Source organism: Deltaproteobacteria bacterium (assembly GCA_019308925.1).
GTDB lineage: Bacteria > Desulfobacterota > B13-G15 > B13-G15 > RBG-16-54-18 > JAFDHG01.
On sequence record JAFDHG010000012.1, the window covers coordinates 1 to 40,828 of the forward strand.

General features: G+C 53.5%; 37 protein-coding genes and 2 pseudogenes. 28 read left to right on the plus strand and 11 right to left on the minus strand.

From position 1 onward, the window contains the following. From JRI46_03085 to JRI46_03120, 8 genes are all read right to left on the minus strand, one after another. Nucleotides 1–100: elongation factor Tu (locus tag JRI46_03085; protein MBW2038567.1), on the minus strand; the 100-nt coding region annotated here is incomplete at its 3' end. Continuing rightward, entirely contained in the window at nucleotides 100–2,214 is a 2,115-nt protein-coding gene (fusA, locus tag JRI46_03090) for an elongation factor G (GenBank protein MBW2038568.1), read from the minus strand. The genes fusA and JRI46_03085, both read right to left, overlap by 1 nt. A gap of 15 nt (nucleotides 2,215–2,229) precedes the next feature. Beyond that, entirely contained in the window at nucleotides 2,230–2,700 is a 471-nt protein-coding gene (rpsG, locus tag JRI46_03095; GenBank protein MBW2038569.1) for a 30S ribosomal protein S7, read from the minus strand. 15 nt (nucleotides 2,701–2,715) lie between these two features. Further along, entirely contained in the window at nucleotides 2,716–3,087 is a 372-nt protein-coding gene (locus tag JRI46_03100; protein MBW2038570.1) for a 30S ribosomal protein S12, read from the minus strand. Between the two features lie 228 nt (nucleotides 3,088–3,315). Further along, nucleotides 3,316–3,528 (minus strand): flippase-like domain-containing protein, encoded by a 213-nt coding sequence (locus JRI46_03105; GenBank protein MBW2038571.1) that lies wholly within the window; start codon nucleotides 3,526–3,528, stop codon nucleotides 3,316–3,318. A 78-nt stretch (nucleotides 3,529–3,606) separates the two neighbouring features. Continuing rightward, entirely contained in the window at nucleotides 3,607–4,509 is a 903-nt protein-coding gene (locus JRI46_03110) for a lysophospholipid acyltransferase family protein (protein ID MBW2038572.1), read from the minus strand. 3 nt (nucleotides 4,510–4,512) lie between these two features. Next, nucleotides 4,513–5,874, minus strand: coding sequence for a radical SAM protein (locus JRI46_03115; protein ID MBW2038573.1), 1,362 nt, complete (start codon nucleotides 5,872–5,874; stop codon nucleotides 4,513–4,515). Nucleotides 5,875–6,054: 180 nt separating this feature from the next. Next, nucleotides 6,055–7,026: a 2-hydroxyglutaryl-CoA dehydratase gene (locus JRI46_03120; GenBank protein MBW2038574.1), complete on the minus strand. Its 972-nt coding sequence runs from the start codon at nucleotides 7,024–7,026 to the stop codon at nucleotides 6,055–6,057. Between the two features lie 310 nt (nucleotides 7,027–7,336). Here JRI46_03120 and JRI46_03125 point away from each other — a divergent pair, with 310 nt between their 5' ends. From JRI46_03125 to JRI46_03260, 28 genes and pseudogenes are all read left to right on the plus strand, one after another. After that, complete coding sequence (locus JRI46_03125; GenBank protein ID MBW2038575.1) at nucleotides 7,337–7,693, plus strand: NADH-quinone oxidoreductase subunit A; 357 nt, start codon at nucleotides 7,337–7,339, stop codon at nucleotides 7,691–7,693. Continuing rightward, nucleotides 7,684–8,199, plus strand: a pseudogene (locus JRI46_03130) (NADH-quinone oxidoreductase subunit B). The gene JRI46_03125 and the pseudogene JRI46_03130 overlap by 10 nt, the downstream one beginning before the upstream one ends. A gap of 96 nt (nucleotides 8,200–8,295) precedes the next feature. After that, nucleotides 8,296–9,903, plus strand: coding sequence for an NADH dehydrogenase (quinone) subunit D (gene nuoD, locus JRI46_03135; GenBank protein MBW2038576.1), 1,608 nt, complete (start codon nucleotides 8,296–8,298; stop codon nucleotides 9,901–9,903). A gap of 35 nt (nucleotides 9,904–9,938) precedes the next feature. Then, nucleotides 9,939–11,897: an FAD-dependent oxidoreductase gene (locus JRI46_03140; GenBank protein MBW2038577.1), complete on the plus strand. Its 1,959-nt coding sequence runs from the start codon at nucleotides 9,939–9,941 to the stop codon at nucleotides 11,895–11,897. Between the two features lie 13 nt (nucleotides 11,898–11,910). Further along, a complete protein-coding gene (locus JRI46_03145) occupies nucleotides 11,911–14,475 on the plus strand; it encodes a molybdopterin-dependent oxidoreductase (GenBank protein ID MBW2038578.1) in 2,565 nt (854 codons plus the stop codon). Between the two features lie 10 nt (nucleotides 14,476–14,485). Next, nucleotides 14,486–15,481 carry an NADH-quinone oxidoreductase subunit NuoH gene (gene nuoH / locus JRI46_03150; GenBank protein MBW2038579.1) on the plus strand — a complete coding sequence of 332 codons (996 nt, stop codon included), beginning with the start codon at nucleotides 14,486–14,488 and terminating at the stop codon, nucleotides 15,479–15,481. A gap of 15 nt (nucleotides 15,482–15,496) precedes the next feature. Then, nucleotides 15,497–15,910 (plus strand): NADH-quinone oxidoreductase subunit NuoI, encoded by a 414-nt coding sequence (gene nuoI, locus JRI46_03155; protein ID MBW2038580.1) that lies wholly within the window; start codon nucleotides 15,497–15,499, stop codon nucleotides 15,908–15,910. Between the two features lie 6 nt (nucleotides 15,911–15,916). Then, a complete protein-coding gene (locus JRI46_03160) occupies nucleotides 15,917–16,441 on the plus strand; it encodes an NADH-quinone oxidoreductase subunit J (GenBank protein MBW2038581.1) in 525 nt (174 codons plus the stop codon). 5 nt (nucleotides 16,442–16,446) lie between these two features. Next, nucleotides 16,447–16,758 (plus strand): NADH-quinone oxidoreductase subunit NuoK, encoded by a 312-nt coding sequence (gene nuoK, locus JRI46_03165; protein MBW2038582.1) that lies wholly within the window; start codon nucleotides 16,447–16,449, stop codon nucleotides 16,756–16,758. Between the two features lie 128 nt (nucleotides 16,759–16,886). Further along, entirely contained in the window at nucleotides 16,887–18,866 is a 1,980-nt protein-coding gene (nuoL, locus tag JRI46_03170) for an NADH-quinone oxidoreductase subunit L (GenBank protein MBW2038583.1), read from the plus strand. After that, nucleotides 18,863–20,449 (plus strand): NADH-quinone oxidoreductase subunit M, encoded by a 1,587-nt coding sequence (locus JRI46_03175; GenBank protein ID MBW2038584.1) that lies wholly within the window; start codon nucleotides 18,863–18,865, stop codon nucleotides 20,447–20,449. The genes nuoL and JRI46_03175 overlap by 4 nt, the downstream gene beginning before the upstream one ends. Before the next feature lie 7 nt (nucleotides 20,450–20,456). Further along, nucleotides 20,457–21,923, plus strand: coding sequence for an NADH-quinone oxidoreductase subunit N (locus JRI46_03180; GenBank protein MBW2038585.1), 1,467 nt, complete (start codon nucleotides 20,457–20,459; stop codon nucleotides 21,921–21,923). 107 nt (nucleotides 21,924–22,030) lie between these two features. Further along, nucleotides 22,031–22,387, plus strand: a complete 357-nt coding sequence (locus JRI46_03185) for a hypothetical protein (GenBank protein MBW2038586.1) — start codon at nucleotides 22,031–22,033, stop codon at nucleotides 22,385–22,387. A gap of 25 nt (nucleotides 22,388–22,412) precedes the next feature. After that, nucleotides 22,413–22,847, plus strand: coding sequence for an anti-sigma regulatory factor (locus JRI46_03190; GenBank protein ID MBW2038587.1), 435 nt, complete (start codon nucleotides 22,413–22,415; stop codon nucleotides 22,845–22,847). After that, on the plus strand, nucleotides 22,844–24,184 hold the full coding sequence (locus tag JRI46_03195) for a 4Fe-4S binding protein (protein ID MBW2038588.1): 1,341 nt from the start codon (nucleotides 22,844–22,846) through the stop codon (nucleotides 24,182–24,184). Before JRI46_03190 ends, JRI46_03195 begins: the two co-directional genes overlap by 4 nt. 2 nt (nucleotides 24,185–24,186) lie before the next feature. Further along, nucleotides 24,187–24,531, plus strand: coding sequence for a serine kinase (locus tag JRI46_03200; protein MBW2038589.1), 345 nt, complete (start codon nucleotides 24,187–24,189; stop codon nucleotides 24,529–24,531). Further along, the gene (locus tag JRI46_03205; protein MBW2038590.1) at nucleotides 24,531–25,265 is read left to right on the plus strand and encodes a PHP domain-containing protein; all 735 of its coding nucleotides are present in this window, start codon (nucleotides 24,531–24,533) and stop codon (nucleotides 25,263–25,265) included. The genes JRI46_03200 and JRI46_03205 overlap by 1 nt, the downstream gene beginning before the upstream one ends. A 3-nt stretch (nucleotides 25,266–25,268) precedes the next feature. Further along, nucleotides 25,269–25,838 carry an ATP-binding protein gene (locus tag JRI46_03210; protein MBW2038591.1) on the plus strand — a complete coding sequence of 190 codons (570 nt, stop codon included), beginning with the start codon at nucleotides 25,269–25,271 and terminating at the stop codon, nucleotides 25,836–25,838. Further along, entirely contained in the window at nucleotides 25,828–26,187 is a 360-nt protein-coding gene (locus JRI46_03215) for a (2Fe-2S) ferredoxin domain-containing protein (GenBank protein MBW2038592.1), read from the plus strand. Before JRI46_03210 ends, JRI46_03215 begins: the two co-directional genes overlap by 11 nt. Nucleotides 26,188–26,247: 60 nt before the next feature. Further along, complete coding sequence (gene nuoE / locus JRI46_03220; protein MBW2038593.1) at nucleotides 26,248–26,727, plus strand: NADH-quinone oxidoreductase subunit NuoE; 480 nt, start codon at nucleotides 26,248–26,250, stop codon at nucleotides 26,725–26,727. Between the two features lie 40 nt (nucleotides 26,728–26,767). Then, nucleotides 26,768–27,133 (plus strand): (2Fe-2S) ferredoxin domain-containing protein, encoded by a 366-nt coding sequence (locus JRI46_03225; GenBank protein MBW2038594.1) that lies wholly within the window; start codon nucleotides 26,768–26,770, stop codon nucleotides 27,131–27,133. 24 nt (nucleotides 27,134–27,157) lie between these two features. Next, complete coding sequence (gene nuoF / locus JRI46_03230) at nucleotides 27,158–30,202, plus strand: NADH-quinone oxidoreductase subunit NuoF (protein MBW2038595.1); 3,045 nt, start codon at nucleotides 27,158–27,160, stop codon at nucleotides 30,200–30,202. A 15-nt stretch (nucleotides 30,203–30,217) separates the two neighbouring features. After that, nucleotides 30,218–32,917, plus strand: coding sequence for a formate dehydrogenase subunit alpha (gene fdhF / locus JRI46_03235; protein MBW2038596.1), 2,700 nt, complete (start codon nucleotides 30,218–30,220; stop codon nucleotides 32,915–32,917). A 12-nt stretch (nucleotides 32,918–32,929) separates the two neighbouring features. Then, nucleotides 32,930–33,385, plus strand: coding sequence for an NADH-quinone oxidoreductase subunit NuoE (nuoE, locus tag JRI46_03240; GenBank protein MBW2038597.1), 456 nt, complete (start codon nucleotides 32,930–32,932; stop codon nucleotides 33,383–33,385). Between the two features lie 16 nt (nucleotides 33,386–33,401). Next, nucleotides 33,402–35,012 (plus strand): NADH-quinone oxidoreductase subunit NuoF, encoded by a 1,611-nt coding sequence (gene nuoF, locus JRI46_03245; GenBank protein ID MBW2038598.1) that lies wholly within the window; start codon nucleotides 33,402–33,404, stop codon nucleotides 35,010–35,012. An 82-nt stretch (nucleotides 35,013–35,094) separates the two neighbouring features. Then, nucleotides 35,095–36,102 (plus strand): annotated as a pseudogene (locus JRI46_03250) (transposase). A 74-nt stretch (nucleotides 36,103–36,176) separates the two neighbouring features. Continuing rightward, nucleotides 36,177–36,332 (plus strand): hypothetical protein, encoded by a 156-nt coding sequence (locus JRI46_03255; GenBank protein MBW2038599.1) that lies wholly within the window; start codon nucleotides 36,177–36,179, stop codon nucleotides 36,330–36,332. 171 nt (nucleotides 36,333–36,503) lie between these two features. Beyond that, on the plus strand, nucleotides 36,504–36,839 hold the full coding sequence (locus JRI46_03260) for a hypothetical protein (GenBank protein MBW2038600.1): 336 nt from the start codon (nucleotides 36,504–36,506) through the stop codon (nucleotides 36,837–36,839). A 223-nt stretch (nucleotides 36,840–37,062) separates the two neighbouring features. On the opposite strand, the gene hemG is transcribed toward JRI46_03260, so the two are convergent. From hemG to hemE, 3 genes are read right to left on the minus strand one after another with little or no spacing between them, the layout of a single operon-like run. After that, entirely contained in the window at nucleotides 37,063–38,496 is a 1,434-nt protein-coding gene (hemG, locus tag JRI46_03265) for a protoporphyrinogen oxidase (protein ID MBW2038601.1), read from the minus strand. After that, on the minus strand, nucleotides 38,493–39,422 hold the full coding sequence (hemH, locus tag JRI46_03270; protein MBW2038602.1) for a ferrochelatase: 930 nt from the start codon (nucleotides 39,420–39,422) through the stop codon (nucleotides 38,493–38,495). The genes hemG and hemH overlap by 4 nt, the downstream gene beginning before the upstream one ends. Continuing rightward, the gene (hemE, locus tag JRI46_03275; protein ID MBW2038603.1) at nucleotides 39,423–40,454 is read right to left on the minus strand and encodes a uroporphyrinogen decarboxylase; all 1,032 of its coding nucleotides are present in this window, start codon (nucleotides 40,452–40,454) and stop codon (nucleotides 39,423–39,425) included. Nucleotides 40,455–40,828: the final 374 nt, after the last annotated feature.

Here is a 40,828-nt window from a genome sequence, read left to right on the forward strand (position 1 = left end):
TCGTAATGGCCGCCGTCAAGGTCGTCTTGCCATGATCCACATGACCAATAGTGCCTATGTTCACATGAGGCTTACGCCGCTCAAACTTAGGCTTCGACATCAGATGACCTCCTTCCTTCTTAATGTTGATGGCACTCTAGCACCCCCGCGATGGGAGATTATTGCCTCCATTAAGGCAGGGGGTACAGGCCTGTACCTGGAAAATTGCATGGTGTAATTGGCCCTCCCCTGGGTTAGGGAGCGCAGATCAGTGGCATAACCGAACATCTCGGCTAGAGGGACCTTCGCACTTATCACTTGAATCCCCTTGCGGACGTCAATGCCGATGATCTTTCCCCTCCTAGCGTTGAGGTCACCTATTACTTCCCCCAGGAACTCTTCAGGGAGGACAACCTCCAGGGACATAATGGGTTCTAAGGAGATGGGGTTTGCCCTACGTGCAAGATCTCTAAAACAGACAGCGGCCGCTATCTTAAAGGCAAGCTCAGAGGAATCCACCTCGTGATAAGAACCATCTAAAAGGATGGCTTGTAAATCGATCAAGGGGTAGCCAGCGAGGACCCCACGCTGCATCGCCTCTTTAACCCCTTGTTCCACAGCAGGGATATATTCTCTGGGTATGGCCCCTCTCACCACCTTATTTACGAACTCAAACCCCCCTCCAGGCCCAAGAGGTCCTAATCTCAGAACTACATGTCCGTACTGTCCACGGCCCCCCGTCTGTTTGATGAATTTTCCCTCTCCCTCGACGGTCTTGGTAATGGTCTCCCGATAGCTCACCTCAGGGATCCCTACGCGGGCATCTACCTTAAATTCGCGCAAGAGTCGATCCACGATGATCTCCAGGTGGAGTTCGCCCATACCCGAGATCAGGGTTTGCCCTGTATCCTTATCGATCTTGATCTGGAAAGAAGGGTCTTCCAGGGCCAACTTATGCATGGCCCCTCCCAATTTATCCAGGTCCACCTTGGTCTTGGGCTCTATGGAGACAGATATGACCGGTTCGGGGAACTCGATAGTCTCTAATATGATGGGATGTTCCTTGTCCGAGAGGGTATCGCCCGTGGAGGTGTTCTTCAGGCCGACAGCGGCCACGATATCCCCGGCATATACCTCCTTAATCTCCTCCCTTTTGTTGGCGTGCATCTTGAGGAGTCTCCCTACCCTTTCCTCTTTCCCCCGGGTAGGGTTGTAAACGGTGCTCCCCGCCTTCAGGGAGCCAGAGTAGATCCTCAGATAGGTGAGGTGACCTATGAAAGGGTCGTTCATGAGCTTGAAGGCCAAGGCGGAGAAGGGCTCGTTGTCATCGGGTCGTCTCTTCTGCAGCCCACCATCGGGTCTAGTCCCCTCAATGGCAGGGACATCGAGGGGGGAAGGGAGATAGTCAACTACTGCATCCAGAAGGGGTTGAACCCCCCGGTTCTTGAAGGCCGCCCCGCACAATACCGGTACCACCTTTAGCCTCAACGTGGCCTGTCTGATGGCCCCCTTGATCTCCTCAGGGGTAATCTCCAATCCATCTATATACTTCTCCATGAGGGATTCATCCGCCTCTGCCGCCACCTCCAAGATATTCTCCCGATGTTTCAGGGCTTCATCCTTTATATCTTCAGTTATCTCTATGAAGTGGTATTTGGTCCCTAGGGTGGTGGCATCGTAGACGATACCCCTCATCTGCACCAAGTCGATGACCCCGACGAAGTCCTCCTCTTTTCCTAAGGGGAGTTGTAGAGGGAGGGGATAGGTCTTTAACCGGTCCCTCATCATCTGGATGGTTCTCCAATAGTCCGCCCCGACCCTATCCATCTTGTTGACGAAGGCGACCCGGGGAATTCCGTATTTTTCGGCCTGCCGCCAGACGGTTTCAGACTGGGGTTCGACCCCGGCTACTGCGCAGAATATGGAGATGGCTCCATCCAACACCCTGAGGGACCTTTCCACCTCCATGGTAAAGTCTACATGGCCAGGGGTATCTATGATGTTGATACGATGTTTCAGCCAGAAACAGGTGGTAGCCGCAGAGGTAATGGTAATTCCTCTCTCTTGCTCCTGTTTCATCCAGTCCATTACCGCCGAGCCCTCATGTACCTCGCCCATCCTATGGGAGAGGCCGGTATAATAAAGTATTCGTTCGGTGGTGGTGGTTTTCCCGGCATCTATATGGGCCATGATCCCGATATTTCTGACCTTTTCTAACTGTATCAATCTAGCCAACCTTAAAAATCCTCCTTACCAGCGGTAATGGGCGAAGGCCTTATTGGCCTCGGCCATCCTATGGGTATCCTCCTTCTTTTTGATGGCCGCTCCCCTGTTATTGGCGGCGTCCAAGAGCTCCGCAGCCAACTTCTCGTGCATCGTCTTTTCTGGGCGGGCCCTGGCAAATTGGATTATCCACCGGATGGCCAAACTCGTCCTGCGATCATGCCTCACCTCTACGGGTACTTGATAGGTTGCCCCTCCTACCCGCCGCGGCTTGACCTCCAGCACGGGCTTCACATTGTCCACAGCCTGCTTGAAGACATTAAGGGGGTCATCCTTTACCTTTTTCCTCATGATCTCCAGAGAGGTGTAGAATAACCTTTCGGCCAGACTCTTTTTCCCCTTCCTCATGAAGCAGGTGATGAACTTGGCCACCAATATGTCTTTGTACTTAGGATCTGGCTGGATCCGCCTCTTTTTTACTACCCTTCTTCTTGGCATCCCAACCTTCCCGGTCTATTTAGGTTTTTTCGTTCCATATTTAGAGCGAGATTTCCTCCTATCCTGGACCCCCATGGCGTCCAAGGCCCCCCTGATGATATGATAACGGACACCCGGGAGGTCCTTTACCCTCCCCCCCCTAACCAGCACCACCGAGTGCTCCTGAAGGTTGTGTCCGATACCAGGAATATAGGTGCTTACCTCCATTCCATTGGTCAAACGGACCCTGGCCACCTTTCTCAAGGCCGAATTCGGTTTCTTAGGGGTGGTGGTGTAGACCCTTATGCATACCCCTCGTTTTTGAGGGCACCCCCTGAGGGCCGGAGAAGAGGTCTTCCTCTTGATGGCCTCCCGTCCCTTTCTTACCAGTTGATTGATGGTAGGCATCTGTAACCTCCCAATCTAATAAAAGAAAACCCTTTTTAAAAGGGCAAAAACACCTCACCTCTTGAAGCAGCCCGCGGAAATTATCTCAATCTATTGGTCTCTCTTCAGATTAACTTCATACAGTCATAAAATTTCCTCGGGCCCTTCTATCCATATAGGGATTTTTTATAAAACTTTATATAAATATCAGCTTTACTTTTTCTTGTCAAGACCTCCGAGATAATTTTTTCAACCCTTTCCCGGTGCCGCCAATTTTGCCCAAACGGGGGCGAGATGGGTTAGGGAGAATGCGCCCAACAAGACCCCCAGATATAGGGTGAAGAAGCGCCACAACAGGATAGATATCCCCAATATGGGGACAGGAATCAGGGGTGAGAAGAGGAGGAAGAACCCTCCCTCCGCTGCCCCACTACTTCCAGGCGTGGGGATGAAATAGATCATAAGGGTTAAGACGGCCTGGATAAAAATGGACTTTATGCCAAAAATTGACCAAAAACAACAACTCTATCAGGGAACTTTTTATGACCAATAGGGGAAGAAGTTGTACCACTGATCGGGATATTCCCCAATATACCTCTCAAAGGTCCTCACCAACTCCTCCATCCCCTGCCTGATCACACTTTCTCTCTCTTCTCGGGAAGAGCTCTGAAAGCAGATGGGACGTTCAATGATCCCCCAATACTTACCACCTTTTCTTAGTACGACAAAGACGGGCAAAACTGCTGCCCCCGTGGCCATGGCCAAGGTGGCCATCCCCATGGGAAAGCGGGTCTTGCGTCCGAAGAAGTCCAACTTGATGGTGTCGGCCTTTCCCGGGCGGTCTCCCAACATGGCCACCACCTTATTTTCCTTAAGGACCTTCACCACCTCTAGGATAGCAGCAGGGCTTGGGTTCTCGGGGTCTATATAGATGTTTTTGATCCCCTTTGCCGTCCTCATCCGCTCCCTGAAGGCCTTGATATTGGGATCGATCTCATCCAGGGTGAGGACATAGAGATCACAGCCCTTGAAGGCGAGCAACAACCCCCCCAGCTCCCAGTTGCCCAAATGAGGGCTGATACAGATGACCCCCTTTCCCCTCTCCAGTGCCTCAACCATGTGTTCTTGTCCTAATTCCTTTTGAACCATCCTTCCTTTATTTTCAGCGGTGAGACGATGCATCACCATATAGTCGAGAAGATATTGTCCGTAGTTTTGAAAGGTCCGTCTGGCAAGGGCATCTATCTCCTTTTCCCCCCGCCTTTCCCCCTCGATCAGGCTCAAGTTTTTCTTCACCGCCCCCCTGGTCTTGGGCATGAGGAGGTAAAAGAGGCTCCCTATAGAGCTGGTGAATATCCTCTGTAGCGGACGGGGGATAATGGTGGCGAAGAAGTAGAACCAAAAGAGGAAGAAAAACCTGTTGAGCCACCCTCCTGCCCGCATCGTTTATTTGCCCCAGAAGTAGTCTCGGATAAACTTTAACAGGGTTCCCCATCCCAGTTTATGCCTTTTGGCCAACCGCCAAACGTCCTTCATCGCCTTCTTGGAACGTGTATAGTAGAGGAGGTTGGCCTTCAAGAGCAGCCATTCCATCCTGATAAAGGAGATATGTTCATGTTTATATACCAGGTGCTGGGAGTCATAGAAGGGCCAGTGTCGGGTCCAGATCCTCTCTTTTAATTCTTTATAGAGGGCGGTGCCAGGGTAGGGGGTGAGGATGGAAAACTGGGCTACATTGGTGTCCAACCTCTTGGCGAAGCGGATGGTCTCATGGATATCCTTTGCTTTGTCCCTGGGGCTTCCCAGGATATAGCTGGCGAATATCTCAAAGCCATGTCTTTTCAACACCTCCACCGCCTTTATCACCGTATCCAGATCCATCTTTTTTCCAAGTTCGGCAAGGGTTTGGGAACTGGCGCTCTCCACTCCTATATAGATGGTCTTGGCCCCCGCCCTCTTCATCACCTTTAACATTTCCTCGTTGTTCACGATGTTTTCTGCCCGCGAAAAGTTCCACCACCAGATATCAAGCCCTTTCCTGATGATCCCCTCCGAGATAGCAACAACCCTCTGTGGGGAGAGGGTAAAGTTGTCGTCAACGAAGGCCACCGCGCCAAGGTCATATTTATGATGGAGTTCCTCTAATTCCTCTACTACCGAGTCCGGGCTTCTGGCCCTCCACCTTGTGCCAAAAAAGCTGGAGGAGGAGCAGAACTTACAGTTTGTTGGGCAACCCCTGCTGGTTACTACAGGGGTAATGACTCGGTCGCCGAATTTGGTCTTGCGATAGAGCTCTATATCTATCAGGTGGCGAGCGGGCAACGGCAAGGAGTCCAGGTCTTGGATGAAGGGACGAGGTGGGGTCCTGATCACCTCTCCATCCCTTTGAAAGCTAAGTCCCTTTACCCCTTCTAGTGTTTTTCTGTCTCCTTCTAAGGCCCTGACCAGCTCCAATAGGGTTACCTCCCCTTCTCCATGGACTATGAAGTCCACCCACCCAGTGGCGAGGATCTCCTCATCGATGTAACAGGGGTGGGGCCCTCCCATGACCACCATGCAACTCGCCTCTTTTGCTCGGCGAGCGATCTCCATGGCCTTGATGTGGCGGGTGGTGTCAGTGGAGATACCCACTAGATCATAGTTGGAATAATTGGGTCTTTCCCCAGGAGTGCAGAAGTCCCTTATCTCTACGTGATACCCTCCCCTCTCTAGGTAGGACCCGAGATATAATGGCCCCATCGGGGGGAAATGGACCCCCACTGCCCTGAGGATCCCAGCGTTGGCCGGGTTTGTTAGTAAGATTCTCATCGTTACTTGGTTATTCTCCAAAAAAAGTTGCTAAAAATGGTCCAAGGATTTATCTCATTGGGTCCAAGGGGTCAAGGGGCCTAGGGTTCTAGGATTCTAGTAAAACCACTTGAACCCTTGAAACCTTGATTCCTCGAACCCTAAGTGAAGGTTGACTTCAAATCCTCTCAACTCCACCAACTAAATGGGAGAAGAGCCTCTTTTAGTACTAAAGGCCTCGCTGAATTTGCCACATCTGTCCCCCCAACAGGCGATGGCCCTTCCTTCTACTATCAACTCTACCACCTCACAATTGTTCCCGCACCCGTCGCATTCTATGCTGCGGGTGAAGCACTCGCTGTGGGCTATCTCAAAACCCTTAAATTTGGTGGGAGATACGCCAGCTCGGCGTGTGAGCTTGGCGGCCCCTAGGGCCCCCATGACCTCAAACTGGGGGGGTACCACCAAAGGGTGGCCCAACTCCTCTTCAAAGGCCTTCCTTATGCCTGGATTGGCTGCCACCCCGCCCTGAAACACCAGCGGAGGGAAGAGGTCTTTTCCCCTGCCCACGTCATTGAGATAATTCTTGACCAGGGAGTTGCAGAGGCCGGCCACGATCTCTTCGGTTTGAAAACCCATCTGTTGTTTGTGGATCATATCGGTCTCGGCAAATACGGTGCACCTGCCCGCTATTCTTGCCTTTTTTGTCGCCCTTAATGCCATCTGGCCAAACTCCTCAACGGAGATCCCCAGCCTGGTAGCCTGTTGGTCCAAAAAGGAGCCAGTCCCTGCTGCGCAGACGGTGTTCATGGCAAAGTCTACTACCACCCCCTCTTGTAAGATGATGATCTTGGAGTCCTGCCCCCCGATCTCGATGATGGTTTTGACCTCGGGGAGGAGGTCGATGACGGCCACGGCGTGGGCAGTGATCTCGTTTTTCACTACATCAGCCCCCAACAGATAGGCGGCCAGGTGGCGAGCGCTCCCCGTTGTGCCGAGCCCCTGGACCTTCAGGTTGTTCCCGAGTTGGTCCCTTATTTGACGAAGGCCTTCCTTGATGGCCTCCAGGGGTCTGCCCATATTACGCAGATAGACCTTGGCCAGAATCTGATCTGTTTCATCAATAGCCACCGCCTTGGTGGTGATGGACCCTACGTCTACTCCGAGATACATGGTGTTCTACTTTTTTATGGAAAATCTTCTTGGGTTTATTCTATCTCAAAAAGGATCTTTAGTCTAATTTTAATCATAAGCGTAAGGTATTTCACCATGAAGATACATGGTTATAATGTGACGCTCAAGGACGTTTCGGCCCTACTTCAGGGGAGTTCAGCCCCTGACCCCTATGCTCATATTCAACCTGGTAAGTATCTCTATACCCATCCAGGAAACCTACGATTTTTCCCTTGACAAATTTAGGGCGATATTGTTATAGGTCTAGGCGTCAAAATCCACGCCTCAAATTTCATAGGGGGGAGGTTTGATGCTCATCAACTATGTACCCGTCCTCTTTTTGATGGTGCTCGCCATATTTTTTGCCGCCTTTGCGGTATTTTTCTCCCACCTCTTAGGTCCCAAAAAGGTCCATCCGGTAAAGGCAGCCCCCTATGAGTGCGGGATGATCACCCTCGGCCCCACCCATCAGACTATTCCTATAAAATACTACATCATCGCCATGCTCTTCCTCATCTTTGACCTGGAGGTGGTCTTCCTATACCCCTGGGCGGTGGTCTTTAGGGAGTTGGGGGTATTTGGCTTTGTGGAGATGATGATCTTTATCTTTATCCTACTGTTAGGTTTTGTCTATGTCTGGAAAAAAGGAGCCTTGGAATGGGAATAGAGGTCAAGTTAGGGGACAACATCATCACGGCCTCCCTCAGCAAATTGGTCAATTGGGCGCGAAAGAATTCCCTTTGGCCGGTGACCTTTGGCTTGGCTTGATGTGCCCTGGAGATGATGGTCACCAGTTCGGCGGCCTATGACATCGCCAGGTTTGGCGCTGAGGTATTTCGGCCCTCCCCCAGACAGGCAGACCTCATGATCGTGGCGGGGACGGTTACCAAAAAGATGGCCCCCATGGTCAAGAGGATCTACGACCAGATGCCCGAGCCCAAGTGGGTGATCGCCTATGGAAGTTGTGCCTCCTCAGGGGGGATCTTTCAGACCTATAATGTGGTGCAGGGGGTGGATCAGGTCATCCCTGTGGATGTCTATGTGCCAGGTTGCCCCCCAAGACCAGAGGCCCTCTTGACAGCCTTGATAAAACTACAGGAGAAGATCTCGGGGGAAAGCCTCTTGGACAGAAAGGATGAGATCCGTCCCCTCGAACTAGAGGAGATTCGATAAGAGAGGGATTCTATGTGGGATGTGGAGCTTGCCCCTAAGAAGCTGAAGGAGCAATTCCCCAACTCTATCCTGGAGGCCTATCCCTTTCAGGGGGAGATGACCGGTGTGGTCAAGAAGGATGATATCCTGCCTATCTGCAAGTTCCTCTATGGAGATCCCGAGCTCGCCTTCGACTTCCTCACCGATATCTGTGGTGTAGACTATCCGGGGAGGGAGAAGAGGTTTGAGGTGGTCTACCACCTCTATTCCATGAAGCGGAATAAGAGGTTGAGGATCAAGACCTCGGTGGGTGAGGGAGAGGCGATCTCCACGGTGGAATCGATCTGGAAGGCAGCCAACTGGTTAGAGCGAGAGGTCTACGATATGATGGGGATCCCCTTTGAAGGACACAGTGACCTGCGCCGCATCTTGACCTGGGAGGGTTATCAGGGTCATCCCCTGAGGAAGGACTTTCCACTGCGAGGGGAGGATTTCGAGCGCTATGAGGTACCAGCAGAACCGCCCGACGCCGTTCCCACGTTTGCCGGTGAGGTTGAGGGGGAGAGGTATATGACCCTGAACATGGGCCCTCAGCACCCGGCCACCCACGGGGTGTTGCGCTTGGTGTTGAAGCTCGATGGAGAGGTGATCGTCGATGCCGTCCCATACATCGGTCACCTTCACCGGGGCGTGGAGAAGTTGGGGGAGAATATGACCTATACCCAGGCCATCACCCTTACAGACCGTTTGGACTACACCGCCGGCATATCCAATAATCTGGCCTATATCCTGACCGTGGAAAAACTTTTGGGGATAGAGGTACCCAAGAGGGCCCAGTACATCCGGGTGATGCTGGCAGAGCTCCAGAGGATCGCGGCACACCTGCTCTGGCTTGCCAGCCATGCCCTGGACATGGGGGCCATGACCGTCCTTTTTTACACCTTTCGAGAGAGGGAGACGGTTCTCGACATCCTGGAGCATGTCACTGGGGCCAGGCTTACCCCCAGCTTCTTGCGCATAGGGGGGCTGGCCGCTGACCTTCCAGACGGTATCGAGGGGAAGATCAGGGCATTTCTGGAGGATTTTCCCCGCCGCATCCACGAATATGAGACGCTGCTGACCAAAAACATCATCTGGCTGAAGAGGACTAAAGACGTTGGGGTCATCACCGCGCAGCAGGCCATCAATTGGGGGCTCACCGGCCCTGTGTTGAGGGGGTCAGGGGTCAAGTGGGACATCCGCAAGGTATTCCCCTATTCTAGCTATGGGGAGTTCGACTTTGAGATCCCTATCGGGGAAAAGGGTGATGTATACGACCGATATATGGTGAGGTTGGAGGAGATGAGGCAGTCCGCCAGGATCGTCCGTCAGACCTTGGATAGGCTTCCCGACGGGGACCTCAACTATTATGACCCCAAGGTGACACCGCCGAATAAGGATTTGGTGGAAAAGGAGATCAACGCCCTGATCCGCCACTTCAAACTTATGTCCGAGGGGATATCACCATTTCCAGGTGAGGTCTACGCCAGCACCGAAAACCCCAAGGGGGAGCTGGGTTGGTATCTGGTGAGCGATGGAAGCAATCACCCCTATCGCTATCGTATCCGTCCCCCCTGCTTTGTGAACCTGGCGGCCCTGCCGGAGATGGTCAAGGGGCACCTGGTGGCCGATGTGGTGGCCGTCATCGGGAGCATAGACATCGTCTTAGGGGAGATAGACCGTTAGCCCACAGTGATAGGCCTTTTGTCTATGAGGTGACGATGGGAGAGGTAATTTTCAGCTATTGGGGAGGGAGGCTGACCGATAACAGGGGGAAGGCCCCGGAGGAGTTCGCCGAGCCGGAGAGGTTGAAATTGCCCCCTGAGTTCAAACCAGGGGTCCGGATAAAGGCCTTCATGGGGTGGGATGGCTTTGCCATCCAGGAGGCGGACGTCAGCATTGTCGATATGTGCCGGGCCTATATGGAGGCGGTGCAGAAGGAGTCCTGTGGGAAATGCTTCCCCTGCAGGGTCGGCACCAAGGTGATCGCCGAGACCCTGGAAAGGATCGCCCAAGGAAAGGGCAAGATGAGGGACTTGGACCTGATGGAGTCCCTGGGGCACTCCATCCAGGAGGGCTCAAAGTGCAATCTCGGCCAGACCGGCCCTATCCCCCTTCTGGTGGCCTTGGAGCATTTTCGCGACGAATTCGCGAAGGTGATCAAGAACAAGAAGAAGGTCCTCCGGGGAGATTATAAGGTTAAACTCACCGCCCCCTGTATGAATGCCTGCCCCACTCACGTGGACATCCCCAGCTATATAGAGCTCATCAAAGAGGGAGACTTCGCCGAGTCCCTTCGGGTCATCAGGGAGAGGACCTGCCTGCCAGGGGTCTTAGGGAGGGTCTGCATCCGCCCTTGCGAGTCCAATTGCCGCAGGCTCAATGTAGATGAGGCCCTTGATATCAGGCATCTAAAGAGGTTTGTGGCCGACTATGAGGTAGAGAAGAAGAAGGCCCCCCTGCTTCCGACCCCTCAGGAGAGGAAGGGCAAAAAGGTGGCGGTCATTGGGGCGGGCCCGGCTGGTTTGACCTGCGCCTATTACCTGGCCCTCAAGGGATATCCGGTTATCATCTTTGAGAGGTTGGATGAACCAGGGGGGATGGCTGCAGTGGGTATCCCCGATTATCGACTGCCGCGTCCTATCCTGCGCCGGGAGGTGGATATCATCACCTCCTTGGGGGTGGAGATCAGGTATAACACCGAGGTGGGCAAGGATATCACCATCAGCGCAATGAAAAAGGAGTACGATGCCATCTTTATCGGGGTAGGGGCCCAAGGGTCTACCCCCATGCGTGCAGAGGGAGAGGATGCGGGCTATAAGGGCTTTATCCCCGGTGTGCAATACCTTTTCAGCATCAACAAGGGTAAAGATCCCTATCCAGAGGGGGACCGGGTGGTAGTAGTAGGGGGTGGGAATGTCGCCATTGACTGTGTGCGCAGTTCCTTCCGGATAGGAAAGAAAGATGTCAACCTCCTCTACCGTCGTACCCGCCAGGAGATGCCTGCTGATGAGGAAGAGATCCATGGCGCCGATGAAGAAATGGTGAAGTTTGAGTACCTCTGCGCCCCCACCAAGGTCATCGCCAAGGGGGAAAAGGTGGTCGGGGTGGAGTGCATCAGGATGGAGCTAGGGGAACCGGACGAATCGGGCAGACGCAGACCGGTCCCCATCAAGGGATCGGAGTTCGTTGTCGATACGGATATCTTGATCCCTGCCATCGGTCAACGGGTTGATCTATCCTTTTTAGAAGAGAAGGACGGGGTACAGACCACCAAATGGTCTACGGTGGTGGCGAACGATGAGACCCTGGGCACCTCCCAAGCAGGGATCTTCTCCGCTGGAGACTGCGTCAGTGGCCCCGATGTGCTGGTGAGGGCGGCGGGCAACAGTAGATTGGCGGCGGAGATGATTGACCTCTACCTGAAGGGGGAGAAGGTAGAGGCCAGCGATGACGAGAGGCTGGAGAGGTTGATGAGCGAGATCCGGGTATATGACTCTGAGGAGAATATCGGGATCATACCCGGGGGGAAGAGGGAGCAACTCGAGACCCTCCCCCCGGAGACCAGGAAGTGGACCTTTGAAGAGGTGGAGGAGGGATTTTCCACCGATGCGGCCATGCGGGAGGCTTCTCGCTGTTTGCGCTGTTATCGCATCGGCCTGGTGGCCATAGAGGAGTAAGATGGGGGCAGCGATGGTCAAGTTAACCATTGATGGTAAGGAGATCATGGCGGAGGCTGACAGGACCATCTTGGAGGTGGCCCAGGAGAATGGGATCTATATCCCCACTCTCTGTTATCACCCCAGACTGACCCCCATTGGCTCGTGCCGCCTCTGCGTCGTGGAGATAGAGGGAGCGGACAGACCGATGACCGCCTGTACCACCTATGTGCAGGATGGGATCGTGGTCCACACCCAGACGGAGAGGTTGAACCGCATCCGCCAAGATGCCCTCAAGCTTATTTTGCTCAACCACCCCCTAGACTGCCCCCAATGTGATGCGGCCGGTGCGTGTGAGCTGCAAAATCTGGTCTTCGAGTTCGGCATAGATCAGCAGGACTATCAGGCCACCAAGGCCTCCAAAGGGATGAGGGAATTCGCCACCCCCCTGATCAGACAGTGGGTCGATCGTTGTGTCATGTGTATGCGCTGCATCAGGGCATGTCATGAGATTGTCAGGGTCCGGGCCATCGATTTGGCAGGGAAAGGGTACGATGCGGAGATAGAGATGAGGGACCCCGAGGCCTGTATCTCCTGTGGGGAGTGTCTGAGGGTCTGCCCAGTGGGGGCCCTGACCGAGAGGGTCAGCCGTATCAAGGCACGACCCTGGCAACAGCAGAAGGTCCTCACTACCTGTAATTACTGTTCCCTAGGCTGTCAACTGGAGCTGAACATCTTTGAGAACAAGGTGATAAGGGCGACAACCAAAGAGGATAAAGGGGCGAACAAAGGGAGCCTCTGCCAGAGGGGGAGCTTCGGATACGACTTTCTCAATCACCCCCAAAGGGTCACCAGGCCCATGATAAAAGGGGCCGGTAAATGGAAGGAAGTCCCCTGGGAGGAAGCCCTCTCCTACGTTGCAGCAATGATCAATAAGGTCATCTTGAGTAGCGGCCCTGAGGCAGTAGGAGGCCTGATTTCCCCTCGCTGCACCAACGAGGAGGCCTACCTCTTCCAGAAATTCATGAGAGAGGTAGTGGGGACTGACAATATAGATACCACCGGACGGTTCTGTCTGGAGCCATACCGTCTGGCCATAAGGGAGGTCATGGGGAAGGACTATCTTCCTTACAGCCTGGATGGAGTTGCCGAGGGCGATTGTATCATCATAGCAGGGGGGGATCTGGACAGGGACAACCTCATCGCCGCCAATCTGGTCAGGGAGGCCCTCTGGCGAAGGGGGGCACGCCTCATCGTGGTCCATCCCAGGCGGATTAGATTGGCCGAGGAGGCGGATTGTTGGTTTTGCCTGCGCCCTGGGGATGAGTTGGTCTGGGTTAATGGTTTGATCCACCTCCTCTTGGAGAAAGGTAAAGGGGCCTGGGGACCGAGGGTGGAGGGGGTAAAGGGGTTGGATGCCCTCAAGGAGGCCGCCAAGAAATACACACCCGAGTACGTGGAGGGACTTATTGGCGTCCCCCAGGATCTCCTCAGGGAGGCGGCTGAATACCTGGCCCAGGCGAAAAAGCCTGCCATTATCTGTTCACCCCCTCTGGGGCAGCAGCCGCAAGGGGTGGATCAGATCAAGGGATTGGCCAACTTGGCACTCCTTTGCGGGGCCCTTTCCGAAGGTGGAGGGTTTCACTTTATTGGGCCTCAGAGCAACATGTTAGGGGTGGTAGAGATGGGGTCAGCACCCTCGCTCCATCCTGGATATCGCCCAGTGGATGGGAAGGGGCTTTCGGCGATGGAGATGTTTCAGGCGGCCTCCGAGGGGAGGCTTAAGGCATTATTCATCTTAGGGGAGAATCCCCTCATCACCCTCCCCAAATCCCTGGCAGAAGAGGGGTTGAAGGACCTGGACATTTTGGTAGTCCAGGATATGTTCCTTTCTGAGACGGCCGAGGAGGCCCATGTGGTCCTCCCTGCCCTCTCCTTTGCGGAGCTGGACGGCACCTATACCAACTGTGAGGGGAGAGTACAGAGGTTACGCAAGGCCTTAAAGCCCCCTGATGGTCTAAGGTGGGAGGGTGAGGTCTTATCGGATTTGGCTGCCTTCATGGGCAAGGAGATGAAGGCTGAATCTCCTGCAGGGGTCTTTGAAGAGATAAAAGGGACCAATCCCCTCTATAAGGGGATGGACTTTGAGGCATTGGACGCCCAGGTGCGGGATGACGGAGGAGGTGATCTTTTGGAAGAGGCGGCCTTTTGCCCTGTAGAGTCCAAACAGGAAAAGGAGCAGGAGGGCTATCCCTTTTCGCTTTCCGTGGAAGGCCTGTTTTATAACCACCTCATCGGCTCTGGCCCCCAGAGAAGGGCCCTGGGGTTGGCCAAGCTCTCTTCCAGTCCTTATCTGGAGATGAACGCTGAGGAGGCCAGAGGGATGGGTATCGGGGATGGCGACCGGGTTAAGGTTACTACCCCCTGGGGGGAGGTGGAGGTGGAGGCGAAAGGGTCAGAGGGGATGAGAAGGGATGTCCTTTCCCTCTATCTCTCCTTTTATGAGGTGGATGCCTCCGGGCTGGTGGGTCCACAATTAGACCCTGTTTCCAAGGTACCCCTTTACGGGAGGATCCCCGCCAGGGTAGAAAAGATTTAAGGGGGAGAGGATGGAGCTGGTCTATTTCTTGATCGAGGCTGCAGTCAAGGTGGTGGTGGTCTTCTCCGTCCTGATGTTGGTGGTGGCCTATCTTACCCTTGTGGAGAGGAAGGTATTGGGACATATCCAGGTGAGGTATGGGCCCAACCGGGTGGGACCCGTTGGGCTCTTTCAGCCCATTGCCGATGGGATCAAGGCCTTCTTCAAGGAGGAGGTGGTCCCGGCCAGGGCGGACAAATCACTCTTTATTATCGCCCCTATGATCAGTATTGTGGCGACGCTATCACTATTTGCCGTGATCCCCCTCAGCGATAAGATCGAGCTGTTTGGAAGGACCGTTTCCCTCACCATCACCGATCTCGATATCGGCCTCCTCTATGTCTTCGGTATAGCCTCCTTGGGGGAGTATGGGGTCGTCCTGGGTGGTTGGTCTGGTTATAACAAATATGGTATCATCGGTGCCCTGAGGGCGGCAGCCCAGATGATCAGCTATGAGGTGGCCCTGGGACTTTCGGTGATCGGGGTGTTGATGATCTCGGGGACCCTCAATTTGGTCGAGATCGTCCAAAGACAGGCCGGGGGGCACTGGAACGTCCTCTATCAGCCCTTTGCCTTTATCTTCTACATAATCTGTGCCATCGCAGAGATCAACCGGACCCCCTTCGATATGCCTGAGGCAGAGGCGGAGCTGGCATGCGGCTACAACATCGAGTACAGCAGCATGAAGTTCGCCCTCTTCTTCATGGCGGAGTACACACATCTGGTGGCGATATGTGCCATCGCTACGACCCTCTTTCTCGGAGGGTGGCATGGTCCATTCTTGCCCCCATCACTGTCTTGGATCTGGTTCGTGGTAAAGACAGGTATCCTGGTATACTTCTGTATCTGGGAGAGGGGGACCTTTCCACGGCTGAGGTACGATCAGATCATGAAGCTCGGCTGGAAGGTCCTTTTGCCCTTGGCCTTGGCCAATATATTCTTCACTGGTTTGATTATGGTCCTTTAAAGGGAGTGTAGAGCGATGATCATCCCACTCTTGAAAGGATTGAGGCTTACCCTAAAGAGGTTCTTTTCCCGTCCGGTGACCATTCAGTACCCTGAGCATAAGCGGGAGGTGGCCCCCAGGTGGAGGGGAATCCATTACTTTGAGCGAAACGAGAAGGGTGATACCCGTTGTGTGGCCTGTGGGCTCTGCGTGACCGTCTGCCCCTCTAATGCCATCCGTCTGGTGGCCGTGGAGTTAGAGGGGGGAGAAAGATATCCCGAGGTCTATGAGATAAACGCCATCAGGTGTATCTATTGTGGTCTCTGCGCCGAGGCCTGCCCGGTGAACGCCATCAAGTTGGGGAGGAACTATGAGTTTGTGGATTACCAGCGGGAAGACTTCATCCTGGATAAGGGGAGGCTTCTGGCCTCTGCCCCGAAGGAGGTATAGATAGTCATGGGGACCTTCTTTTATTGGATCGCCTTTATCCTGACCGCCCTGATTGCCATCTTTGCTGCGGTGATGGTGATTACCCGCCGCAACCCCATCCACTCGGCCATGTTCTTGGTCCTCAACTTCCTCTGCATCGCTGTGCTCTATCTGCTCCTCAACTCCCAGTTTATCGCCATCGCCCAGGTGTTGATCTATGCCGGGGCCATCATGATGTTGGTCATCTTCGTCATCATGTTGCTGAGTGTGGAGGAAGAAGAGAGGACTTACAAGATCCGGCTCTCCCCCGCCACGGTGATAGGGATGGTCCTTGTCATCATCCTCTTTGCCCAGCTCATCTATGGGATTGCCCTCAAGGTATTGCCAGGGGAAAGTGGAGAGTTTACCCCGGAGAGGATCGCTCAACTGGGCGAGGTCAAGGCAGTGGGAGGATTGCTGTTTACCCGCTTTCTCTTCCCCTTTGAGGTGGCCTCCATCCTGCTGTTGGTGGGGATTATCGGGGCAGTAATCCTGAGCAAAAAGGAGAGGTAGAAGATATGCTTTCCAGCGTGCCACCCATCTGTTACTTGGTCGTGAGCGCCCTGATCTTTGCCATTGGGGCGGTGGGGGTCCTGATCAGGAGGAATGCCATCGTCATCTTTATGTGCATCGAGATGATGCTCAGCGCCGTCAACCTCAGCCTGATCACCGCCTCCCATTATCTGAACTCCCTGGATGGGGTCCTGATGGTCTTCTTTGTGATGACGGTGGCGGCGGCTGAGGCGGCCGTTGGTCTGGCCATCTTCGTACTTCTTTATCGGGGGCGGGGGACCATAAAGGTGGACGAGATAAACCTCTTGAAATGGTGAGACGGGCTTTGCCCGTCTCTCTGGGGGCCACAAGCCCCCAGACCCCCAATAAGGAGAATACCTTTTGGGGTTTCAGGGGGGCGCAACCCCCCTGAAGAGACGACCTGAAGGTCGTTAAGGAGCACCCTATGATCGAATATGTATGGTTGATACCTCTATTCCCTGCCATGGGATTTTTGTTCAACGGTCTGATAGGGAGGTGGTATAACCTTGACAAGAAGGTGGTCAGTTGGGTGGCGTGTTCTGTCCTGGGGCTATCTTTCCTCTTCTCCATCCTGGTCTTTTTCAGCCTCCTCAGGCTCCCCCCTGATGCCCGGGCTGCTGTGCCCGACAAGGTCCTCTTTGATTGGATAGTCTCCGGGGGGCTCAAGGCAGTAGTAGGTTATAAGATCGATCCCCTCTCCATCGTCATGGCCATGGTGGTCAGCGGGGTGAGCTTTTTCATCCATATCTACTCTGTGGGCTACATGCACGATGACACAGGGTTCACCAGGTATTTCGCCTTCCTCAACCTCTTTGTCTTTATGATGCTCACCCTGGTCCTGGCCAACAACTTCCTGCTGATGTTTGTCGGATGGGAGGGTGTAGGGCTTTGTTCTTATCTCCTGATCGGCTTTTGGTTTGAGAGGGATGCCCCCGCCAATGCGGGCAAGAAGGCCTTTGTGGTCAATAGGGTGGGGGACTTTGGTTTCTTGTTAGGGATGTTCATGATCTTCACCCATTTGGGTACTCTGGAGTTCAATCAGGTCTTTGCCAAGGCCCATATCCTCGATCCTGTCACCGTGACCCTGATTACCCTCCTGCTCTTCACAGGGGCCACCGGCAAATCTGCCCAGCTCCCCCTATATGTGTGGCTCCCCGATGCCATGGAGGGTCCCACACCTGTCAGCTCCCTGATCCATGCCGCCACCATGGTCACCTCGGGCGTCTACATGATAGCCCGCTGCCACGTCCTGTACAGCATGGCCCCTGTCTCCATGGCGGTGGTGGCCATCTTCGGCGCTGCCACAGCCATCTATGCCGCCTCCATGGGCCTTTTGCAGTTCGATATCAAGCGGGTGCTGGCCTATTCCACCATCAGCCAGCTCGGTTATATGTTTCTCGCCGTGGGGGTGGGGGCCTTTAGCGCGGGGATCTTTCACCTCATGACCCATGCCTTCTTTAAGGGGCTCCTCTTTTTGGGGGCAGGGAGTGTGATGCACGCCCTGAGCGGGGAATTGGATATGAGGAACATGGGGGGGTTGTGGAAGAAGACCCCCATCACCTTTTGGACCTTCTTGATGGCTACGTTGGCCATTGCGGGGATTCCCGGGTTTTCGGGGTTTTTCAGCAAGGACGAGATCCTCTGGCAGTCCTTCAGCAGCCCCCACGGTCATCTCTTTCTTTGGCTGGTGGGGGCCGTCGCAGCGGGGATGACCGCCTTCTATATGTTTCGGCTCACCTTTGTCACCTTTTTCGGGCAGTGCCGGGCCTCAGAAGAGGTAAAGAAGCACATCCATGAGTCCCCCCCCATTATGACCGTCCCCCTCATCATCCTGGCCATCCTCTCGGTGATTGGCGGTTATGTGGGGATACCCTATATCCTAGGGGGGAGGAACTACTTCCATGAGTTTCTCGCCCCTGTATTGGGGGGACACCCAGAGGGAGTTGGGCATGCCTCCTTCTCCTTGGTCAAGTTCGCCTATGCCGCTGGTGTGACGGAGGGGGGAGGCAGCATCAACTTGGAGCTCATCCTGATGGTCGCCTCTGTAATCATCGCTTTGATCGGGATCAGTATCGCCTTTTATCTTTATATCCTGAAGCCCGATGTCCCAAAGAGATTGGCCCAGAGATTTAAGACGTTATACACCATCATCTTCAATAAGTATTATGTGGATGAGATATATGGGGCCTGTTTTGTCAATAGCTCCAAGAATATAGGCAACTTCTTCTGGCGGGAGTTCGACGACGGGGTGGTAGATCGAACCGTGAATCTGGTTGCTGGGCTTATGCTCTGGTGGGGGAGGATCCTGCGCAAGATCCAGACAGGCCGTGTGCAGGGTTACGCCCTTGGTATGATCTTTGGTGCGGTGGCGGTCGTCATATTATTGATAAGGAGTCTTTTATGAGCCAATTGGGCTTTCCTATCTTGACAACGGTTACCTTTCTCCCCCTGGCGGGGGCAATACTGCTGTTGTTTATCCCCAATGACAGGGAGGAACTCCTCAAGAGGGTGGCCCTGATCATCTCGCTGGTTGAGTTCATCGTCTCCCTCTCCCTCTTTATCTCATTCGATGAGGGGGTGGCTGGGATGCAGTTTGTGGAAAGGGTCCCTTGGATCAAGGAGTGGGGGGTCACCTATTTTATGGGGATCGATGGGATCAGCCTATTTTTGATCCTGCTGACCACCTTCCTGACGGTCCTCTGTATCCTCAGCTCCTGGACGGCGGTACAGAAGAGGATAAAGGAATACATGATATCCTTCCTCTTCTTGGAGACCGGGATGATAGGGGCCTTTGTCGCCTTGGACCTCATCCTCTTTTATGTATTCTGGGAGGTCATGTTGATCCCCATGTACCTCATCATCGGGGTCTGGGGAGGACCAAGGAGGATTTACGCCGCCATCAAGTTCTTCCTTTATACCATGGCAGGGAGTGTATTGATGTTGGTGGCCATCATCGCCCTCTACTTCCTCCACGGGAAGGCCACAGGCGTGTATACCTTTGATCTCCTTAAGCTCTATCAGGTGGGCCTTCCCATTAAGGCCCAGTGCATAATGTTTTCGGCCTTTGCCCTGGCCTTTGCCATCAAGGTGCCCATGTTCCCCTTTCATACATGGTTGCCTGATGCCCATGTGGAGGCCCCCACCGCAGGCTCCGTGATCCTGGCAGGTGTCCTCCTGAAGCTGGGGACCTACGGGTTTATCCGCTTTGCCATCCCCCTCTTTCCCGCCGCTGCCTTCAAGGCGATCCCGATCATATCCATCTTGGCCCTCATCGGGATCATCTATGGGGCCCTGGTCTCCATGATGCAGGACGACCTCAAGAAGCTGGTGGCCTTTTCCAGTGTAAGCCATCTCGGCTTCGTCATGCTGGGGATGTTCGCCTTTAATGTGCAAGGGGTGCAGGGGAGCGTCTATCAGATGCTCAATCACGGGGTGAGCACGGGGGCCCTCTTTTTGATTGTAGGGATGATCTATGAAAGGAGGCATACCAGGCTGATCGCCGATTTCGGGGGGCTCTCCAGGGTGATGCCGATCTATGCCACCTTTTTTATGATTGTGACCCTCTCCTCCATCGCCCTCCCGGGGACCAATGGCTTTGTGGGTGAGTTCCTTATCCTCTTAGGGGCCTTTAAGACCAATCCCGTATATGGGGTCTTTGGTGCCACGGGTGTGATCTTGGGGGCGGCCTATATGCTCTGGATGTTTCAAAGGGTGATGTTCGGTGCAATCAAACACACGGAAAATCGAGGCCTCAAGGATCTCAACCTCAGGGAGATCGTGACCCTGGTACCCATCGTCATCATGATCTTCTGGATGGGGGTCTTCCCAAAGTTTTTCTTAAAGAAGATGGAGCTCTCGGTGCAACACTTCCTCTATGACGTCAAGGCAAGGTATGAGGCCACTGTAACGGCATCAGGGGAGGGGGGGTCATCCCTGATCAAGGAAACAGTAGGTTCGAAGGTTAAACTAGTGATCGTAAAGGAGTAAGAGGGAGATGGAGATCTTCAAGATCCAGTTTTCAGCAGCAGATCTAAAGGTGATCGCCCCGGAGTTGGTATTGATCATCTTCGCCCTGTTGATCTTGGGTTTGAGCGTCTTTGTTCGCGGTGAGAAGAGGGGCTTACTCGGTTATACCGCCCTGCTAGGGGTGGCCGCGGCCTTTCTCTCCCTGTTTTTGGGGATCGGCAAGGACTTAAGCGCCTTCAACGGCATGGTAAAGATCGATCCCTTCTCCTTCTTCTTCAAGGTCATGTTCTTGATCATCGCCTTTTTGACCGTCTTGGCCTCCCTGGAATACACCAGGAGGGAGGGGATAGATTTTGGTGAATATTATGTCCTGGTCTTGTTCGCCACCGCGGGGATGATGTTGATGGCCTCGGGGGTCAACCTCCTGATCATCTTTTTGGGGCTGGAGGTGATGTCCATCTCCATCTATGTCTTGGCCGGCATCATGCGGGAGGATACCAGATCGGTGGAGGCGGCCTTTAAGTACTTTTTATTGGGGGCCTTTGCCTCGGCCTTTCTCCTCTATGGTATCGCCCTTACCTATGCCTCCACAGGCACCCTCGATTTGGGCAGGATAGGCCATATCCTCACAGAGCGGGCTTGGGTCAGCAGCCTCCCCATTGTGATTATAGGGCTTGCCCTCCTGATCATAGGATTTGGCTTCAAGATCGCCTTGGTCCCCTTTCATATGTGGACCCCTGATGTATATGAGGGTGCTCCAACCTCCATCACTGCCTTTATGGCCACAGGGGTCAAGGCCGCAGGGTTCGCCGCCTTTGTAAGGGTCTTCTTTTACGCCCTGCCCAACCTGCAGGCCTACTGGACGGAGATTATGTGGCTTTTGGCGGTGGCCACTATGATAGTGGGGAACATCATCGCCCTTTCCCAAACCAATATCAAGAGGATGCTCGCCTACTCCAGTATCGCCCATGCAGGCTACATCATGGTGGCCTTTGTGGCTGGAAACGAGCTGGGCAAATCGAGCATCCTCTTTTACCTCCTGGCCTATATCTTTATGAACATAGGGGCCTTTACGGTAATAATCCTGCTGGGGAAGAAGGGGGAGGAGAACACCCTTATAACAGATTATGCGGGGATCGGCTTTAAACATCCCCTGTTGGCAGCCTCTATGTCCATCTTCATGCTCTCGTTGGCAGGGGTACCCCCCATGGCCGGTTTTATGGCCAAATTCTATGTGTTCAGCGCCGCAGTGAAGGCCAAATACTATTGGCTGGCAGTCATCGGGGTCTTAAATAGCGCTGTCGCTGCCTATTACTACCTCAGAGTGCTGATATATATGTACTTCCGAGAGCCGGAGAAGGACGTGGCGATAGAGGCCTTTTCACCAGCTGCTGTCTTAGCCGTAATTATATCGGTATGGGGTGTGTTGCAGATCGGGATCTTACCCTCTACCTTTCTGGCCCTGGCCCAACGGTCCATCCAGTTCTTATTATGAAAGGATGTCCAGTACTCCTGTATTTATCCTGAGAATAGCTCCATCCTCAACATCATTCCGTTTTCTCCCCGTTGACAGACTTGAGATATTTGGGGTAGTCTAATCTCATGCAACTTTGGGAGGTCAAGGGGATCTTAGAGGCAGAGCTTCTTTGGGAGCCTGTTGATCTCCAGCTAGAGATCGAGATGGTGGAGGCCGCTGATCTGATGAGTGATGTCCTGACCCAAAGCCTTGGTGGGGAACTGTTGATTACGGGTTTGATCAACTCCCAGGTGATCTGGACGGCGGAGATGGCAGACATCAAGGCCATCGCCTTTGTCCATGGAAAGAGTCCTGACCGTGAGACTATAGAATTGGCCAAGAACAAAGGCATTCCTTTATTGGCCACAAAACTCTTTATGTATGAGGCATGCGCCAGGCTGGCGATGCGGGGATTGACTGGTAGCTCAGGGACCATCTGGTGAGTATGCATCGATGCAAGAGCGTGTGCTGGAGCGGGATTATGAGATCGAGGGGAGGGACTTCAGGAATGCGGGGAAGGTCTCGAGCAAGGTCAAGGGGATCTTGAAGGAACTGGGTTTCGATCCGAACTTTATAAGAAGGGTGGCCATTGCCTCCTATGAGGCGGAGATGAATGTAGTTTGTCATGCGGAGAAAGGGACTCTATACTTTACCATCAGCCCTGAAAAGCTGAAGATTGTGGTGGAGGACAAAGGACCTGGCATAGAGGATATCGAGCTGGCGATGCAGGAGGGTTATTCCACCGCCTCCCCGGAGATCAGGGAGATGGGCTTTGGGGCGGGGATGGGGCTCTCCAACATCAAGAAGAACGTAGATGCGTTGAACATTGTTTCTACAGCGGGAGAGGGGACCATAGTGGAGATGATCACTAAATCCCCTACATCCGATAAAGGATTAGAATGAAAAAATCTTATGGGATCATCACCATCGATGAGGACAAATGTCAGGGCTGCGTAAATTGTATGATGTCCTGCCGTACCGAGGCCATCAGGATCTATGAGGGCAAGGCCAGGATCCTCACCAATAAGTGCATCTACTGCGGAAAGTGTTTTCGTGATTGCCCTGAAAATGCCATCACCGCCAGTACCCACGGCCTGGAAGACCTTAAGCGTTATAAATATACCATCGTCATTCCTACTTCCTCACTATATGCCCAGTTCCCTGGAGAGGGAGTGCCTAACAAGGTCCTCTGCGCCCTAAAGGCCCTCGGTTTTGACGATGTCTGTGAGGAGGCGGTGGGGGCGGAGATAGCGAGTATAGCTACCCAAGAATATCTCAAGGAATATCGTGGTCCTTACCCCATCATCTCCTCCTACTGCCCAGCCATCATCAGGTTGATCCAGATACAGTTTCCCAATTTCGTCGACAATATTAACCCCATTGAGCTCCCCGCAGAGATTACGGCCAAATATGCAAGGGAGGAAAAGGTGAAGGAGCTGGGGTTGAGGGAGGAGGAGATAGGGATCTTTTATATTGCACCTTGTCCGGCAAAGATAGTGGCCATTGCCAAAACGGAAACAAAGGAGAGGTCTTATATAAATGGGACCATATCCATCTCCGCCATCTACGGACAATTGTTGGCAGTCCTAAGGGAGGTGAGGGAAGAGGAGGATCTCCAGAAGGCCACCGGGGTAGGGATAGGATGGGCGATGAAAGGAGGGGAGATCAGGGAGCTGGAGCGCCAAAGGTGCCTGCGGGATGACAAGGAGAGCATTGTGGTGGACGGGATCAAGAACGTGATAAAAGTCCTGGATGGGATAGAAAACGGCAAGTTGCGCAACATCGAGTTTATTGAGGCGAGGTCTTGTCCAGAGGGTTGTATAGGTGGTGCCTTGACCGTGGCCGATCGCTATGTGGCCAGGGGGAGGATAAGGAAGCTGATGCTCGGCAACGAGAAGGAGTCGGAGATAAAAAGGGAAGAGGTGGTGAGGCGTTTCAGGGAAGGGTATTACTTTTTCGAGAAGAGGTTGAAACCAAAGCCCTTTGCCAGCCGCTTGGACCCTGACCCCATCAAGGCCGTGGAGAAGATGAAGCTGCGGGATGAGATCCACTCCTCTTTGCCCGGTTTGGACTGCGGGGCCTGTGGTGCCCCCAATTGCCGAGCTTTAGCCGATGACGTCGTGCAGGGGAGGGCGGAGGTAACCGATTGTATCTTCAAGTGGAGGGAGAGGGCCAAAGATCTGGCCGAAGAGGTGATGGAGTGGGCGGGAAAGAAGCCCCATTCCATACCCAAGAGGTAGATATGAAGCTTGCAGATTTAGTAAATGATCTCCAGTTGGTTGCAAAGGCCGCCCAAGGGGGGCTCGACAGAGAAGTGAAGGGGGGATATGCCAGCGACCTGCTCAGTGATGTCATGGCCAACAGCAGGGAGGGGGATATCTGGGTGACCATCCAGGGTCATCCTAACATCGTGGCAGTGGCCACCCTGCGGGACCTGGCGGGGATCATCATGGCCAATGGCCGACAGCCCGATGCGGAGACCGTGCAGCGGGCCGAAGAGGAAGGTGTCCCTATCCTGTGTACTCCCATGCCGACCTTTGAGGTCGTGGGCAGACTCTATCGCTTGGGTATATATGGCCAACGTTGATGTTGAGGGTTTATACCTCAGATCTCCATATCCATAGCTGTCTTTCCCCCTGCGCAGATCTGGAGATGGCCCCCAAGGATATCGTGAGACGGGCTGCGGAGGAGGGATTAGACATAATAAGCATCACCGATCATAATTCGGGTAAGAATGTCGAGGCCGTCATACAGGCGGCAGAAGGATCCCCAGTATCGATCTTTCCGGGAATGGAGGTGCAGACCATTGAGGAGGTGCATATATTGACCTTTTTCAAGGACCTCAACGCCCTGAGGGAGTGGGATGAAATTGTCTATGAGGGCTTGCCCGATGTACCGAACAACCCCGATTACTTTGGGGACCAACCCATCGTCAACATGGAGGGGGAGATACTGGGATTTGAGGAGAAATTATTGCTTAATTCCGTTCAGATGACCGTTGATCAGGTCTTCAAGGAGGTGGAGAGATGGGGGGGGTATTGCCTCCCCGCCCATGTCGATAGGGGTTCCTTTGGCCTTATTGGACAATTGGGGTTTATTCCCTCCAACCTCAATATCGTTGCTGTTGAGGTACACGACCTCCATAGGGCAGACCAGCTCACTGAGCTGAAGGGCCTGCGTTTTATCACCTCCTCCGATGCACACTTCCTGTCCGAGGTGGGGGGGAGAAGGTCCGATCTCCTCATGGAGGGGGTCTCTTTTTCAGAACTCAAGATGGCCCTTGAAGGCAGAAAAGGGAGGGAGATTGTCTCCCTTCGATAGGATATGTTGGAGTTGTCCCTTCATATCTTGGACATAGTTCAGAACTCTATTGTGGCTGGGGCAGACCTAATAGAGATAGAGATCGAAGAGGATAGAGGGAGGGACTATCTTCTGATCTCCATAAGGGATAACGGCCGGGGTATTCCGAAGGAAGATTTACTCAGGGTTACCGACCCGTTTTATACTTCCCGTGAGACCAGGAGGGTGGGATTAGGCCTGTCTTTGCTGCAACAGGCAGCTCTTCAGTGTGACGGTGATCTGGAGGTCAAATCTGGTCAGGACCGAGGGACTGAGGTGAAGGCCTATTTCAAACACAGTCATATAGACAGGATGCCCCTGGGGGATATGGCGAAGACGATGAGTATTTTGATAGGCGCTAATCCACAGATAGATTTCTGTTATCACCATAGGTTAGAAGGGGATGAGTTTAAATTGGATGCCCGGTTATTGAGGGAGAACCTGGATGGGGTCCCCTTGAATGACCATAATGTCATCGCCTTTATCCTCCAGGAGGTCGGTGAATGGATGGAGAGGAGGAACTGTAGGTTGAGGGAGGACAGAGATGAAGCTTGAGGAGTTGAGGGAGATAAAGGAGAGGGCCAAGAGGGAGATGGAGCTCAGGCAGAAGGGGAAGGGGATCAAGAGGGTAGTAGTGGGAATGGGGACCTGTGGCATCGGAGCTGGGGCCAGAGAGGTGATGGCAGCCATTCTAGATGAGATATCTAAGAGGGGAATTGTTGATGTAGAGGTGACTCAGACAGGTTGTGCTGGCTACTGTGAACATGAACCCATGGTGACGGTGATCGATGAAGGAGGGAGGGTCATCTATGGAAAGGTGACCCCAGATGATGCTAGGGAGATAGTGGAAAAGCACCTCTTGGGGGGTACAGTCTTAGGGCACCTGGTCTTTGAGCCTAGCTAGTCCCATGACGAAGAGACACGCTGTGATGAAAAGATATTAAAGCAATGGAGGAAGGGGGATATGGGAAATAAGGAGGGATTTTCTAAGCAGGATCTGAAGGTCTTTCACCGTATTATAGATAAGTACAAAGGGCAGAAGGGCGCCTTAATCCCCGTCTTACAGGATATCCAAGACTATTACGGTTATCTCCCCTTGAAGCTCCAGGAGATCATTGCTGAAGGCCTGGGGGTCCCTGCCAGTGAGGTATTTGGTGTGGTGACCTTTTACAACTTTTTTACCATGGTCCCCAGGGGGAGACATACCATCAAGGTATGCCTGGGTACGGCCTGTTATGTGAGAGGTGGCAAAAAGATTCTGGAGCGATTGCAGAAAGACCTGGATGTGGAGGTGGGAGGGACCACAGAAGACCTGAGGTTTTCCTTGGAAGTGGTTCGCTGCCTGGGTGCCTGTGGCCTTGCACCTACAATGATGATAGACAAAGAGGTCCATCAGAGGTTGAATCCGACGAAATTAAAGGAGGTCTGGGAAGGATATAAATAAAGTTTCCCTTTGTGATTAAGGAGGATACATGGCCAAGAAGATGACGCTGGAGGATCTCAAGAAGATCCGAGAAGATGCTCAGAGGGCGGCCAAGCTCAGGGAGGGTGAGGGGTCTATTAAGGTCATCGTCCATATGGGAACCACAGGGATTGCCGCTGGTGCTCGGGAGGTGATAGCCGCCTTTACCCTGGAATTGTCCAAACGGAACATCACCGGTGTGACCGTTGTGCAAAGCGGTGATTTCATCCTGGAGAGTGAAGAGCCAGCCGTTACCGTTGTAAAACCCAATGAGCCCAAGGTCACCTATGGGAGGATGACCCCTGAAAAGGTAAGCCGCATCTTGGTAGAACATATCTTGGGGGAAAGGATCATTGAAGAATGGGTTGTGGCTAAGGAGGAAGAATAATATATCGATGAGGAGGGGTTTACCATGGAGTTATATCGTGCGCATGTACTGATATGTGCGGGGGGTGCATGCCTTTCTTCAGGGGCGAAGGAGGTAGAGGAGGCCTTGATAAAAGAGATCTCCAAGTGTGGATTGGAAAAGGAGATCAAGGTTGTTGAAACAGGTTGTGTTGGTTCATGCGAGTTGGGACCGCTCATCATCGTCTATCCTGAGGGGGTCTTCTATCAAAAGCTTACTTCTCAAGATATCCCAGAGATCGTGGAACAACATCTTCTTAAGGGGAGAGTGGTAAAACGGCATCTGTTTATCCATCCAGAGACGAGGGAGATGATTCCCTCCTTCCGTCAGATAGATTTCTTCCGGCGTCAGCAAAAAAATGTGCTGAGGAATTGTGGGGCAATCAACCCCACGGTGATTGAGGAGTATATCGGAAGGGAGGGTTATGGCGCCTTGGCCAAGGTCATCACTTCCATGTCTCCAGAGGAGGTGATAGAGGAAATTTTGAACTCAGGTCTCAGGGGTAGGGGAGGGGCAGGGTTTCCCACCGGGTTAAAGTGGAAATTTACCCGCCAAGGCCCGGGCGAAGAGAAATTCGTCGTCTGCAACGCCGATGAGGGAGACCCTGGGGCCTTTATGGATAGGAGCCTCCTCGAGGGGGACCCCCATTCTGTCCTAGAGGGGATGGCCATTGCCAGTTACAGCATCGGGGCAAGGCAGGGGTACATCTATGTGCGGGCCGAATACCCCCTGGCCATTGAGAGGCTGGGTATAGCCATAGGGCAGGCCAGGGAGAGGGGGCTCCTAGGGGAGGGGATCTTGGGGACCGATTTCTCCTTTGATATCGAATTGAGGAAGGGATCCGGTGCCTTTGTCTGTGGTGAAGAGACGGCCCTAATGATATCCATTGAGGGTAAGAGGGGGATACCCAGGCCGAGACCCCCCTTCCCCGCCCAGCAGGGGCTTTGGGCAAAACCTACCCTTTTGAACAACGTGGAGACTTACGCCAATATACCCCTCATCATCTTGAAGGGGGCCCAGTGGTATAGCTCTATCGGGACAGAGAGGAGCAAGGGGACCAAGATCTTCGCCTTGGCCGGTGACATCAACAACACCGGACTGGTAGAAGTGCCCATGGGGATCACCCTTGGTGAGATCGTCTATGATATAGGGGGTGGTATCCCCAAGGGGAAGAGGTTCAAGGCGGCCCAATCCGGTGGCCCTTCTGGTGGCTGCATCCCCAAAGAGCACCTCAACGTTCCCATGGACTATGAATCCCTCCAGGAGCTAGGTGCCATTATGGGCTCTGGGGGGCTTGTCGTCATGGACGAGGATACCTGTATGGTGGATGTGGCGCGTTTCTTCATGGAATTTGTCCAGGATGAATCGTGTGGCAAGTGCGTCCCCTGTCGAGAGGGCACAAAGAGGATGTTGCAGATCCTGACGGATATCACCCAGGGTAAGGGGAGGGAGGGGGATATAGAGCTATTGGAGGAATTGGGCATGCGGATCAAGGACTCGGCCCTCTGTGGGCTGGGGCAGACCGCCCCCAACCCCGTATTGAGCACTATCCGCTACTTCAGGGATGAATATGAGGCCCACATTAAGCACAAAAAGTGCCCGGCGGTGGTCTGCAGCGCCCTCTTCAAGGCCCCATGCCAGCATGCCTGTCCCATTGAACAAGATGTCCCCGGCTATTTAGCCCTGATCGCCGCAGGCAGATTTGATGACGCCCTCGCCCTCATCCGCCAGAAGAACCCCTTCCCCGGGGTATGTGGCAGGGTGTGCACCCATTACTGTGAATCTAAGTGCCGTAGAGGGCAGTTGGATGAGCCGATTGCCATATCTCAGCTAAAGAGGTTCCCTGCGGACTTTCAGCGCAAGAGGAGGATTCAGACAGTCACCTTGATATCCGAGTCTCGGGAGGAGAAGGTGGCGGTCATTGGTTCTGGGCCGGGGGGGTTGACTGCCGCGCATGATCTGGCAAAAAGAGGGTATAACGTGGCGGTCTTTGAAGAACTCCCGGTGGCCGGGGGTATGATGGCTGTGGGAATACCCGATTACCGGCTCCCCAAGGATGTGCTGGCTGCAGAGATAAACATGATTGAGAGACTTGGGGTGACGATAAGGACGAATACCCGTGTGGGGAGGGATATCTCCTTTGATGATTTGAGAAAAAACTACGATGCTATCTTCATCGCTGTCGGTTGCCATGTGAGCCTAGGCTTAGGGGTGGAAGGTGAGGATCTGCACGGGGTATATGGAGGTGCGGAGTTTCTCCGGGGTATCAATCTTGGGGAGAGGTTGCCGGTGGGTGGGAGGGTCGTTGTGGTAGGTGGCGGTAATGCTGCCATTGACGCTGCCAGGACATCGGTGCGTCTTGGTGCTGAGGATGTAGTTATCCTTTATAGGAGGCAGCGGGAGGATATGCCCGCTTCAGACGAAGAAATCGAGGAGGCCCTCGAGGAAGGGGTGCAGGTCCGCTTTCTGGTGGTCCCCAAGAGGATAGTGGGCCGAGATGGAAAGGTGGCAGCAATGGAGTGTCAAAATATGGGATTGGGGGAGTTTGACCGAAGCGGCAGGAGACGTCCTGTTCCGATAGAGGGGTCGGGGTTCACCGTGGATGCGGATACGGTGATTGCTGCCATCGGCCAGGTGGCGAATCTCTCCTTTTTAGATGGGATTCGTGAACAAATTGCCCCGGGAGGGAGAATAGATATTGACTCTGAGAGCTATCAGACTTCCCTGGAAGGGGTCTTCGCCGGTGGCGATGTGGTTACAGGCCCTTGGGATGTGGTCAACGCCATCGCAGCTGGGCACAGGGCCGCGGAGGAGATCGACAGATATCTCAGGTTAAAGAAGGGGGAGCCTCCATGGAGGGAGGAGATGGCCAAATTCGAGATACCCATTGAGATCGAGGAAGAGGTGGTGGAGCGGCCAAGGGTGAAGATGCCTATGCTCTCACCGGAAGAGAGGAAGGTGAACTTCCAAGAAGTGGAATTGGGATATGCTGAGAGGATGGCGATGGAGGAGGCCAGGCGCTGTCTTCGCTGTGATCTGGAGATCGATTAAAAGGAGGGCCAAAGGATGAGTCAGGTAACAATTACCATAGACGGTAAGGAAATTAAAACGGACAAGGGGAAAACCATTCTTGAGGTCTGCCAGGACAACGGCATCCATATCCCTACGCTTTGTTATCACCCCCGGCTTCCAGTGGTAGGGGCATGCCGAATATGTGTGGTAGAGGTGGAGGGGGCACGGACACTTATGACTGCCTGCACCACCCCTGTTGATAGGGATGGAATGGTAATCCACACGAACAGTGAGAGGGTCCTGGCAGCCAGGAAAATGGTGGTAGAGCTCCTTTTGGCCAGTGGTAAACACGACTGTCTCACCTGCGAGTCTAACGGGAGGTGTGAGCTCCAAGACCTTGCCTATGAGCTAGAGGTAGAGAGTCCCCGCTTTCCCGTTGATCCTCCAGAGTACCCAATTGATGATTCTAACCCTATGATCTTGAGGGATCTCAATAAGTGTGTCCTCTGTGGGCGTTGTGTACGGGCGTGCAATGAGGTGCAGGTGAACCGGGTGATCGACTTTGGCTACAGGGGGGCAAGGACGAAGATCGTCACCGCTTATGATAGAGACTATGCGGAGTCCAACTGCGTGTTTTGCGGTGAGTGCGTGCAGGTCTGCCCTGTAGGGGCACTGACCGAACGAAAGGCCAGATTTGCCGGCAGGCCCTGGGATATTAAACGTGTTCCCACCACCTGCGCCTATTGCGGGACAGGTTGCACCTTAGACCTCAATATCGTCGATGGAAGGGTGGTCAAGATCACGGGCAACGAGGAGGGGGTGGTGAACAAGGGGAGCCTCTGTGTAAAGGGGAGGTTTGGCCACGACTTCATACACCACGAAGATCGTTTGGCCAAACCCCTGATCAAGGAAGATGGCAGCTTCCGGGAGGCCTCCTGGGATAAGGCCTTAGGTCTGGTGGCCGATAGGTTTGCCCAGATTAGGACCAAGCATGGTCCGGATAGCATTGCTGCCCTCAGCTCAGCCCGCTGCACCAATGAGGAAAACTACCTGATGCAGAAGTTTATGAGGGCGGTGATCGGGACCAATAACGTCGACCACTGCGCACGGCTTTGACACTCGGTTACGGTGGCAGGTCTTGCCGCCGCCTTTGGCAGTGGTGCTATGACCAATTCTCTAGTGGACATCTACAAGAGCGATGTATTGTTCCTTATCGGGAGCAACACCACGGAGAACCACCCTGTGGTAGCCATCAAGATGAAACAGGCGATCACCAAGCTGGGGGCCAAGTTGATTGTGGCTGATCCACGTGCGATTGAGATGGCCCGCTTTGCCCACATCTGGCTCCGCCATACCCCTGGTACAGACGTCGCCTTGCTCAATGGAATGATGCACATCATCATCGAGGAGGCACTCTACGGTGAGGAATATGTGGCGAATAGGACTGAGGGCTTCGAGGAGATGAGGGAAGTGTTGCGGCGCTATACCCCGGAGTTTGTGGAGGGGATTACGGGAGTACCCCAAGATGATCTGCGCCGAGCTGCTTGCCTCTATGCGCAGGCCCAGCGGGCCTCCATCTTTTACGCCATGGGGATCACCCAGCACATCACCGGCACTGACAACGTCAAGTCCCTGGCCAATCTGGCCATGCTGTGCGGCAATGTGGGGATTGAGGGAGGGGGTGTGAACCCCCTCAGAGGGCAGAGCAATGTGCAGGGGGCCTGTGACTTGGGGGCCTTGCCTAATGTTTTTCCCGCTTATCAGGCCGTGACCGTTGAGGAGGCCCGCAGGAGATTTGAGGAGGCCTGGGGGGTCAAGGGACTTCCCTCTGAGCCAGGCCTCACCCTGGTGGAGATGACGACTGCGGCTGCCAAAGGGGAACTTAAGGGCCTCTACATAATGGGTGAGAACCCCATGGTGAGCGACCCCGATCTGAGACACGTAGAGGAGGGATTGAGAGGCCTCGATTTTCTGGTAGTCCAAGACATCTTTCTGACGGAGACGGCTCAATTGGCCGATGTGGTGCTGCCTGCCGCCTCCTTTGCTGAGAAAGATGGTACCTTTACCAACACCGAGCGCAGGGTCCAGCGGGTTTGCAAGGGGGTTCAGCCTCCAGGGGAGGCACGGGCCGACTGGGAGATAATCGCCGATCTCGCTACCCGTATGGGCTATGAGATGAGGTATCGTTCGGCCGAGGAGATCTTTGCTGAGATCGCCCAGGTAACCCCCAGCTACGCCGGCATAAGCTATAAGAGGTTGAAAAAAGAAGGGGGGATCCAATGGCCATGTCCCACCCCTGATCACCCTGGGACCCCTTATCTCCATAAGGACAAGTTCGTCAGGGGTAAGGGGCTCTTTCATTCCATTGAATTTATCCCGCCGGCGGAACTGCCGGATAAGGAGTATCCTTTACTCCTTACCACAGGACGGGTCCTCTATCACTTTCATACCGGGACCATGACACGCAGGGATGAGGGTCTGAACTTCCGGTATCCCAAAGGTTATATGGAGGTCCATCCAGTAGATGCCTATGAGTTGGGAATTGAGGATGGAGAGATAGTGCAGGTTGCCTCCCGCAGGGGACAGATCGAGATTCCGGTGATGGTGACCCCCAAATCTCCCCAGGGGACGGTCTTTATCCCCTTTCACTTCTTTGAGGCAGCGGCCAACCGACTCACCAATCCAGCGTTTGATCCCATCGGCAAGATCCCCGAGTACAAGGTGTGTGCCGTAAAGGTGGAAAAACTGGGCTAGGAGGGTGAAGGGATGTGGGAAGAGGACATAGAAGAGATCATCCAAAGGTATAGGGGGGTCTCAGGCGGGCTGATGCCAGCCCTGCATGAGCTCCAAGGGCTATGTGGAAATTATCTCCCTGAGGAAGCGGTCAAGAGGTTGGCCGAGGGTTTGAACGTCTCCTTTAGTCAGGCCTATGGGGTGGCCACCTTTTACACCATGTTCTCGGTGGCACCCAGAGGCAAAAACATCATCAGGGTCTGTGAAAGTCCCCCTTGTCATCTGATGGGTGCCGAGAGCATCATCGAGATAGTGGAGGATGAATTGGGGGTAAGAGTCGGTGAGACCACCCCCGATGGGCGGTTTACCTTAGAGTTGACGAGTTGTATTGGGGTCTGCGGGGTGGCCCCCGCTATAATGATAAATGAAGAGGTCTACGGGAACCTCACCAGAGATAAGATTCCGGAGATATTGAAAAAGTATAGGTGAGATGAAGGAGGCGAAGATGGCCTTTTACCGAGCCCATGTCCTTATTACCATGGATTCCCAGAGTGTCCTCATGGGGGCCCATACAGTAAAGGGGAAGCTACAGAGGCGGATAGAGGAACTGGGATTACAGGATGAGGTCAAGGTGATAGATACCGGGAACCTGGGCCTCACAGGGATGGGTGTCGTCTTGGTGGTATATCCAGAGGGGGTCTATTATGTAAACGTCACCCCCAAGGACGCCGAGCTGATCGCAGAAGAGCACCTCCTCAAGGGGAGGGTGGTAAAAGGCCTCCTCTATGAGGCCAAGGTACCACCAGAGGTGGCGACCCTATGGAGGAGAAAGGCAGCGGAGAGGGTAGTCCTGAAGAACTGCGGCGTTATTAACCCTGATTCCGTTGAAGAGTACATCGCCCAAGATGGATATGAGGCCTTGGGGAGGGCCCTTACGGAGATGACCCCGGAGGAAGTGGTGGAGGTGGTAAAGGGATCTGGTTTGAGGGGCAGAGGTGGGGCGGGCTTCCCCACCGGCCTGAAATGGAGTTTCACCCTGCCGATAAAAGAAGAAGAGAAATACATGATCTGCAATGCCGATGAAGGGGAACCGGGCACATTTAAAGACCGCCTCATCCTGGAAGGGGATCCCCATCGTATCATTGAGGGGATGACCATTGCCGCCTATGCCATAGGGGCGCACAAAGGCTACATTTACATCAGGGGTGAATATACCCTTTCCATCCGACGCCTCATGCAGTCCCTTGAACAGGCCAGAGAGATGGGTTTTCTGGGTAGGGATGTCTTCGATTCAGGTTTCGATTTCGACATCGAGATTCGCACTGGCGCTGGGGCCTATATCTGTGGCGAGGAGACGGCCCTCATCGAATCCATAGAAGGGCATCGGGGTTATCCCAGGTTTAGGCCCCCTTTTCCTGGTGTAGTAGGGCTCTGGGGCAAGCCTACGGTGGTCAACAATGTGGAGACCCTGGCCAATGTCCCTCCCATCATCCTCAAAGGGCCAGAATGGTTTAAGTCCTTGGGGAATGAGCGCTGTTCAGGTACCAAGGTCTACACCATGTTGGGGCATATCAACAACGCTGGCCTCATAGAGGTCCCCATGGGGATCACCTTGAGGGAGGTGATCGCCGACTATGGCGGCGGGATGCGGGAAGGGAAGGGCTTCAAACTGGCCCAGACAGGGGGGACAGCAGGGGGTTGTGTATCCCAAGAGCTCCTCGATGTCCCCATGGACTATGATTCTATGGCAGAGGCAGGGACCTCGCTAGGGTCCGGTGCCCTCCTGATCATGGACGAGACCACCTGTGTGGTGGATATGGTCAAGTCCTTTGTCAAATTCTTCAGGCATGAATCGTGCGGACAGTGTACCCCCTGCCGAGAGGGGACCCACCGCCTCTATGAGTTGATGGATAAGATATCTCAGGGCAAGGGCGGCCAGGAGGCCATCGACCTTCTCGAGGAAACAGCCCAAGTGATGGCCGAGACCTCGCTGTGCGCCTTGGGCCAGTCACCCATGGTGTCTATCAGCACCTCCTTGCGCTTTTTTCGCGATGAATACCTCGCCCATGCAATAGAAGGGAGGTGCCCCACCGGGGTGTGTCGGATGGGGGAATAGGCTATGCTCTTTAGGGGAAAAAGAGGGACGTCCATTTGTAAATTAGTTGACAGTTTACTATATTGATAATATTATATGTCTTATGCCACGATCAGCCAGATTGGATGCACCAGGTGTATTGCACCACGTCATTATACGGGGAATAGAACGTAAGAAGATATTCAGAGATAATAAGGACCGCGACAATCTTCTTGAGCGGCTCAGCGAACTGGTGTCTAAGACCAGTACTAGCTGTTATGCATGGGCACTCATGTCCAATCACGCTCATTTTCTCCTTCGGACAGGAGAGGTGGGATTATCGACTCTCATGAGGAGACTGCTTACAGGATATGCAGTGAGTTTTAACCGAAGGTACAAGAGGCACGGTCAGCTTTTCCAAAACCGATACAAATCCATTATCTGCCAAGAAGATATCTATCTCAAGGAATTGGTTCGTTATATCCATCTAAATCCCTTAAGGGCGAAGGTCGTCTCTGATATCTCTGGGCTTAACAGATATCCTTACTGTGGTCACAGTGTGCTGCTGGGTAATAGAGAACAGGGGTGGCAGGATACAGAATATGTGTTATCTTATTTTGGCAGTAAGAGAGGTGAAGCGAGGAAGCGGTATATTGGTTATATGGAACAAGGGATAGCGCAAGGCAGGAGGCCGGAGTTGGTCGGAGGTGGTTTGATTCGGAGCCTTGGTGGGTGGGACGAAGTCAAAAAGGTGCGCTTGAGGGGGCATAATCGACTCAAAAGTGATTAGCGGATACTGGGTGAGAGCGATTTTGTTACGCAAGTTCTGGCTCAGGCCGATGAAAAGTACACTCGTCAGTATGAATTAAGGCGCTTGGGATATGATCTTGAATGGGTTGAGCAGAGAGTTGCTGCGATATACGGGATTGATAAGGAAGAACTTTACTTAAAGGGGCGTCAGAAGAAGCGAGCAGAGGCGAGGAGTCTGCTCCTTTACTGGGCGGTTCGAGAATTAGGGATCAGTGGGACTTCTTTGGCGAAGCGGTTCGAGATGAGCCAGCCAGGGATTGTCTATGCAGTAAACAGAGGGGAAAAAATAGTCAGAGAGAGAAACTACCGATTGTTAGAATGAATTACCTATTTACAAATGGACGTCCCTCCTTTTGTTCCCCTCCTTTTGTTCCCCGAAATGGAAAACCAGTTGCTGTGTTGGTTTCGCTTGAGGATGAAGGTGAGATAGAACGTATGGTTTTGGCCTATTCCCCCAAATTCCAAAGCATTCTGCAAGCTGCCAAGCGACAAATTCGAGAGGAGGGTGGCATCAAGCACGAAGACTTCTGGCAAGAGATGGAGGAGCTTTAAGGGGACATCCCTTCTCCCCTCCCCTGAATTTGCCAAAAATTAACAATTTGGCGATTTAGCTTTTAAAAGACTTCGGGAAAGATTAAAGGATCTTGGAATAAAGGAAGTGATAGAAAAATCTATAAAGACGTCATAAGTCTTCAAATTTAAAAGAAGAAAGGGAGGTTTATCATGGACGATAGCATTGACGAGGAGCAGTGGAAAAAAGTAGAAATCATCGGATATTGTCCCTTAATGTCGCAAGGGGCAGATATGGTTGATTGTAAAAGAGAAAAGTGTACATGGTGGAGGCAGGCTCGATCGGGTCGCCCGAAAGGAAAGGCAGCGTGTGCAGTCAACGATCTTGTCTCCCAATTGGGCACAATTAATAGTAGGTTTCCAATTGCAATTAAAGATCTTGTCTCCCAGTTAATTATACTTAATGGTAGGTTACAAACCTTAATAACGGAAGTTGCTAAAAGGGATGAATTCAGGGATCAAAGAGAGGAAGAGAGGCCAAAATCCTGAGTATAGAGGAAAGGTAATCAGGGTGGATAAAGTATTTCAAACCCATCCTATAAGGGAGCTTTAAGGAACGTTCATAAAAATATAATATTTCTTAAATTCAAAAATTAGGATTGCATAATTTCATGGATGTCCCCTTTCTTAAGCCCTTTCTTAGGAGCTATCCTGATATAAAGGTTCTTGCCGATTTCCTATTTTGTCTATTTATGTATGAAATAATCAGAAACTATAGCCCCTTGTTTTTAACAAACTGCAGGGCCTTTTGGGCGGTTAGTTCGGCTTGATGGACGCAGTCGCTAATCCCGATACCCCTATAAGCGCTCCCGGTCAGAAAGAGGCCCGGATGTCTCGATAGACCTCTCTGGATGAGGGAGAGCCTTTCCTCATGTCCCAGGGTGTACTGGGGCATTGCCCTTGCCCAGCGAAAGATTCGCACAAGGAAAGGAGCGCCCTCTATCTTTAGGATCTCGTCGATGTCATTTCTCACCGCTGCGAGCAACTCTTCATCCCCCCAAGATACCAATTCTTCGTTCTTCGCCCCACCCACAAAACAGCGCAGCAGGACCATCCCCTTTGGGGCCCTCTGGGGGAACTTTACGGAGCTAAATGTTGCGGCCATGATCTTGAGCCCCTCTAAGCGGGGTACTACGAACCCATATCCGTCGAGGGGATGGCCTATCTGCGGGCGCCGATAGGCAAGATTGATGGTGGCCGTGGAGCAATAGGGGATGGTGAGGAGTTGATTTACTATATCGTCGTTGACCCCTTGCAGGAGCCCCGCCGTTACAAAGGCCGGTGCCGCCAGGACTAAGGCGTCCACCTCCAGACCCCTTTCCTCCCCCCTTATCCGCAGATGGTATCGCGGTCTGCCCGCTGGTTCCCCAATAACTTTTTCCACCTCCACCACCTCCCGCTCCAAGAAGATGGACCTTGGGGGGAGGGCCTTCCCCAAGGCCGAGACCATCTGTTCCATTCCCTCTTTTAGAGTAACGAACATGGTATAGGAGGAATTAAAATGCGAGAGAAATCTCTTCTTTCTCCGATACATCCCCCAGATGAGGCTGCGATGCTCCCTTTCAAGGTCAATAAAGCGGGGAAAGGTGCTCTGCAGGTTCATGGCCTCTGGATCTCCGGCGTGGATGCCTGCAACCAGGGGTTCAGCGATCCGCTCCATGGCCTCCCTTCCCAGCCGGCGGCGGACAAAGGCGGCCAGGCTTTCTTCCTCATCCGTTCTTTTCCGAGGGAGGATCAGATCCAGGCCCATGCGCAGCTTACCTGGTAGACTGAAGAGAGGACTCTTTACAAAGGGCCAAAGACTGGTGGGGACCAGCAACATGAAGCCCTCGGGCAGCTCATGTAGTCTTCCTTGCCAGAGGATGAAGGTCCGGCTGGCCTCCTGGTTGGTGCCGACCAGCTCCCCCTCCAGGCCTAATTCTCGACATAGTTGCAGGGCCCATGGTTTTTCCGAGAGGAAGCAGTCAGGTCCTCCCTCCATGAGGAAACCTTCTGCTCTCTCGGTAAGGATGGAGCCACCCAGCCGCCCCTCTTTTTCGAGGAGGATAATTTCCAACGGCCTCCCCCCTTGGCGGGAGAGCTTGTAAAGATAATAGGCCGTGCTGAGGCCGGCGATGCCGGCACCGATGATAGCGACCCGCTTCATCCCCTTTCCAGTGCCCCTTTCACCAGATGTGCGAGGGTCTCGATCAACTCCGGCGAGTCGTTCAGGCAGGGGACCCTGATAATCTCTAAACCCCGTTCATTCGCCCATGCTTTCAGGTAGATGTCCAGATCGTAGAGGGTCTCCAGGTGGTCGCAGATAAATCCCACGGGGACGATCAAGGCCTTCTTATATCCCTTTTGGGAGAGTTCTTCCAGGATGGTTTCCGGCTCAGGTCCCAACCATTCCCCTCCTCTTGCCCGGCTCTGAAAGGCCAGCTGCCAACGCAGGGGGCCGGTGGTCTCGATAATCCCTTTTATCGTTTCCTCTAATTGTCCTACATAGGGTGTGCAGGAAGCGGCATCCAGGGGTAGGCTGTGGGCGGTGAAGATTACGGGTACCTCTTTTCCCCTCTCGGATATCTCCTTTAAGGTCTTGTCAATCCTCTTGGCCCAGGCCGCGCAAAGGCAGGGGTGGGCATACCAGTCATCGACCTGAATAAAATTCATCCTTTCCTTCCAAAGGGCGACAACCTTCTTCACCTCTTCATAATAACCCTCTGAGGTGAAGGGGGAACAATAGGGGGAGAGGCTCAAGAGGATGATCCGAGAGGCCTTTTCTTTGTTGATCTCCTCCAGGGTCTCAGCGATCAGTGGGTGCCCGTAGCGCATCCCCACGTAGACGCGCAGGGGTTGCCCCCCTTTTTTTAATCTCTCTTTCAAGGTCCTGGCTTGGCGAAGGGTCATCTCGGGCAGGGGTGAGGCATTGCCAATGGATCGGTAGCGTCTTTTAAGCCCTTCGATTTGTGCCGGCGAAGGTCTCTTCCCCAAGAGCCTCTCCAAAAACCACCCCACTTCATCCAATGAGCGGGGACCACCAAAGGCCAGCAGCAAGACTGCTGTGCGGGAAAGGGCGCCCTCTTCTTTCATCTATCTCCTGCTGAGGCGGTGTACCGCCTCCACCATGGCTATCACATTCTTCTGCGGTGTCTGGGGTAAGACCCCATGCCCCAGGTTGAAGATGTGTCCAGGCCTTTCTCCGGCCGCATCCAAGATCTCCTTTACGCATATCTCGATCCTCTCCGAAGGACCAAGAAGGGCCGCTGGATCCAAGTTTCCCTGTATCCCCACCTTGTAGCCCAGTCTCCTCCAGGCCTCGTCTAGGTCGATGCGCCAGTCGATGCCGATGACATCTCCTCCAGCCTCCTTCACCAACTCGAGAATGCCCGATGCCCCGGTGGCGAAGTGGATGGTTGGGACCTCAGGGGTCAATCCCTGAAAGACCCTTCGGTTGTGGGGGAGGACGAACTCCTCATAGTCCCTGGGGGATAGGGCTCCAGCCCAGCTATCGAAGAGCTGCACCGCCTGTACCCCTGCATGGGCCTGGGCGTTGAGGTAGGAGATGACCACCTCGCTGAGCTTTCCCATCAGGAGGTGCCAGCAAGGAGGGTCCTGATACATCATGGACTTGGTCCGGACGAAGTCCCGGGTGCCTCCTCCCTCTATGATGTAGCTAGCTAGGGTGAAGGGGCCCCCGGAGAAACCGATCAAGGGGATTTCCCCTTTGAGCTCTTGGCAGACCATTCTTATCGCCTCTACAACAAAGAGGAGTTCCTCCTCGGCCTCGATGACCCTGAGTCCCTCCACCTCAGGGCGACTGCGGGGGGGGTTATGGATCACTGGCCCCTCTCCTCTGGTGAATTCAAGATCGATCCCCATCGGCTCCAAAGGCAGGAGGATATCGGCGAAGATGATGGCGGCATCCACCTTTAGTTGCTCTACAGGTAGGAGGGTTACCTGAGCTGCCAGCTCGGGTGTCTTGCACAGGGTGAGAAAGGGGAAACGCCGTCGCAGAGACCGGTATTCCTTCAGGAAACGGCCTGCCTGGCGCATCAGCCATACCGGGGTGTATTCTGTTTGCTCCCTGCGGCAGGCCCTAAGAAAGACAGAGGTATCCTTCACAGTCTTACCCTCGATTTTCGATCATCATAATGTTGTTTTTTGCCATCCCTGTCAAGGAGAACTTCCTCTCCAGAAGAGATGGTTCAGGAAGCCCAATCTGAGAGGTCTCTTTTTTAAATTCTTGTGATAGCCTTGGACCTTTTGGTTTTGATGATTGACATCTGCATGTTTTAAATTATAAATGGTTTTGTGGCGAGAAAGATCAAGGGGTCAGGTCTTGCTTTTTGCCACCCTTGAGGCTAACCTGCTTACCCTGGGGAGAATTTGGAGTCAACCCATGACATTGGACAAATAATTTTAGAGAAATCAGGATTAAACCTACAAAATCCATTTGCTAAACTACCCCATAAAAGGGGCCTTTTTATTGCCCGAAA

What these genes read in the sequence shown, in the direction of transcription:
- JRI46_03180 (MBW2038585.1), top strand. Translation starts at nt 20,457, where the DNA reads ATGGAGATCTTCAAGATCCAGTTTTCAGCAGCAGATCTAAAGGTGATC.
- JRI46_03200 (MBW2038589.1), top strand. Translation starts at nt 24,187, where the DNA reads ATGAAGCTTGCAGATTTAGTAAATGATCTCCAGTTGGTTGCAAAGGCC.
- nuoH (MBW2038579.1), top strand. Translation starts at nt 14,486, where the DNA reads ATGGAGCTGGTCTATTTCTTGATCGAGGCTGCAGTCAAGGTGGTGGTG.
- JRI46_03175 (MBW2038584.1), top strand. Translation starts at nt 18,863, where the DNA reads ATGAGCCAATTGGGCTTTCCTATCTTGACAACGGTTACCTTTCTCCCC.
- nuoL (MBW2038583.1), top strand. Translation starts at nt 16,887, where the DNA reads ATGATCGAATATGTATGGTTGATACCTCTATTCCCTGCCATGGGATTT.
- nuoI (MBW2038580.1), top strand. Translation starts at nt 15,497, where the DNA reads ATGATCATCCCACTCTTGAAAGGATTGAGGCTTACCCTAAAGAGGTTC.
- nuoE (MBW2038593.1), top strand. Translation starts at nt 26,248, where the DNA reads ATGGGAAATAAGGAGGGATTTTCTAAGCAGGATCTGAAGGTCTTTCAC.
- nuoF (MBW2038598.1), top strand. Translation starts at nt 33,402, where the DNA reads ATGGCCTTTTACCGAGCCCATGTCCTTATTACCATGGATTCCCAGAGT.
- JRI46_03100 (MBW2038570.1), bottom strand. Translation starts at nt 3,087, where the DNA reads ATGCCTACCATCAATCAACTGGTAAGAAAGGGACGGGAGGCCATCAAG.
- nuoK (MBW2038582.1), top strand. Translation starts at nt 16,447, where the DNA reads ATGCTTTCCAGCGTGCCACCCATCTGTTACTTGGTCGTGAGCGCCCTG.
- hemG (MBW2038601.1), bottom strand. Translation starts at nt 38,496, where the DNA reads ATGAAGCGGGTCGCTATCATCGGTGCCGGCATCGCCGGCCTCAGCACG.
- JRI46_03120 (MBW2038574.1), bottom strand. Translation starts at nt 7,026, where the DNA reads ATGTATCTCGGAGTAGACGTAGGGTCCATCACCACCAAGGCGGTGGCT.
- JRI46_03195 (MBW2038588.1), top strand. Translation starts at nt 22,844, where the DNA reads ATGAAAAAATCTTATGGGATCATCACCATCGATGAGGACAAATGTCAG.
- JRI46_03160 (MBW2038581.1), top strand. Translation starts at nt 15,917, where the DNA reads ATGGGGACCTTCTTTTATTGGATCGCCTTTATCCTGACCGCCCTGATT.
- JRI46_03115 (MBW2038573.1), bottom strand. Translation starts at nt 5,874, where the DNA reads ATGAGAATCTTACTAACAAACCCGGCCAACGCTGGGATCCTCAGGGCA.
- JRI46_03215 (MBW2038592.1), top strand. Translation starts at nt 25,828, where the DNA reads ATGAAGCTTGAGGAGTTGAGGGAGATAAAGGAGAGGGCCAAGAGGGAG.
- JRI46_03205 (MBW2038590.1), top strand. Translation starts at nt 24,531, where the DNA reads ATGTTGAGGGTTTATACCTCAGATCTCCATATCCATAGCTGTCTTTCC.
- JRI46_03225 (MBW2038594.1), top strand. Translation starts at nt 26,768, where the DNA reads ATGACGCTGGAGGATCTCAAGAAGATCCGAGAAGATGCTCAGAGGGCG.
- JRI46_03125 (MBW2038575.1), top strand. Translation starts at nt 7,337, where the DNA reads ATGCTCATCAACTATGTACCCGTCCTCTTTTTGATGGTGCTCGCCATA.
- JRI46_03185 (MBW2038586.1), top strand. Translation starts at nt 22,031, where the DNA reads ATGCAACTTTGGGAGGTCAAGGGGATCTTAGAGGCAGAGCTTCTTTGG.
- JRI46_03210 (MBW2038591.1), top strand. Translation starts at nt 25,269, where the DNA reads ATGTTGGAGTTGTCCCTTCATATCTTGGACATAGTTCAGAACTCTATT.
- nuoD (MBW2038576.1), top strand. Translation starts at nt 8,296, where the DNA reads ATGACCGGTGTGGTCAAGAAGGATGATATCCTGCCTATCTGCAAGTTC.
- JRI46_03110 (MBW2038572.1), bottom strand. Translation starts at nt 4,509, where the DNA reads ATGCGGGCAGGAGGGTGGCTCAACAGGTTTTTCTTCCTCTTTTGGTTC.
- nuoF (MBW2038595.1), top strand. Translation starts at nt 27,158, where the DNA reads ATGGAGTTATATCGTGCGCATGTACTGATATGTGCGGGGGGTGCATGC.
- nuoE (MBW2038597.1), top strand. Translation starts at nt 32,930, where the DNA reads ATGTGGGAAGAGGACATAGAAGAGATCATCCAAAGGTATAGGGGGGTC.
- JRI46_03105 (MBW2038571.1), bottom strand. Translation starts at nt 3,528, where the DNA reads ATGATCTATTTCATCCCCACGCCTGGAAGTAGTGGGGCAGCGGAGGGA.
- hemH (MBW2038602.1), bottom strand. Translation starts at nt 39,422, where the DNA reads ATGAAAGAAGAGGGCGCCCTTTCCCGCACAGCAGTCTTGCTGCTGGCC.
- rpsG (MBW2038569.1), bottom strand. Translation starts at nt 2,700, where the DNA reads ATGCCAAGAAGAAGGGTAGTAAAAAAGAGGCGGATCCAGCCAGATCCT.
- JRI46_03140 (MBW2038577.1), top strand. Translation starts at nt 9,939, where the DNA reads ATGGGAGAGGTAATTTTCAGCTATTGGGGAGGGAGGCTGACCGATAAC.
- JRI46_03260 (MBW2038600.1), top strand. Translation starts at nt 36,504, where the DNA reads ATGGACGATAGCATTGACGAGGAGCAGTGGAAAAAAGTAGAAATCATC.
- JRI46_03145 (MBW2038578.1), top strand. Translation starts at nt 11,911, where the DNA reads ATGGTCAAGTTAACCATTGATGGTAAGGAGATCATGGCGGAGGCTGAC.